Genomic DNA, 57,671 nt, shown 5'->3' with positions numbered 1-57,671 from the left:
ACTATTGATTTTTATACGGCTATTGATGAATTAAAAACCTCATTTTTTCAGGGGTTGTTGGGTGGTAAAAAATCTAACGAGCAACTGGAAAAACTTATACACAAACGCACACAAATTGATGCCAATGTGCTTACCAAAAATTTTAAATATTTTATTATAAACGCTTTGCTGTATATTGATGTTTTGGCATACCAAGAGTATTTAAAAAACAACACCATTAGTATTGATTATTTAAAACACCTTGAAGCATCTATTGAAGCCATTACATTATCAGTTTTAAATTCAAAATCACATAAAAACCAGTACGATGAAAGTTTGATAAAACTTTTTGAATCGTCTTTACGCTACCACAACAGTAAGCCTTTAAAATACGAAACGGCCTTAAGCAACATTACCACAAACCAAGAAAAAAATTACATTTTAGATTTGGCGTGTATGGCTACTTGGACCGATAAAAAAATTGACAAAAACGAACAACGCTTTTTAGTTAAACTTGGCGCAGACCTTAATATACCTAAAGAGCGCACCAAAGAGGCCATTGCAACCGTAAACCAGTTTTACACAAAAAACAAAAACAATATTGCGCTTTTAAGCTCTAAAAATTTAGTGCAAAGTTTTTATAATAATTCTAGTAAAATGGTTACCAAACTTATTTCTAGAAACCGTAAACGCCTGTACCAAGAGCTAAAAGACAGTAAAGAACTTATGGTACTGCTTACACAATCTACAGTGCGCGATTTAACACAAGAAGAACAAAAAAAAGTACAAGACCAACTACTTGATATTTTTAAAAGCATACCAAGTTTAGCCATTTTTATGCTGCCTGGTGGTGCTATTTTGTTGCCACTTGTTGTTAAATTTATACCAAAACTTTTACCGTCGGCTTTTGATGAAAACCGCATAGAAGAGTAACATTTATAATTTGTAAAAAACCTAATTATACTGGTTTTAATATTTCATATCTTCAAAAAATACTTTTCTTAAAAAACAACTTAAACCCATGAAAAAAATCATTTTATTACTGTTAACTGCGTTAATGTTAACATCATTTAGCACAACCAAGACTTCAGATTTTAGTATTATAGGAAAATGGGAAGGTGTTGAAAATTATGAAGTTGGGTATTTTATTTTTGATGCTGAAGGGTATGCTTATATGAAGGTTAAAGATTTTGATTTAGGAGGAAAAGACTTTGAATTTCATGGTAAAAGAGGCAAAATGGAATATGAGGTTGACTATTCAAAATCTCCAATAGAGGTTGATTTTATGGTTACCATTTTTGAAGATAACATAACCAAAAGGTTATTATGTATTGCCAAAAAAATTGACGCTAATAAAATGATGTTTTCAATGGGTTTTGGTGGAGACAGACCTACTGATTTTAATGATAACAATACAATGATTTTTACTAGAGTTGATAATTAAACACTAATAACACACCTACTCTAACCAAGCTTTAAAATCTTTTACACGCTCACGTGCAACAATAACTTCTTGCTCATTGTATGCCTTTAATTTTATTTGTAAACGCGAGTTTGTATAACTAACCATATCTTTTATAGCATTTATATTAACGTAAAACTTACGGTTAATACGGTAAAAGGTTTGTGGTTCTAAATCGTCTTCAAGTTGATCTAAAGTTTTATCTAACAAATAGTTTCTGCCATCAGTTGTAAATAAATAAGTGCCTTTGTTTTCAGAATATATACATTCAATTTCATCAACATTTATAAGTTTTAAGTGCTGCCCCACTTTTACTGAAAAACGTTTTTTATATTCTCTATCTAAAGGATTTACTAAGAGGTTTTTAATATCGGTAAAATCTAAAGTTACAGCTTGCTTTTTAGGCGCATTTTCTTGATATTTTGTTACAGCATTTTCTAATTCATCGGTATCAATTGGTTTAAGTAAATAATCTATACTATTTAATTTGAATGCTTGAAGTGCGTACTCGTCATAGGCGGTTGTAAAAATTATGGCCGATTTTATTTTAATGGTTTCAAAAATTTCAAATGACAAACCATCACTTAACTGTATGTCTAAAAAAATTAAATCTGGATGCGTATTTTCTTGAAACCACTGTATAGACTCTTCTACAGAGTGCAGCATAGTTTCAGCTTCAATACCTAATTCATTTAACATACGTTGTAAACGGCGTGCCGATGGTTTTTCGTCTTCAATAATAATAACATTCATAATAGCTACAGTAATTTTTTTAATATTTTGAATTATGGTTGCTGGCCTATTCCCACATTGTGGTTTCTTCTTTTGTGCTTTGCTTTTCTATATATTTTTTGGCTTTTTTTGCTTCCCAACCTTTACTAAAAAAGGTTTTTCCTTTTATGGCCCAACGCCAGTGTAAAACAATAAAAACCGTCCACGCTACAATAAATATACTATTAAACCATGTAAAAAAGTTAGTGTATTTACTTGTGTAAATATGAATATAGTAAATATTGTAACCCATAAGCCCAACAGCTATTAAATAGCCCACCAAATGCACGTAAAATATTTTTACATGGTTTACTTTTTCTTTGGCTTTAAAATAGGCTTGTTTACTTTTATTATTGGTTGGTTTGCTCATACTATTCGTATTTCTCAGTTTCCTCTTTACGCATGTATTCTTGTATTTTGCGTTCTTCCCAGTTTTTACTAAAAAATATATTTTTACCAAACACGCCTAAAGCATGAAATGCTAAACCTATGCCCCAAAAAAATGCTGTTGCAAATGTGCCAAAGTTCCAAATATTTCCGTTTGAATTTGCACCAATTAATACAATAAGTATTATGTTAATTACCAAATACCACAATGCGTGAGCGTAAAATCCTTTTAAATCTTTTACACGTTTTTGTGCACGTAAATAAGCGTCTTCTTTTTTATAGTCTGTATTAAAATCTTTTAATTGTTCCATGTTTTTTTTAATTAGTTCCAACGATCTTTTTGTTCCTCTTGCTTCATGTATTCTTGTATTTTACGTTGCTCCCAGTTTCGGCCAAAAGCACCGTTGTGTACAAAAACCCTAAATGCTTGTATAACCAAACCTATAGCCCAACCAAACATTGGAAACCAAAACCATTGGAAATGCCACGAGGTTCTATAATTCACAAAAATTAAAAAAGGTATTACAAAAATGTAAGCTACTAAGCTGTAATAAAAACCTTTAAGCTCTTCAACATGATTGCGTGCGCGTAAATAACTATCGTCTATTTGATTTGATGATTTTGTTCTCATAATTGATATTTGTTTTGTAAGCATTGGTATTGCTACCGAAAACTTAGTTGATTGTTTGTTAATATCTACCTTGCGGGTAGTAAGCAAATTGTAACGTTGCATTATGTTACTTAAACCAACACCACTGCTTTTTTTTACTATTTGCTTTGGTTGTAAATTGTTTTGTACTATTAGGTAACCATTATCTTCAAAAATGGTAATCTGCAAAGGTTTACTTGGGGTTACCATGTTGTGTTTTACTGCATTTTCTAAAAGTAATTGTAATGATAATGGAACTACTTTACTTTCGGGGTTTGTTGCTTTTGCAGGCATTGTAAATACTATACTGTCTTCAAAACGCATTTTTATTAAAGACATGTACGTTTTTGCAAATTGCAGTTCTTCATCTACAGATACTAATTCTTTACTTTTTTGCTCTAAAACATACCTATATACTTTTGAAAGCGATGTTGTAAAATCTTGTGCCTTATCTGGGTTTTCATCAATTAAACTGGTTAAAACATTTAAACTGTTGAATAGAAAATGCGGATCTAATTGATTTTTTAAAGCATCAAACTTTGCACTAGCCGTACCTGCAATTACTTTTTGTTCCTTTATTTTGTTTTGCTGATATTTATTGTAGAAATAAACAACGTGAAAAAAAGTTACAATAGTTAATGTAATCCATAAACCAAAACTGTAATGACTAAAAGATTGGTTTGCTATGAAATGCATTACCGATTCACCACGCAACGTTATGGCCATTATTAAGTTTAGTACAAAAAGGCATAAAAGTGTAAGTACGGTAGCACCTATAATACCTATAATTATGCGCTTAATTTTATCGGTTGGTCTCCAGGTTAGTTTTTCTAAATAATCAAAAAAATACATGTTAGAAAAACCAATTACAAAAGCATAAAGCTGATAAATTACAAAGGTTACAAGAAAATCTTCAGTAGAATTATATTTAAATCCGTTTGATAAAAAACTTCCAACAATAAATACAACAATACCTATTATAAATGAAGTAATTATGTTTTTTAGAAGATGTTTCATTGTAAAGCTTTTATATTTATACTTTGTTTTAATAAATTATTTGTTGCAAGCTTTTAAAGCCATTTCAGCACGATCTTGCCCCCAATTAGGGTGAAAAGGTGTTTCTGGTTTAAAATTAGCAAAAAGTTCTAAGGCTTTTTCTAAATCTTTGCAAAACGGTGTGGTGTCTTGTCCAAAAAACTTAGCACCACCAATATTCCATTCTGCATAACAATATACAACTCTTGGGTTATTAGGTGCAATAGCCTTAGCTTTAGTATAAATTTCTACCACTTTAGGCGAAAGTGTCATGCCGTATGTTGCGCCATCAAATGCCACCCAAGCGGTGTGTAGCATTGCCTGCATTACTAAAATTTCTGGATTATTTTTTGATATGGCTGTGGCATCATTTAATAAATCTTGTGCCTTTTTTAATTGAGCGGTTAACTTTTCTTTGTCTTTCAACCCAAAACTATAAACAATATTAATTTGAGCAGCGTAATACGGTGGTAACCAATTATCTTGTTCTGCATTGGCAATACGCTCAAACATATTAGCAGCCTCAACAGGTTTACCGCTATTCCATAAACTGAAAGCCTTTTCCATTCCTTTTTCAAAGTTACTTTGTGCACTTACAAAGCCTGTAATTAATAATACGGTGATGATGATTAGTTTTTTCATGTGTTTTAAATTTAAAATAATAACTGTTTGTTTTTTAATTGTGAAACAAATATGCAACACACATGAAGGTTTTAAAAAAGTGAATTACCCAACTGTAATTTTTATATGATGAATTGTTAAATTAAAAAAACACCATATATGGCTTACATATTATATAAAACAAAAAACCAAGAGCTAATTTGTTAACTCTTGGTTTTCCCCACATTGAAATAAAGAACTTTTTACAGACCTATCCTTCTTGATACTTGAAGAATATTGGCACAGCATAAGAAACTTTAACTGGTTTACCGCGTTGTTTACCAGGTTGCATTTTGGGTAGCAATCCAATAATACGCTCTGCTTCTTTTTCTAAAATTTTATCTGGCCCTCTAGAACGTACACCTGTTACGTGCCCTTTGGTATCTATCATAAATATTACTGACACGCGCCCTTGTATACCCATATCTAAAGCAGCTTGCGGGTATGTAAAGTGTTTTACAACATGTTGCTGTATCATTTGCTGAAAACAAGCCTTTGTTTTTGCTTTACTAAGTTTTTCGCAACCCGGAAACACGGGTACATCTTCAATAATAGCAAACGCTACTTCAACTTCTTCACCTATTTCTTCAACCACAATGTCGCTTACTTCAACCACCTCAGCAATAGCGTCGTTTTGATCAGTTTCAGAGCTTTCTATAAAGGTTTCCTCAACCTCTTCAGTATCTTCAACAATCTGCACATTTTCTTGTAGAGCAACCGGTGGCGGTGGCGGTGGCGGTGGTGCCATTTGATTTACTATTGGTATTTCTTCTTCAAATTCACTCTCAACTTCTACAATATCAATTGAAACTTCATCTTTCTCGTAAGTTTTATATTCTAACATACGCCAAGAAAGAAGCAGCATCAAATTAAGACCTATAGCAAAATACAAAGTGCTATTGCGTCCTATTTCTAAATTTGGATTCTTTTTTGGTTTCATGACTCTAAAATTTTATACCATAAAAGTAGTTTCAAAGTGCATGATAAACTATGACAAAAATCATATCTAAAACTACAGGTATCATATAAAAGCCTTACTTTAGTTTATATTTAACTAAACTAACATGAAACCTTTTTACTGTATTTTTTTTCTGTTTTCTTCATTTTTTGTAGCTAATGGCCAACAACAAAGTAACCCTGTTTATAAGGTTGTAAAAACCAATAATACCATGGTTATTGATGGCAAAATGGATGAAACCGATTGGAATACAACTGAAGCCCGAAAGTTAACTCACTTTTACCCACTAAAAAGTAATAATACTTACCAGAACACAACCTTTAGAATGCTTTGGGATGCTGAAAATTTGTACTTATTTTTTGAATGCGAAGACACCAATATTGTGGCAAGAGAAACCCAAAGAGATGGTAAACCTTTTTTTGATGATTGTGCCGAATTATTTTTAATACCCGCACCAAAACCATTAAATGCACATATTGCACTTGAAGTTAATTTAAACAAAGCAAAAAACGATGTTTTATTTATAAATGATTTTGAGAAAGGTAAAAACATTGTAGCTAAATGGTACAACCCTGAATATGAAGTTGGTGTAACAATTAATGGTACCGTAAACAATAACTTAGACACCGATGAAGGTTGGGCAATGGAATTTAAAATACCGTTTAATGTATTATGGGGTTTAGATAGAGCTTACCCAGTAAAACCAGGTGCACAATATATGTTTTTAGCCATTAGGCAAGATAGAAATGACATTGAAGGTGAAAACCGCTCTACCACCACTATTTTTCCGGTTAAAAATATAAACACTAAAGATGTACACCAACCAAGTATGTTTGGTTTATTACAACTTACCGAGTAAAATTTACCTATGTAATCTGCCTGATGTATTACCGTTTAAAATAGCGGTAACTTCATTAACAGTTGCTAAATTAACATCGCCTTCATAAGTATGCTTTAAAGCACAGGCAGCACTTGCAAATTTCATGGCTTTACAATCATCAAAACGTTGCAAACCATAAATTAATCCCGCTGCAAATGCATCACCTGTGCCTATTCTATCAACAATATGGGTAATATCTAAATCTATAGTTTCTTTAAATTCTTTACCATTATACATTCTTGCACGTATTTTATGCCATGATGAATTTAATGACGTTCTAATTTTATCAAATACTTTTTCTATACTAGGAAATGCTTCCATTAATGCTTTTGAAGCTTCAATAAAATCATCATTTGAATACCCGTAATTGGTACCCAAAACTTCGTTAATTTCATTAATACCACCAATAAATACGGTTGATAATTCTAATAATTCAACTAAAGCATCTTTTGCATCAATACCATAATTCCATAACCCGTTTCTGTAAGTTGGGTCTGCAGATACCGTCATGCCTTTTTCTTTAGCAAGTATTAACCCTTCTTTTAAAATATGAAATGCGTGTTTTGAAAGCGCAGGTGTAATACCCGTCCAGTGTAACCACGCCCCGTTATTTAATGCTTCTTGCCAATTAACCATATTGGGTTGAATTTCAGAAAATGACGAATGTGAACGGTTATACGAAATGGTACTTGGACGCATAACTGCACCAACCTCTAAAAAATAAACACCTAACGGACGTTTAGATCGTACAATTGACGATGTATCTACACCAAATTTATTAATGTAAGATATGGCGGTTTCACCAATAAAATCATTTGAAACAGCACTAATATGCTTTACTTGGCCACCAAAACGAGCAATAGAAATACCTACATTTAGCTCTGTGCCACCAAAAAAGAATTCGGCTACATTTGATTGTATAAACTTTTTGTTTCCCCAAGGCGAAATACGCATTAAAACCTCACCAAAAGTAATAACTTGCCCCATGTTTATTTTTTTAGAGTTTTAATTTATTGCAAGATAATCAATTATTTAAAACTGGTTAACCAATTTAACGGATTGTTTTAAGAAGATAATAAACAAAACTTAGACCTACAAATTATCTAGTTGATTGCTTTTTTTATCTTCACTAATAGTCCAGAAGAAGCCAATAAAAAAGAACTGATCTGCAGCTGGCTGTAATGCTCTCCTATTAAATTGTCCATTAACATTAGGTGTATTAGCATATTGGTAGCCGTTAATATTTTTAAAACCCAATACGTTATTAACTGAGGCATATAGTATTTTTTGAGGCGATATTAAATACGCCCAATTTAAGCTTAAACTATTAAAGGCTTTTGTTTTTTCATTTAAAAAACCGGCTTTATTTGGGTTTGTATAAGTTCTGCCAGATGCCAAACCGTAACTAAAACCAACCTGACTACGTAGTTTATTAATAAAATATTTACCAACTACAGATAGGTTGTGCTTATTTGCAAAATTAGGCTGTGCTTTGGTTGGATAATTTCTATAATTTCTTTGGGTATCTAACAATGAATAGCTTACCCAATAATCAAAGTTTTTTATAGAATAGTTATCACGCCAAAATATATCTAAACCAGTTGCGTAACCATTACCGTTATTATCAAAAGCACTATCAAAATCAGCAAAACTAGTATCAAACTTTACTAAGTTATTATACTTTTTGTAGTAAGCTTCGGCTCTAAAAATACGTTTATTTGCGTTGTACTGATAATTCATAATATAATGCGTTGTATTTTCGGCTTTCAAATTTTGTTCAAACTTTAAAATATCACTACTGGGGTTTTGGTAAAAGTTTCCGTAAGCCAATGAAAGCTGACTTTTACTGGATGTTTTATAAGCCAATGACAATCTTGGTGCTACTGTAAAATCTTTAAAAAGTGCACTATACTCTGCCCTAACACCTGTTTTAAAAGCTAAGCTTTTTGATATAAAAATATCAGCTTCGGTAAAGGCGGCAGCAATATTGTTTGTATAACCATAATTAGCGTTATTAACGGCATCATCATTATAAGTTTCATTATAATTAGTAGCAAAAAACTCGGCACCGTAATAGAGTTTAAATCTGTTACTAAAACGGTTTTTAAACTTTAATTTTGTGTGAAATGAATTTTCAACATTATCAATATCACTATTTATAACATGTATTTTATTGTTGGCTCTTGTGTAACTTACCCCCGAAAACATGCTCCAAGTATCTGATAATTTGGCACTGTATGAACTATTTACATATAAATTACTATTGTTAAGTTTAAAATTAACACCTTCAGAAACGTTAATATCTTCTTGAGTTAATTCAAAATTACTAACATCAAAAGCGCCATAAAGTTTAAATAATCCGTTATTGGTTTTATGCCTGTAAACAGTTTCTCCTGCAAAGGTTTCAAAAGGCTTTTTCCAGTCGTTTCTATCAGGAAACAGTGCTACATATGGTGCTAAATTTATATAAGACCCATTTACACTTAATGAACTTTGTTTCCACTTTTGGGTATTTCCTAAAGTAGCCCCAACACTCATAATACCTATATCTGTTTTTTCTTGGTCTGGTTCATTAACAGTGTTTAAAAGCAAAACACTAGATAATGCTTGCCCATATTCAGCCGAATAACCACCAGTTGAAAAGGTAATACCATCAAACAAAAAAGGTGAATAACGCCCACGTGTTGGTGCATTGTTGGTAGTTGGTGTATAGGGAGTAAACACACGAATACCATCAATAAAAATTTGAGTTTCGTTAGCATCACCACCACGTACGAATAAACGACCATCTTCGGCTACGGTTGATGTTCCTGGAAGTGTTTGCAATGCCCCAACAAAATCTCCTAAAGCACTGGCTGTGGTTACTACATCTAAAGGTTTTAATGCATTGACTTTGCTATTGTCGCCGGCTGAAAATGTTCCTGCTGAAAGTACTACGGCATCTAAAGCACTTACATCTTCTTTTAATTCAATAATTACATTTTTCATATAAGAAACATCTCCAATCATGGTATGCGTTTCATAAGCTAAATATGATATTACCAATGTTTGTGTACCCTTTTCTGTGGTTGTAAATGAAAATTCACCTATGTTATTTGATGTGCTGCCATCATAAGTTCCTTCTAAATAAATATTAGCACCAATAATTGGTTGGTTTTTAGCATTAACCACCATACCGCTAATTGTTGTTTGCGCATGTATTTGAAAACTTAGTAATGCTATTAAAATTATAATTAATTGCTTCATGGCTGTTTATTTGTTTTGGTTTACAGCGCAAATTTGAAGCAGAAACGCGTTTTTATAAACTTTAATTAACCGAACTGTAAAATGTTGAGGATGAATTGAAACTTATTGCGTTTTTATTTAAGCCATGTTATAAATTCATTTAAAAAAATAGTATTTTCACTATTACTTGTAACATTTTTACAATTTAAACTACTTATTGGTATAACCAAACCATAACATTGAAGAACGAATTAGAACAAAATTTTGTGGAACTGCTTGAAAAGCATCAAAACATCATACATAAAGTATGCAGGTTGTACACCAATAACTATGATGCTCATAATGATTTGTTCCAAGAAATAACCATTCAACTTTGGAAAGCATACCCAAAGTTTCGTGGCGATTCAAAATTTAGCACTTGGATGTATAGAGTTGGTTTAAATACCGCTATTACACTATACCGAAAGTCTAAAAGAACCATTAACACCCAAGATTATGATGGTGTTGCTTTTAAAATGAAATCTGAAGATTATGATGATACCGAAGAACAACAATTAAAAATACTTTACAAAGCAGTGCACCAGCTTAATGATATTGAAAAAGCACTTGTTTTTTTGTATTTAGAAGATAAAGATTACAGAGAAATTAGCGAAACAATGGGAATTAGCGAGGTAAATGCCCGCGTGAAAATGAACAGAATTAAGAACAAGTTAAGAACCATTTTAAATCCGTAATAGCCATGGATGGATTAGATTTACTAAAAAAAGATTGGAATAAACAAGATACACAAGCTACTTTAAAAGCTAAAGATATCTTGCCTATGCTACATAAAAAATCATCATCAATAGTAAAAACACTGTTTTACATTAGTATTGGTGAATTACTTTTTTGGATACTAGTTAATACCATACCTTATTTTAGTTCAGATTCTTACAGAGAACAATTAGACAAAGTATACTCTGATAATATTATGATTGGGCTAAGTGTTTTTAGTTATGCTATTATTTTAGTTTTTATTTTTCTACTATACAAGTCATACAAATCTATTTCTGTAACCGATAGCGCTAGAAGATTAATGAAAAGCATTATTAATACACGAAAAATAATTAAGTATTATGTTTTATATAACTTAATTATTATTGCTATATCTCTTGTTATAGGCTTTTATTACTCATCACATTATGACCCCAACGTTATGAAAGCCATTGAAAGCGCAGGCATGACGGTATATATTGTTGTAAGTGTTGTAGTCTCTACTGTATTTATTGTTATAATCTGGTTGTTTTACAGGCTTATTTATGGTCTTCTTTTAAAACGACTAAACAAAAACTACAAAGAATTAAAAAAATTAGAATTTTAAAAAAAAACTTCTACTGGTTTAACATCACCAACTTGCATATTGTTTATGTGAATATTACCAACCCTAACACGAACCAAACGCAAGGTTGGAAATCCAACAGCTGATGTCATTTTTCGTACTTGCCTAAACTTGCCTTCATTTAAAGTAACCGAAATCCAAGTAGTTGGCCCGTGCCTAGCATCTCGTATTTTTTTTGAGCGCGTTGGTAAATTAGGCGCTTCATTTAACACATAAACATCACAGGGTTTGGTTTTATATTTTTTTCCATTAAAACCAATTTCAACACCCTGTTTTAATTGCGCTATGGCTTCATTTGTTATAGCGCCATCAACTAGTGCGTAATATTGCTTATCTACTTTTTGGCTGTTTATATAATCACTTATTTTGCCATTGGTAGTGAGAAGTAGTAAACCTTCAGATTTTTCATCTAGCCGCCCAATAGCCATGATTCCCTCAGGGAAATTATGTAATTCACCTAAAAATTTCTTTTTTTGCTGCTTAGAGTCGTTACTCAAAAACTGACTTAAAAATCCGTAGGGTTTATAAATTATAAAATGTTTATCTGGCATTAAAAATTGGCTTTTAAAATACTATAAACAAGTGCTTTGGTTGGTGTTTTTCCGTTAATTTTTGCTTTAACAGTTTCAAAAGTTACTTTAAAATTACAACCAGTTTTATAGTTACTACAACCATAGGCTGTTTTACCTTTTATAATGGTGCCTTTATTACACTTAGGGCAAAGGTTATCGTTATCGTTAGCTTTAACTTTTTCTAATGTATTTTTAGGCTCTAATTTCACATTAAAATTATCATCAAAACGTAACAAGCCTTCAATGGTTCCTGTTTCAGTTTTAAAGCCTTTTAAATTAACAGTACAGCCTTTTTCTAACAACCTTATAAATTGTTTTTCTGATATTTTTTTATTGTGAATTTTAAACGGTAATGTAAAATCACATCCGTTTTTATAGTTACTGCAACCATAAGCTGTTTTCCCTTTTAACAAATTACCTTGTTTACATTTTGGGCAGTTATTTGATGTTATACCAGCTTCTTTTTTAGCTTCGTCCTTAGCTTTTACTTTTTTAATATGAGCTGCATGCGATATGTTAGCGCGTTTGGTTTCTGTTCTAACTTCATATACCAAGGCATCTACCATGCGTTTCATATTATTTATGAAGGCACCCGCACTAAAATGGCCTTTTTCAATATCTTTTAACTGCTTTTCCCAACGCCCTGTTAATTCAGCCGATTTTAATAAATCATTTTGAATGGTATCAATAAGCTGAATACCCGTTTGTGTGGGTAAAACCTGTTTTTTATTGCGTTTTATATACTTTCTTTTAAATAGTGTTTCAATAATATTTGCACGAGTTGATGGGCGCCCAATACCATTTTCTTTCATTAAATCGCGCATTTCATCATCATCAACTTGTTTACCCGCAGTTTCCATGGCACGCAACAATGAAGCTTCTGTATATTGGTTTGGTGGTTTGGTTTCTTTTTCAGTAAAACTTGGTTCATGCGGACCTTTTTCGCCTTTTGTAAACGTTGGCAATACACCAGTTTCTTTTTCTTTGGCATTAGGGTTTATAAATACTTCGCGCCAACCTTTGCTTAAAATTTCTTTACCTGTGGTTTTAAACACAACATTTGCGGCTTTACCAGTTACAGTGGTATTTGCCACATTACAATCTGGATAAAAAACTGCAATAAAACGCTTTGTAATAATATCATAAACTTGCTGTTGTGCAGGTTGTAGCCTACCTTGAATACCTGTTGGAATGATAGCGTGATGATCGGTTACTTTTTTATCATTAAAAACCCTACTAGACTTTTTAATTTTTTTGCCTAATAAGGGCGCAACTAATGCAGCGTAATTAGTAAGCTTTTTTAAAATACCTTCAACTTTTGGATAAATATCTGTTGGTAAAAAGGTAGTATCAACTCTTGGGTAAGTAACCACTTTTTGCTCATATAAACTTTGTGCTATTTTTAAAGTTTCTTCTGCTGAAAATCCAAACTTAGTATTACAGTATACCTGAAGACCTGTTAAATCAAATAATTTTGGTGCATACTCTTTACCTTTCTTTTTAGCAATTGAAACAATTTCAAAATCGCTTTCTTTTACTTTATCTGCTAAAACCTGGCCAGCTTCTTTTTTAAAAAAGCGACCTTCTTCATAACTAAACAGTGTATCTCGGTATTTGGTTTGAAGCTCCCAATATGGTTGTGGTTTAAAGTTTTCAATGTCTCTAAACCTATTAACAACCATGGCTAGGGTTGGTGTTTGCACACGCCCCACAGAAAGCACTTGCTTATAACCGCCATGTTTTACGGTGTATAATCTGGTGGCGTTTATACCTAAAAGCCAATCGCCAATGGCACGTGAAAACCCTGCGTAATATAAATTATCATAATTTGTGGCAGGCTTTAGGTTTTCAAAACCTTCTTTTATGGCCTCGGTGGTTAATGATGAAATCCATAAACGCTTTACTTCTCCTTGGTAATTAGCCTCATTCATTACCCATCGTTGAATGAGTTCTCCTTCTTGTCCTGCATCACCACAGTTTATTACAACTTGTGCTTTTTCAAATAAACTTTTAACAATTTTAAATTGCTTTTGAATACCTGAATTTGCAACTACTTTAACCTCAAATTTTTCAGGAAGCATTGGTAAATTATTCAAATCCCAACTTTTCCAGTAAGGTTTATAATCTACAGGTTCTTTTAAGGTACATAAATGCCCAAACGTATAGGTTACCGCATAGCCATTACCTTCAAAATAGCCATCATGCTTAGTTTTAGCACCTAAAACAGCCGCTATTTCTCTGGCAACGCTTGGTTTTTCTGCAATACAAACTGTCATTTACGTTTATTAAATTTTAACAACGCAAAATAGGCATTTAAGTGATTTTAATAAAACAGTTTTGTTATGATTTATTAACCGCTTATGCTCTATTTTTTAACCAACCCGTTACACTCAACCTGGTTATGTTACTTGTAAGCACTTCGTGTGGTAAGGTACTTTTAAAAAATACAAGCCTACCGGGTAATGGCTGCACTTTACTAACTGTATTGTTATTTGTATACAGTAGCAACTCACCACCATCACCTTCACTCCACGCTTCTGTTAGGTATAAAACTACTGAAAATTGCCTGCTATCATCATTCACAAACTGATCTACATGCTTTTTATAAAACGATCCTTGTTCATAAACCGCATGATGAAACTCAAATGATTTAAGGCCTGCCATACAGGTTTCATTTAAGTATTGAACAAAATGATTAATTTGATTTAGAAATGTTTTCTCATTATCATCGGCTTTTGAAGTTTCTAACCAATGAATTTGATCATTTCTAACTCTTTTTGCAGTTTGAAGATTATCTTTATTACCAATACCCGCTACACGAAAATTATCATTTTGATAGCGTGTTAAAAGTGATTTTCGGAGACCATTGAGTTGTTCTGCTGTTAACCAATTATCTACGGATTCAAAACCTTTATCCAAAAGGCCTTGAATCAATGTTTCATATGTATTAAACACAATTTACCTTTGCGTAAAACCATGAATTTTCAAAGGCGCGCAAAAGTAAATTATTTTATAATATCTTGTATTTTTTTAATTATTTTTTTGTGATAATTTAAAACCTATAAAGTTTCTTTCCAAGGTTTTACAAAAAAGCCCGCTAACTTGCCTTTTAAATTAAAAACCGCCCTAACTTCAACATCTACGTTCAATGTAAAAACGCCTTTAAACCTAAATATTTTATAAGGGTTATTAACATTACCTTCATATACCGATTCAAAATTTAAACTTTTATAATCGCCTACCGAAGCTTTGATTCGTTGATAAGTTGTTTTTTGAAGGTTTTCATTTAAACCATTAATCATTTCTGTGGTTGCTTCACGTTCATTTAAGCTATAAAAACTGCCATTTTTTTGGGCTGTGAGTATTTTATTTGATAACTCTTTAGCATGTAAAACATCTTCAATATTAACTTTTGAAGATTCAACTTGCGTAAAATTTGTTTGTGTATTGCTTTTGTTTTGGCAGTTTACCAATGTAGCAAACATTAGTATAAATACAAGGTGTAAAATATGTTTCATGCTTACAATTTAAGCATTATAAACCTGACCTCTATGTGGTTTTAACGCATTTCTAACCTGCGGCATTTCATTTTCTAAAACTACTAAAAAAGCTAGCGTATGCATATCATTTATGGTTTCAACGCCAGTAATATTGAGTTTTAAATTTTCGGCTAACGCATATTCTTTTAAATGAATTTCATGGTGTTGTGCTGTTTTTTCAGCGGCAGGCCCTTTAAAATCCCAAATAAGCTTAAGTTTCCTCATTTTAAAAACTATTTAAAAAATTACCACTCTCTGAGTTTATTTAACTCTTCTTGCTCTTTAATTTGTTGCGGTGTTAATACTTTTAAAAATGATGGATGTTGCTCTATAGCATACTCAATTTTACTTACAATATCTTGTGTAGATTCGTTATCGTAATCAATTTCCAATGGCGCTTTAATTTCCATTGTTTGTAAAATATTTTTCTTTTTAATTCTTAAACCTTTCTTATCAAACGAACGCCTAAAACCATCAATAACAATAGGTACAACTATAGGTTTATAGCGCTTAATAATATGCGCGGTACCTTTTCTAATGGGTTTAAAAGGTGTGGTTGTACCTTGCGGAAATGTTATTACCCAACCATCATCTAAAGCTTTTCCTATGTTAGAAATATCACTCATACGCACTTGCCTTTTTACATCTTGCCCTGCAGAACGCCATGTACGCTCAATACTTACAGACCCCACGTATGCTAAAATTTTAGGCAATAAACCTGCTTTCATGGTTTCTTTGGCCGCTACATAGTATATGTTTAATTTAGGATTCCATAGGTATCCCACATTTTTTATTGAATCTACCCTGCCACTTAAACTGGCATTAAACACATGAAACATAGCTACAACATCGGCAAAATATGTTTGATGGTTTGATATAAACAGTACGTTTTTATCGGGTAAGTTTTTTATAATTTCAGATCCTTCTATTTGTAATTCATTAAACCCACGAAAGCGTCTGTGAGTCATTGCCCCCAAAACTCTTATGAGCCATTTTTTTAAAAATAATATATGTCCGAAAGGATTTTTTTTAAATAATCCCATGAAATTTAATTTCTGCTTGGTTTTGCTACAAATGTAATAAAACTAAGCTATTAGAGAAGCTCCTTTAATATATCTTTAATTTCACTAAGCATCATTGCAGTTGCTCCCCAAACAGTATAACCATTTAATTTAAATGCAGGCACCTCAACCTCAACACTATATGAAGTTTTCACATTTTTAACAACATGCGTTGTTTCATCTAAAAAATGGTTAACATCTACCTCTATAATCTTTTCAACTTCAGCGTCTTCTTTTATAAAAACAGGTGTTTTTAGGGTAGTTGCCATAAAAGGTTGCACATTAAAATTACTTGGAGGAATATAAACTTGTGTGAGTTTTTTTACTATTTGCACATTAGCTGTTGGCACGCCTATTTCTTCAAACGTTTCTCTAAGGGCTGTGTCTTTTAAAGTTTTGTCTTGTGGCTCTAGTTTGCCTCCTGGAAAGGCCACTTGTGCAGAATGAACGCCTTTATAGGTTTTTCTTAAAATTAAAACAAATTTAGTTTGGTTTGAAAAATCTGGATAAAACAAGGCCAAAACACCTGCCTTTTTAGGGTTTTTCATAGCTTGCTTTTGCGCTTGCATAAGCTGTTTTCTAAAAGGAGGCACCATTTTAAGTTGCGATGTTTCGGCAGGTAGTGGTATATTTTCTATTTTTGAAATAGATTTTAAAAACTCATCATAATTCATATTCTATGCGCTATGTAATGCTTTTTTTTGCGTTTATCCTTTTTTTTAATTGTGAAGATAAACAAAAGAAAACTACAACTAAAACCTTACAAACTAATAATACTACTAATACTACTAAAACCAACGTTGAAACTGATACAGTTGTAGATGATGAACCCAACAGACCGTTTCCAAAATTAAACTCTAAAAGCGCCATGGAGTTTTTTTTAAAGTACAATGAAATTCATAAAGAAAATAAAGTGCGCATTTTTACAGATTTTGGCACTATTGATATTTTATTATTTGAAGAAACACGTTTTCATCGTTCAAACTTTATTTTTTTAACAAAACAGCAATATTTTACAAACACACAGTTTTACCGTGTTGTACCTAATTTTATAATTCAAGGTGGTAATAGTGATGATGTTGAAACTTCAAAAAAACGTGCTTATATTGGAAAATATTTACTTCCGCCAGATACAAAAAGAGGTTTTAAACATCACCGTGGTGTGGTGTCTATGCCTAGTAGCGAAATTAAAAATCCGCATAAATTGGCATCGCCATATGAATTTTTTATTGTGCAACAACAGGGTGGCGCTTACCATTTAGATGGTGATTATACCGTTTTTGGAAAAGTAATTAACGGTATGGATGTAGTTGATAAAATAGCTAATGTAAAAACTGATGATGGTGAGTGGCCTATGAAAAACGTTTATATTAGAAAAGTAGAAATTATTGATTAGTTGTTGGTTGTTGGTTAAAATTTCGCTTTTAAAATACATTTACAGCACTTTTATATTACATTTTTGAAGTATTTCTGTAGCTTTTTTAAATTCAACAAGACCTTATTAATGTATTTTAAATTGTACTTTTTTAAAGATGAAAAAGCTTATGCCCCTATTAAACTCTAACCACTTCAACTTTTCACTTTCAACTTTAAAAGTCATAAACCTAAAACTCGGTTTTATAAATATTTGGTAATGAAATTTTAAACTTTACTGCTAATAACCTTGTAACAATAATTACAGCACCCGAAACCACATAAACTATGGTATTATCTACCTTAAAATTATCTAATAAAAAATACACAAAACCACCTAAAATACATGTAGTGGCATAAATGGTTTCGCGCCTAAAAATTATGGGTATTTCGTTACACAAAATATCTCTAATAACGCCTCCAAAACTAGCTGTCATGGTGCCTAACGCTACACAAATTAATGGATGCAAACCTTCTTGAAGGCCTTTTTCTATGCCAATTAAGGTGTATAAGCCAATACCAATAGTATCAAATAAAAATAGCGATTTACGTAGGTAGTTAAGGCGTTTTCTAAAAATAATAGCAAAAATAGTAGAGAGAATAATTACGTAGGCGTAGCTTATATCTATCATCCAGAAAACGGGCGTACTTCCTATTAAAACATCACGCAACGTACCACCACCAACAGCTGTTACAAATGCTATAATTAAAATACCAAAAGCATCCATTCGTTTTTCAAAAGCAATTAAAACTCCTGAAATTGCAAATGCAATGGTACCCAAAATATTAATTATATAAAACATGCTCATTTTTTCAATATTTATAAATGTGATATTGTCTTTTTAATTAGGTGTGTTATACGAAACACAAAGACTTTTAGATTTGCTACTCTTGTGCAAAACAACATAAATTTGCACACTTTTTCAAGCAGATGAATTTTTTACATATTTTGAGTGTAGTAATTGTAATCTTTTAAAATTACATCAATAAACTCAATATCGGTTTTTTGTTTTACATCTTTAATATCAACCACCTCAATAAGTTTGTTTCGTAGCTTTATTAGAGTAGGATAATCTTTTGATGCTTTTGCGGTAGTAAACGTATCTTTAATTATACGCGCATCATTATCAGATAGTTTAATTACGTTGGGGTATGATGGTGTATAATTATCTTTTAAATCTTCTAAAATAGTATGACTAATATTTACATTGTTTTTTAAGGCTATTACTGCTGTACCTGCCGTAATATCACCCAATCGCTGGTTTTTTTTACTTGTTACAATGGCTATTAATGCTACTATACCGCTGGCTATATTTAAATCTATAATTCGGAAAAACCATCTTACAACAAAATCGGCCAATGATGCTTGGTAGCCATCAATTTTAACTACTTTAATTTTAAGCACCCGTTTACCCGGTGTTTGTCCGTCTAATAAAGTTTCAAAAATTAACGAATAAAAAATTACAGGCAAGTAAAACGACACGTAAATGGCTGCCTGAGACCACCTATCCATACCAAAAACCAATTCTTCAACTTTAAGTAAATTAAACACTATTTGGTAAGTTACAATTATGTATGCAATTTTAATAACCCAATCAACCAAATAAGCCAAAAGGCGCTCACCAACACTAGCTGCAGTAAAATTAATATTTACATTTTGTGTGGTATTTATTTGTAATTGAGCCATTAAATAGTATTGTTTATGTTTTACAAATCTATTGTAAATTATTGTAAGATATAAAGTACTTTAATAAAATTTTATGTAGCTTTGATTTTAATGAGAGAAGTTGCCTTTATTAAACAAAATAAAGAAAAATGGCTAAATTTTGAAAAAGCTATTTTTGGAAAAAACTTAAAAAACCCTGACGAACTTGCTTCACTTTACATTCATTTAGTAAATGATCTCTCGTATGCGCAAACTTATTACCCTAAAAGTAAAACCATACTTTACCTTAATAATTTAGCTGCCAAAGCGTTTCAAAAAATTTATAAAACAAAACGGCAAGACACCAATCGTTTTGTACATTTTTGGAAAATTGAAGCTCCTTTAATTGTATATGAATACAGGCGCTACATACTTTATGCCTTTATTATATTTTTCAGTTTTGCCGCAATTGGAGCACTTTCTGCAGCGTATGATGATACCTTTGTTAGACTCATTTTAGGTGACCACTATGTAAATATGACTTTAGAAAATATTGAAAAAGGCGACCCCGTAGCTGTTTACAAAAGTGGTAGTAATTGGGGTAGTGCCTTTGGTATTACTTTAAATAATTTATATGTTGGAATTAGCTCTTTTGTATTTGGTGCCGCTGGTGGTTTAGGCACTGGTTATTATATGCTTAATAATGGTATTATGTTAGGCGCTTTTCAGTTTATGTTTTACAAACACGGTGTACTTTGGGAAAGCGTTAGAGGTATCTGGATTCATGGTGCCATGGAAATTTTTGCTATAGTTATTGAAGCTGCCGCTGGTTTAGCATTAGGTGCTAGTATACTTTTCCCTAAAACATATTCTAGAGTAACATCATTTAAAATTGGCGTTAAAGATGGAGTTAAAATATTAATTAGCACATTCCCTTTTACTATTGCAGCAGGCATTTTAGAAGGGTATGTTACCCGCTACTCTAACACCATGCCTAATTGGTTATCGGTTGGTATTATATTAACAACCCTAAGCATTATTTCATTTTACTATTTAATTTACCCATTCATTTTACATAAAAAACTAAAAAACAAGCATGCAATTATATAAATCTAGAGGATTTAGTGATTTTTTTCAAGACACCTTTAGTTTTTTAAAACTAAATGGTAAACATTTTTTTAAACACTATTTTATTACAAACGGTATTTTTTTAATTCTGCTACTTGTTATTGGCTACTTTTTTACACAGTTTTATTCAGATTTTATTTTTAGCGGATTATCAAACCAACAAAACCCGGGTGCTTTAGATGGTTACATGAATGAGAACTTACCCATGTTTATTATTTTAGTAATATTATTTTGTATTGTTGGTTTAATATCGGGTATAATTTCATATTCATACACACCTATTTATTTACAACTTTACAACACTCATGGTAGCAATAACTTTGAAACCAAAACTATAATTACTAGCTATAAACGCAATATTGGTAAACTTTTAACCTTTATAGTTTGTGGCATTTTAATGAGCATACCGTTATTAATTGTATTTTTTATATGTGCTTTTGTACTCATAATTACAATTATAGGTTTTTTAGCATTACCCTTACTAATAGGCGCTTTTGCTTTGTTTTATTATATGGCTTTATCTGAATATTTAGAAAACAAAAAAGGTATTTGGGATTGCTTTGGTTATGCATGGGCTTTATTAACATCAAAATTTTGGGCAGCCGTAGGTTGTGTGGGTATTTTTTACTTAATAAGTTATGCTTTGCAATACATAATTCAATTAATTACATCCATATTTACTATGGGCAGTTTGTTTATTAACCCAACATCGGGCACCGTAAATCCTACTGATGTTACAGGTACTATGTCTGTTTTCATGATTGTTACGTTCTTTCTATCATTTGCATTAAGCACCATTTTAGGCAGCATTTTACTACTAAACCAAGGCATTGTTTTTTATAGTTTGAAAGAAGACAAAGAACACATAAACACAAAAGATATTATAGATCAAATTGGTGCAGGTGCATAAAAAGCTTTTTTTACATATTATTTTATTTTTAATAGGAATAACTGCATTTGCTAACAATAATAAGCTGGCCAATGACACTTTAGCTGTAGACACATCTACAGTTTTAAAGCCTAAAAATATTGCTAATTTAAACGAAATTTATAACACCGATGATTTTGTTTATGAACACAACGTTGATAACACGGGTTGGTGGATGCGTTTTAAACAATGGTTAAATGATTTCTTTAAAGATCTTTTCAATATTACAAGTCAAGGTCAAGCATCAAAAGCTACAGATATTGCTATAAATATTGCCGGTGTAATTATATTTTTGCTAGTAATTTATTTCATTTTTAAAGCTATTATAAATAAAGAAGGCAAGTGGGTTTTTGGTAAATCTTCCGATAAAAGTATTATACCTGTAACCGATATTGAAACCAATATTCATGTAACAGATTTTAAAGCACTTATTGATGAGGCTGAAAGCAATAATAATTACCGTTTAGCTATTAGGTTTTATTATTTATGGTTATTAAAACAACTTACTCAAGCCGAAATTATTGAGTATGATGCCGAAAAAACTAATAGCGATTACCAAAATGAAATTACCAAAACCAACATAAAAAAAGAGTTTACATACACCTCATATTTATACAATTATATTTGGTATGGTGAGTTTAATGTAACTGCTACAGAATTTGACCAAGCTAAACTTGCTTTTACTAACTTTTTAAACAGTTTAAAAGCATGAATAAAACACTAAAAATATATTTAGCTATTTTAGTTGTGCTCTTTGCTGCTGTTATTTTTATAGACCTAACAAAGCCCAAACCCGTTGACTGGACAGCCACTTATAACGAAGAAGACAAAATACCTTACGGCACATATATTTTACATAACGAATTAAAAACACTGTTTCCAAATAGTACTGTTAAGAATATAAAAACCACGCCTTACCAATATTTTAACCCAAGTTTTAATACCGCAGATAGTGTTTATACAAAAACTGGCACCTATATTCAAATAAAAAACTTTTCACAGGTTGATGATATATCTGCCCAAGAGCTTTTAGATTTTGCAATGCATGGAAACACCGTTTTTATTTCATCAAACTATCCACCGCAAAAAATATTAGATTCATTAGCCATTAAAGTTAAAAACCACTATAACTTTAAAGGAAAAGCCTCCTTAAGTTTTTCTAACAAATACTTAAAAAACGACTCAATTACTATTAAAAAAGGCTTAAGCAATTACTATTTTTCAAAATTAAACAAAGAAAACACCACTGTTTTAGGCTACCAAAAATTTGATACTATAAACAGAATTAACTACGTTAAAATAGCGCACGGTAAAGGCCATGTTTTTATTCATTTACAACCAGTTGTTTTTACAAACTATCATTTATTAAAAAACAACCACAGTAAATATGCTGCAGGCGTTTTAAGTTATTTACAAACACCTAAAACTGTTTTTTATGATTCGCCTAATAAAGTAGGGGCTAATTTAAGCAGATCGCCCATGCGTTTTATTTTAAGTAAACCAGCATTAAGAAGCGCATGGTATTTGGCGTTAATAACACTCATTTTGTTCATGATTTTTAATGCAAAACGTAGGCAACGTATTGTAAAAGTTATAAAACCTTTAGAAAACTCAACTGTTGAATTCACCAAAACAATTGGTAATTTATATTATGAAACTAAAGACCATAACACAATTATTGAGAAAAAAATAACGTACTTTTTTGAACATTTAAGACGAAAATATTTTATAAGCACTGAAGTTTTAGACGATAAGTTTGTTAAAAATCTTAGCTTAAAAACCAATAAGCCAAAAGATAAAATTGCACCGCTTATTACATTAATTTTAAATTTAAAAGCTAAAAACCTTTGTACTGAAACCGATTTATTAGCGCTTAACAAAGCTATTGAAGATTTTTATACCGCATAATTATGGAGGACACAAACAACCCAGAAAACCAAAATTTAAAACCAAATAACGAACCCAAAGAATTTGAGCAATCACTTTCAAACAATACCAATGGCGATTTAGCCTTTAAAAACCGTATTGATTTAACCGAGCTACAAGAAGGTATAAACCTAATAAAAGATGAAATTAGCAAAGTAATTGTAGGGCAAAAAGGCATGATAGACCTTTTAATTGCTTCTATTTTAGCCAATGGCCACTCGTTAATTGAAGGTGTTCCTGGTGTTGCTAAAACAATTTCAGCTAAATTATTGGCAAAATCTTTAGACATTGGTTTTAGTCGTATTCAGTTCACACCCGATTTAATGCCAAGTGATATTTTAGGCACATCGGTTTTCAATGTAAAATCTTCAGAATTTGAATTTAAAAAAGGTCCTATTTTTTCAAATATGATTTTAATTGATGAAATAAACCGTGCACCAGCAAAAACACAAGCAGCACTTTTTGAAGTCATGGAAGAACGCCAAATTACTATTGATGGTAATAAATTTATAATGGATTTACCTTTTATTGTTTTAGCAACCCAAAATCCAGTTGAACAAGAAGGCACATACCGTTTACCAGAAGCACAACTAGACCGTTTTTTGTTTAAAATTGATGTAGACTACCCAAATTTAGATGAAGAAATTGAAATTATTAATAGAGAACAAAACTTACAAGGCAATACTAAAACCGATAAAGTAACAGCACATTTAAACCAAACACAAATAGCAAAATTTCAAGATTTAGTAAACCAAATTATAATAGAATCGCATTTAGTAAAATATATTGCAAACATAATTGTAAACACCAGAAATAATGCATTTTTATACCTAGGCGCTTCGCCAAGGGCATCTATTGCTATTTTAAAAGCAAGTAAAGCCTTTGCTGCTATGAACGGAAGAGATTTTGTAACGCCCGAAGACATAAAACAAGCTGCTGTACCCGTATTGCAACACCGTGTTATTGTAACACCAGAACGCGAAATGGAAGGTGTTACAACCAAACAAATTATTAAACAAATTATTGAAACGGTTGAAATACCCAGANNTTTAACTTTTAACTTTTAACTTTTAACTTTTAACTTTTAACAAGATTAGTGAAACGCCTAAAATCCTTTTACATACAAAATCGTTTTTTTTACGCCTGTATTGGTGTTATGATACTATTTGTAATAAGTTTTGTATTTCCTGTTTGGTTTAATACTGTTAGGCTTTTATTACTCATATTAGTTGCTTTAGCTGTGCTAGACACCTTGTTTTTATACACTGCTAAAAAAGGTATTTACGGTGAAAGAATAGTACCCGAAAAATTATCAAACGGTGATGAAAACCCCATTCAATTAAACATACAAAACTTTTATACAGTTCCTGTTTTTGTTAGGGTTATTGATGAAGTGCCAGAGCAATTTCAACTTAGAAACTTTAAAATAGACAGAAAGCTAGCCCCTTCAAGCAGTATAACTTTAGAGTACCAATTACGTCCTACCGAACGTGGTGAATACCACTTTGGAAAACTTAATATTTATGCAACATCTGTTTTTGGTTTAGTAGCACGTCGTTTTAGCTTTAATGATGGTGTTATGGTACCCAATTACCCCAGTTTTATACAGTTACGCAAGTATAATTTACTGGCAATAAGCAATAATTTATCACAGTACGGCATAAAAAAAGTGCGTAAGCTTGGGCATACAATGGAATTTGAACAAATAAAAGATTATGTTTTAGGTGATGATTTGCGTACCATAAACTGGAAAGCAACCGCTAAAAAAAATCAGTTAATGGTAAATCAATTTCAAGATGAAAAATCGCAACCCATATATTCAGTTATAGATAAAGGACGCGTTATGAAAATGCCTTTTAATGGCTTATCACTTTTAGATTATGCCGTAAATGCAGCTTTAGTAATATCAAACGTGGCATTAAAAAAACAAGATAAAGCAGGTATTTTTTCGTTCTCAAAAAAAGTAGAAAACAGAGTTGTTGCAGAGCGAAGAACCTCGCAAATGAATTTAATTTTAGAAGCGCTTTATAACGTTAATACTAATTTTTTTGAAAGTGATTTTGGGCGTTTGTATGCCGATATTAAACGTAATATAACACACCGAAGTTTAATTTTATTATATACAAATTTTGAAACTTTAGATGGCCTACATAGGCAATTACCATATTTAAAAGGTATTGCAAAAAGCCATTTATTAGTAGTTATATTTTTTAAAAACACAGAACTTAACAGCTTAATACACAACAAAGCCGAAACTGTTCAACAAGCTTATGATAAAGTAATTGCCGAAAAGTTTGCTTTTGAAAAGCGCCTAATTGTAAATGAGTTAAAAAAATACGGTATTTACTCCATTCTTACTACACCAGAGAATTTAACTATAGACACCATAAACAAATACTTAGAAATAAAAGCTAGAGGATTACTATAAAAAGCCCTTTTACTTAAAAGTTAAAAGGGCTTTTTAAAACTAAACTAACTATCAATAAAATTTTAATTATGCTATATGTTATACGTCTTCGTTTAACCATGCTTTCATCATCCACACGGTTTTTTCTTGTTCGGTAATAAAATCACTCATCATACTATTTGTTCCTTCATCATTTGCATCACCTGCTTTTTCAAGTATATTTCTTTCTATTTCTAATAATTCTTTTAAAGAATCTACTATTAATCTAACAGCTTTAACATCTTCCGAAATATTTTTACCTACAGGCACTTTAGCAGCTGCAGTATAATCTTCAAAAGTATGTAAAGGTGTTTCACCTAAAGTTAAAATACGCTCTGCTATTTCATCAACTTTAGCATTTGCATCGGTATAAAGCTCTTCAAACTTCTCATGTAAATTAAAAAAAGCTTTTCCTTTAATATTCCAATGAATACCTCTTAAATTTTGATAATAAATTTGAAAATTAGCTAACAAACCATTTAAATCGTTTGCTAATTCTACTGTTTTTTTGCTGTCTAATCCTATACTATTTGTTTTCATTTTGGTATCATTTTTTGTTATCACAAAATTAATTTATAATTAACATTATTTATCATAATAATTATTGATAGTTTTTATATTTTTATAACCTAAATTGATTAAAAATGACTATCACACAACTATATTATGTTTTGGCAGTAGCCGAACATCAAAACTTTACAAAAGCCGCCGAAAAATGCTTTGTAACCCAGCCAACTTTGAGTATGCAAATTCAAAAACTAGAAGACGAACTTGATATTCAAATTTTTGACAGAAGTAAAAAACCTATTGAGCTTACCGAAGTTGGAAAAAAAATAGTTACACAAGCCAGAAACATAGTAAACGAGTCTTACAGAATACAAGATATTGTAGACCAACAAAAAGGATTTATTGGTGGCGAGTTTAAATTAGGCATAATACCAACCATAATGCCAACTTTACTACCAATGTTTTTAAAAACATTTATAAAAAAACACCCAAAAGTAAAGCTAAAAATTGAAGAGTTAACTACTGAGGAAATTATGAGCCGCATTAAAGAAGGCCATTTAGATGCTGCCATTGCTGCAACGCCTTTAGAAGATGAAAACATAAAAGAGCGCCCACTTTACTATGAACCTTTTGTTAGTTATATACCAAAAAACCACAGACTTTACGGGCAAAAAACAATAGCAACTACCGATTTAGAAATTGATGATATGCTATTACTTGAAGATGGCCACTGTTTTAGAGATGGCGTAATAAACTTGTGTAAAATATTTAAAAACCACGTAGATGATAAGTTTCAATTAGAAAGTGGTAGTATTGAAACGCTTATAAAACTATCAAACGAAGGTTTAGGCATGACGCTTCTACCCTATTTACATACTTTAGATATTAACGAAAAAGAAAAAAACAATTTACACTATTTTAATGAGCCGCCACCTGCAAGAGAAGTAAGTTTAATTTACCATAAAAGCGAACTTAAAATGCAAATTATTGAAGCTTTACAAGATGTAATTGCAGGTATTGTAAGGGGCGCAATAGCGTTTCAGGATGTTAAAATTATTAGTCCGTTACCAAAATAAAAAAACTAGCTGCTTTGCAGGTGTATTACTGCAAAGCAGCTAATTTTACAGACTATAATTTAAATACAAAGCTAGCCTGTTTTTAGATTGTACATTACCACCAAATAAATCTTGATGTATTGGCGCTGTAAAATTAACACCTAATACAAAGGCCTTTAAATTAACTTCAGTGCCAATTGAGGTGTTAACAATAGTACCATTGGTATCATTAAGGGTTTCATTGTACTGCTTAATTTCACTATAACTATCACCCGAAAGGCCTAAAAAAGGCATAATATTTATCTTTTTGGTTTTAAAAACTGTATAAACATTGGTTGAAAAACTAACTTGATCTCCAAACTTATATTCGTTTTTATTTTCACCTTTTAAATAATATGAAAGCAGTGTATTTACACCTATTTTATTACCAGCATAATTATATCCTGCCGAAAAAATACCATCAAAACTACCTGTACCAACTTGAAAACCCGGATTAACATTATCTGTTAAAGCCTCTTCAAATTTTCCGGTGGGCAATTTTACACCTAAACCAAATAATAGTGTATGGGCAGCTGTTTGGTTGGTTTTATTAAAATCTACCGTTTCATTATTTTTCTTCTTTTTTATAAGTGGTAGTTTATACCATGCTATTATATTGGCATCTCCAACACCATTAATATTTTGTGTTGTTTCATTTAATGATCTTGTTAAATCTTGGTAAGGTAAATTAGCCGTTACATAGTATTTGTTATTTATAGGAATTTGTGCCCAAAGTTGATAGGTATTAAAGTTTTCTTCACTTTTTGGAGAATTTTGAAACACCCCATTTTGAGATTCAAACTTTTGATATATATAACGTAAACCTACAAAATTAGCATTGTTTAAAGTACCAAAACCCATGCTACCACTACTGGTTGAACAACTACATAAATCACACAAAACACCAAAGTCTGTATGTGATTTATATGGCCACAAACAACCATTGTGTGCTTTTATTTTGCCAAAAAACAACACGAAACAAATAGTTAAAACGCATTTTATATTAAAACTCTGCAAATCTTTCATCATTTAAAAATTCATAATCTGTTAGTGTTTTTAAAAAAGCTATAATACTTTCCTTTTCGTAGGCAGATAAATCTATGCCCAAACTACCATCTTCTTTAACTAAAACAGTATCTACATTACCTCCATTATTGGTTACACCACTGCTATAAAAATCTAAAACAGCCTCTAAGGTTGATAATCTGCCATCATGCATGTATGGATTAGATTTTTCAACATTTCGTAAACTTGGCACTTTAAATTTGTATAAATCGTTGGTGTTTTCAAAAATATTATAGCGTCCTAAATCATTTAATCTTGGGTTTACAGGCAAACCAGTGTTTCGGTAACTTTGGTCTGTAAACAAATCGGTTGCATGACACGTTGCGCATTTATTTTTAAACGTACTTAATCCATCCATTTCTATAGGTGAAAGTGTTACACCGTCTTCATTTCTAACATATTTATCGTATTTAGAATTTGAAGAAATCATCATAACCATAAACTGCGATAAGGCTTTGAGCATATTTTCGCCATTAATTTCACCATCTTCAAAAGCTTTCGCAAACTGGTTTTGGTAGTAACCATCGGCTTTAAGTTTAGCTATTACATTACTAATTGTTTCGCCCATTTCAACATCACTTGTTAATGGAATTATAGGTTGCAAATCTAGGTGTGTGGCGGCGCCATCCCACATAAATTCAGACTGGAATGCTAAATTTTGCATGGGTTGTGCATTGCGTTTACCAATACCACCGTTTAAACCATGACTAACCGTGTGTTCATGATGTGTAAAGGCAAAAGCTTGCTCATGGCAAAAGGCACACGGTATAGCATTATTTGCTGATAATTTACCCTCGTAAAATAACTTTTTACCCAATTGAAAGCCTTCTTCAGTAACCGGATTATTTTCTAAATTATAAACAATATCAGGAAAATTTGAAGGTATTTCAACATTTAAGGGTACTGGCACATAAACGTCTACATCATTAGATTTGGAACAAGAAAAGGCTACAAAAACTAAGTAAATTATTAGTAGTTTTTTCATAACTTTTAATGTTTATAAATGAAGTTGTGCAAAATCTTCATTTAAAAATTTCACACAACTTCAATATTATTTTTTAGTGATTATGTACGTGATGCACCATAAACATTGCTGCAACGTTTGTAGCTATTATAGGTGTTTCAACTTCATCTACATGCACTTGGTCATAGCCTTCAGAAAATTTAACAGATTGTACACCGTCAAAGGCTTTCATTAAATCTGCCACAATATGAACTTCGGGAGTTTTATCGTTTCTTACAACTATACTGTTAGGAAAAGCAAGTGTGGTTTCTTTGTAATTATCTAAAGTTGTTCCTACGCTACCCATGTGCATATTTAAAGCCTGATTAGTTACAGTACCATCAGAATAAGTACCATCTAGCCTAATAAATTTGTAGCCAGTAGCCCAACTCCACATCATACCTTCAGCTTCAGCTTGCTCTAAAAAGTCACCTTGACCTTCGGCTCCTAAAGCAAAACGTGCTTGATCAATACCTATACCAAACGTAATTTCGGTATAATTTGCTGCATCAACACCTGTTAATTCTACCCAAATTTCGCCGGCATTGTTAGCATTTGCTTCGTTAATAATAAAGGCGTTATCTTCGGTAGGATACATAAATGTATTTCCATCGGCATCTTTAAACCTTACGTTACTAATTATGTACTTTACTGTTTCTAGTTTGAATGATTCGTTGTTTGATTTACTATATTCTGTATTGAAAACAAAGTCGTTACCATCAACACCGTTATCAAATTTTAATATAATATTTCCTGTTTCACCTGTTAAATCTTCGGCATCATCAGATGAGCATGAAGCCATTATTGCGCACATTAAAAGTGCTATTGAAAGTTTTACAATTTTCATTTCTTAATTTTATTATAGTGTAGCAAAACACAGCTATAAGTAATGCTACTATAGTTGATTTTTTGTTTGATTTGGTTTAAAAAAAGGAATTAGGCTAACATTATTTAACCTAAATGAGCTCATAAAAATTAAGCAATAAACCGTGGTGGTTTAAATTGAAATGATTGAAAATTGAAAGTATATAGTTTGTTATAACTATTTAAAATATTTTTATTTATAAATTCTGAAGGATTTGAAATTGTAAAACATTGCGTTTTTTGTAAAAAAACAACGGTAACAACATCTAAAATATGTAATGTTGTTTTGCCGTCTTCTGAAGGGTTTTCTGTTGCCTGAAGTTGTTTTGCTAAATGGCATTTACCATTACAAGCCATTTCTACTTTTTCTTTATTTACACAAAAAACATTTGTTATATAATCTATATTTATTTGGTAATATGCCAAATAACACAAATTATACATGGGCTTTACAAAAAAAGCAACTAGTAATATGACAAGAAATAGCTTTTTCAAAATTTAGCTGCAAATATAAATAACTTTACTACTTTTTTTAAGAAAAACTTAATAGAAATAAAAAAGCGACCAGTTGGTCGCTTTTATTATGGTTTTAAATAAATTAAACACTGATTAAGTTCTGGGTTTTGCAGTACAAGTGAATTGATAAATATTTTAAGCTCTTCAATTTCATACGGTAGTAATCTACTAACCGCTTTTTGTACTTCTCTGCAAAACAACGTAGCATCAAAACTTACTTTATTAAGTACAGTTTTAGTGTACTCTAGCATTGCTCTTGCCATAATTATGTTAAGGTTTAGGTTTTAAAAAATTTATAAAAGTAGATTTGTTTATAGGCTAAATATATTAAATTTTCTGAAATTAAAAATAATAAAAAATAGTTTTGAAAATTATTTTTAGCCTAAATTTAACACTTCGTCTACACTTTCATGTCATTCACCGACACTAAACTAGCGTTTCGTCGTTAAAATATACCACTTAACCTGTTTAAATAATTACCTTCGCTGTAGAATAACCCCAAACTATTCAAATTGCTAAAATAATGAACCAATTCTCTCATACTATGAAAACTCTATACCTACACGTTCTCTCAAACCGTACAGTTAATTTTCATCTTCTAAAAAAAGTAATTAAATCAATTTAATTTCTGTTATGCGTAATCATAACTAATCTATTTAGATTAAAGTTATGTGACCAAACATAAATATTTGTGTATAAACTATATAGACTTACAACGTCTGTATTATTTAAATGTAAATTGCTATGAACTCTCAAAACCTACTACTAGCGCTATGCGTGTCGTTTTTTATGTTTACTAATGCCCAAACGGGACCTGGAGGTGTTGGCAATACCTCATCTAATGGTTTATGGCTAAAAGCTGATGGTATTACGCAAACAAACAATACCCCTGTTGTTACTTGGAGTGATGCTTCTGGTAACAACAACCACGCAAGCGCTATTACTACTGAACAACCCTTGTTTATTTCAAACAGTAGTTTTAATAATATGCCAGCTGTAAGGTTAGATGGCATAAATGACCAAATGTTAATTAGTGATGCCGATATTCTTGATGGTTCATCAGGCTTAACGTTTTTTGCTGTAATAAGGCCAAACAACCTAAATGGCAGCACTCCAAGAGGTATTTTAGGTAAAAGAATATCTTATACCGTTTCATCAAACTATGCTTATACTTGGTTTTTTTGGGGCAGTAATTACTTAAATACAGATATAAATACGCAAAATAATAGGTTTAACACAAGCCCGACTAGCTTTTCAAACAATACAAACTACCTTTTAAAATTAGGCTTTAACGGTAGTTTACCATCAAATGAAAGAACTCAAATTGATAATGGCGGAAATTTAGTAACAAGCAGCACAGAATCTAGTACAAGTATTATTAACAGTAATGCCGATTTAGTAATTGGTGCCTTAAACCATAATTATAGTTCATACTTAGGTGCTGATTACGCTGAAGTTATCCATTTTAATAAAGATTTAAATCTTGCTGAAGAAATAATTGTAAACAACTACCTATCTGCAAAATACAACATAAACCTATCTTCAAACGATTTGTACACGCATGACAATAGTAGTTCAGGCAATTTTGATTTTAATGTTGCAGGAATTGGTCAAGCCTCAGATGGATCAAATCACACTGATTCTCAAGGCTCTGGAATTGTTAGAATAAACAATCCTACAAATTTAAATAATAACGAATACTTGTTTTGGGGCGAAAAAACTGCAAATCCAACTTACACGTTTAACACCAATAACTTAACACATACCGAACAATTAAATGCTGTTTGGCGCGTACAAAAAATTGGTAATGTTGGCAGCGTTGATATTTCTTTTGATTTAAGTGCTTTAGACTTGTCTGGAAAACAAAGCTGCCAACCTTTACAACTTATTTTTGATAATGATGCAGATTTTTCAATGACAGATTCTAGTGACGAAGTTTACAACTTAACCATAACTGGCACCACCGCAACCGCAACTAATGTAAGCGTTAGAAACAACCGCTACTTTACTTTAAGATATACAGATGAAATAGTTTGGAACGGAACTGCTTTCACTAATGGCTCTGGAAGTGCGCAAGCACCAAGTGATACAGATGAATGTTTAAAATTAACGGTTAAGCCTGGAACTGATGCTGTAATAACTTCACATGCACATGTAAGAGAAATTGAAATAGAAACTGGCGCTACACTTATTGTTAATGATGGTGTTTTACTAGAAGTTGAAAACTTTATAAACACTAATGGCACCATTAATTTGCAAGGCGAAGCACAATTAATTCAAAATCATAATTACCCAAGTAGTAACAGTGGTAGCGGCGTGCTTATAAAAAAGCAACAAGGCGCTACAAACCCATTTAATTACAACTTTTGGAGCTCGCCAGTTAATAACGGCGGAAGTTGGCAAATTGGCGCTATTGAAGAAGCTAATGGTATTATAAACTTTCATGGCAACCCTGATGCCGATGCTACTACAACACCAATTACATTAAGTTCTACATGGCTTTACAGTTACAATGGCTTATCAAACAACTATGCTTCTTGGAATAAATTAACAACATCTAGTACATTAGCGCCTGGATACGGATATACAATGAAAGGCTCTGGAGCTGTTTCTGGAGAACAAGAATATATTTTTAAAGGAATACCCAATGATGGCAACTACGCTATACCAATAGCTGCTGGTGATGATATTTTAATAGGAAACCCTTACCCTTCTGCTATTGATGCTGAACAATTTATAAATGATAATTTGCATGTAATTAATGGTTCTCTTTATTTTTGGGAACATTTCTCAACTAACAACAGCCATAATTTATCAGATTATGAAGGTGGTTACGCCATTAGAAACTTAATGATGGGAACTGCTGCTGTTTCTGACGCCTCTGGCTTAACTAGTGGTAATGGTTCAGCATCAAAACCTGCGCCACCTCAACATATTCCTGTTGGTCAAGGTTTTTTTGTTAGAGCAAGTAGCACAGGTGGTAATATTCATTTTAATAATGGGCAACGTGCTTTTGCAAAAGAATCATTAAACGAATCTGTGTTCTTTAAAGGAAAAACAAAAAAAGTTACTGTTAAAAAAGATGAACGCACTAAAGTTTGGTTATCATTTACAAAACCTAATGAAATGACAAAACAACTAGGGCTTGGTTTTGATAATAAAGCAACCATAGGCTATGATAAAGGTTATGACGCCATTAGTTATGACGATTTAAGGAATGATGCAAATTGGTTATTAAATGACGAAACTTTAGCAATACAAGCATTACCTGCTATTGAGTTTGAAAATGAATTGCCTTTAAAAGTTAAAATTACTGATGCAGGTATTTTTAAGTTTACAATTGATAAAACTGAAAATTTATCTGACAATGTTGATATTTTCTTAAAAGATAATTCTAGTAATGCTTTCTACAATTTAAACGCCAATAGTATAGATATTCATATAGCAAAAGGTGATTATAACGATAGGTTTTCAATAGTATTTAAAGAAACACAGCGTTTAAATATTGAACACAATAATGATACTGAAAAACTATCTGTTGTTTATAACAAAACCTCAGGAAGTATCATAATAAATAACTTTAATAATCTATCAGAAATTAAAAATGCTAAAGTATATAACAGCATTGGTCAAGAGGTTAAATTAATAAAAAACTTAACCAGTAATTCTATTAATATTTCAAACAAAGCTAATGGTGTTTACATTGTAAGCATAACTACCAATAATGGCGTAAAAACAGGTAAAATTATAAAATACTAACATATAAAAAATCACCCAAATCACTACACAGAAACAGCCCTTATTCTTATTTTGAATAAGGGCTGTTCATTTTTTTTATAATCTTGTTTTAGAATCTGTTATCGCCATCAAGCAAATCGCCTAAGCCACCAAGAATACTACCTTCGCCTTTACTATTACCACCACTTCTTGGAGCCGATGCTAAAACACGTCCGGCTAAACGGCTAAATGGTAAAGATTGAACAAATACGGTACCTGGACCTTTTAAAGTAGCAAAAAATAAGCCTTCGCCACCAAAAACCGTATTTTTAATACCGCCAACAAATTCAATATCATAATCTACAGTATAATCAAAACCTACAATGCAGCCTGTATCTACTTTTAGCACTTCGCCTGCCATTAATTCTTTTTTAGCCATGGTACCGCCAGCATGAACAAAAGCCATACCATCACCTTCAAGTTTTTGCATAATAAAGCCTTCGCCTCCAAAAAGTCCGCGCCCTAATTTTTTAGAAAACTCAATACCAACACTCACACCTTTGGCAGCGCACAAAAACGCATCTTTTTGGCAAATAAATTTACCACCAAACTGTGTTAAATCTATTGGAATAATTTTTCCTGGATATGGTGATGCAAATGATACACGACGTTTGCCTATAATTTCATTATAGAAAGCTGTCATAAACAAACTTTCGCCTGTTAAAATACGTTTTCCCGCACCTAGTATTTTACCTAAAAAGCCCGTATCTTTTTGTGAACCATCACCAAAAATAGTTTCCATTTTAATACCTTCATCCATCATCATAAAACTTCCGGCTTCGGCAATTACACCCTCTTGCGGGTCTAGTTCTATTTCTACGTATTGCATTTCTTCACCGTAGATTACGTAATCAATTTCGTGTGCTGTCATTTTTTAATTGATGTTTTATATTAATGTTGCTTGTTTATTTGTTGGTTAGTTTGGTGTTTTGTTACAGTTTACTGTTTGCTTTTAACCTTAACACTCCATTCAAAATTAAATGTAGACACCTCAACACCATCACTATTAACACCTACAGCCTTTACCCAAACGGTTTGCCCCTCTCCGGTTTCAATTGTTTTCTTTAAAGCCTCATCTATTAAAGCGCCATCATTACAGGTAAAGGTTATTTTACCTGTTGCCTTTTTGGTAAAAGTTGCGTTATTAGTTGTTACCAACATAGATATTTTTTTACCAGATTCTTGTATTTTTTTTATCATTAATGCTCCCGAGGCTAATTCGGCGGCCATACCTTGTACTGCCCAAAACATAGATTTAAACGGATTTTGGTTAATCCATTTATGTTTTACTGTTATTACACATTTAGAATCATCTAAATACTTTGCTCTTACACCACATAAATACGCCGAAGGCAGCTTAAACATTGTAAAAGTATTTAATTTACTGGGAGTTACATTCATACTATTTGCTTTTAATTTTTCTCTAATTTATGAAATATTAACACAATACAAAATGTTAAAAAAATGTTAATTTTAGGTACTATGCGTAACAAAGTACCTTATTTTAAACATATATTTGCATAAGAAACTATTATATGTTTTAAAAATCAATCAGAAAAAAAGATAATAATCATCATGTTAACCAATCACGTAAAAAACATTGCCACCTTTATTCACCTGTCTACATTTAGCAGGTTTATAATTCCGTTTGGTAATTTTATTGGCCCCATAATTTTATGGATTACTAATAAAGATAAATCGGAGTTTATAGACATGCACGGTAAGCAGGCTATTAATTTTCAAATTAGTATTTTATTGTACGCTATTATTATTGGTACTTTAACTATTCCGTTTTTTGTTTTTAAAATTTTTAGCGGTATAGACTTTATAGATTTTAATGGTTTTAGCAATTTTCATGTAAATGTAGGTAAACCATCGCCGCTTTTATACATTGGTGGTGCACTAGGTTTTTTAGCGGTTATTGGTTTTATAATTGAACTTGTTTTAATTGTTATTGCCAGTTTAAAAGCTAGAGATGGTGAGTATTATCAATACCCTTTTACTATTAATTTTTTAAAATAATGAGTGGCGCGTTAGGGATTGAAGCGGAAAGCCCACAGTGAGGTACGAACGAGGACTTGAAACGAAAAGCCCGACCCGATAGGGTAACGCCCAAAGAAAAACAATTAAAAAAAACGAAATCTTTCATCAACACAATCAATCAATCAATCAATCAATCAATCAAAAAATGAACAGTCTTAAAATATTAAACGAATTGAAACTATGAAGATAGAAAACACAAAAGCACAAATGCGTAAAGGCGTTTTAGAATTCTGTATACTATCTGTTTTAAAAAATGACGATGCATACGTTGCAGAAATTTTAAGCACGCTTAAAGATGCAAAGTTGCTAGTGGTTGAAGGTACTATTTACCCTTTACTAACACGACTTAAAAATGCAGGATTATTAAATTACAGATGGGAAGAATCTACCTCTGGGCCGCCACGAAAATATTACGGATTAACAGAAACTGGTAAGCTTTTTTTAAAAGAATTAGATACCACCTGGAATGAACTGCAAAATGCAGTTAATATAGTAACAAACCATACCGAAACAAGTACAGCACAAAAAACAACAACCAATGAATAAAACAGTTAACATAAATTTGGCTGGTATATTTTTTCATATTGATGAAGATGCATACCTAAAATTACAACGCTACCTGGAGGCTATAAAACGGTCTTTTACAGACTCGCAAGGGCGCTCTGAAATTATTGCTGATATTGAAGCTAGAATTGCAGAGTTATTTAACGAGCGCGTACAAAACACAAAACAGGTTATTGGCATTAGCCAAGTAGATGAAGTTATATCTATTATGGGGCAACCTGAAGATTATTTGGTTGATGACGAGATTTTTGAAGATGAGCCAAAAACTAATTACAAAACAAATACTACGCCTAGTAAAAAACTTTTTAGAGATACTGATAACTCATATATTGGTGGTGTTTCATCTGGTTTAGCACATTACTTTGGTGTTGATGCTATTTGGATTCGTTTAGCTTGGATACTTTTAATTTTTGGTGCAGGTACTGGTGTTTTACTTTATATTTTATTATGGATTTTAGTGCCCGAAGCTAAAACAACTGCCGAAAAAATAATGATGGCAGGTGAACCTGTTAACATTAGTAATATTGAGAAAAAAATTAAAGATGGTTTTGACAATGTTACTGGTACTGTAACTGATGTTGCAAAAAATGTTAGCGATTCTGTATCTGGTGCTGCAAAAAACGTAAGTGATGCTGCAAAAAAGGTTGATTTTAAAAAGCAAACTAATAAAGTAAAATCTTCATCAAGTGCTTTTTTTGATACCATTGGAGAAATTTTTATGTTTTTCTTTAAAGTTTTTGCAAAATTTATAGGGTTACTGCTTACTTTTATTGGGGCTGTTACAATTATTGCGCTTATAATAGCATTCTTTTCAGTTGGTATTTTAGATATGATTCCGGGTAACTTTTCCCACTTTTTAAATGCTGGTAACACACCTATTTGGTTGGCATCATTATTTGGTTTATTTGCTGTTGGTGTGCCGTTTTTCTTTCTATTTTATTTAGGCTTAAAAATTTTAATAAACAACCTAAAATCTATTGGCAACGTTGCTAAATTTACACTACTTGGTGTTTGGCTAATTAGTGTTATTGGGCTTACAGTTATTGTTATTAATGAGGCCAGAGAGCATGCCTTTACTGAAACTTACACTGTAAAACATACCCTTAACATAAAAAGTAACGATACTTTAAGAATTAAAATGGCATCAAATGATATTATTGATAATAGGTTTAACAGAAATGGTTCGTTTAAAATAATTAACACTAAAAACGGATCAAAAACCATGTATAATTCTGATGTTAATTTAATTGTAAGATCTACAACAGACTCTACAGCCTTTATAAACCTAAAAAAACGCGCCGATGGTAGTGATTATGATAAAGCCATTAACCGCGCCAAAAACATAAACTACAATTACAACCTTAATAATAACACACTTTTACTTGATTCGTTTTTAACTACTGAAATTGATAATAAGTTTGGAGACCAAGAGGTTGAAATCATTTTATATTTACCTGAAGGAAGCTTTGCTAAATTTCATACCAACACAGAGTCGTTTTTAGGATATTATAAAAACAGTAGTGACATTGTTTCGGCAAATAATACCAACCATTTATTAAAAATTATTGAAGATGATGTTACCTGTTTAGATTGTACTGATACTGAAGATGATTTTAACGTTAATATTGATGTTGACAATGAAGCATCTAAAGTAAAAATTAACAATAAAGGTATTGAAATTAAAGATGACGATGTAAATATTAAAATTGATAATAAGGGCATTCTATCTGAAGATAATGATGTTAAGGTAAAAATTGATGCCAATGGCATTGAAGTAAAATCAAAAGACAATTAATTAACAATTCATCATAAAAAAATAACATTTCAGAAATTGAAATTTTAAACACCTAGCAAAACATATAATATTTGCATCATCAAACAAATCAAACAAATCGAAAAACGAACAATTATGACAACCTTAGTAAAAATTATTGTAGCTACCGTGCTAAGCTTTACACTATTTTCGTGTAATTTCAACATGAACTTTGATGCCGGCGTTAAAGGCAATGGCAATGTAATTACTAAAGAACGTAATGTAGATTATAGCTTTAACACCATTAAAGCCACCGAAGGTTTAGATGTTTACTTAACACAAGGCAGCAGCACACATATAACTGTAGAAGCCGATGAAAATATACACAACCTTATTTTAACTGATGTTGAAGATGGTGTATTAAAAATTCATACAAAACAAAGTATTGGACGTGCTGCATCAAAAAAAGTACACGTTAGTTTTAAAGATATTAGTGCCATTATTTCTACTAGCGGAAGTGATGTGTATGCTGAAAACACAATTACTGTTGATGAGTTAGATTTAAAATCTACCAGCGGAAGTGATATGACACTTAGCGTAAATACACAAATTTTAAATTGTAAATCTACTAGCGGAAGTGATTTAAAACTTTCAGGTAGCACCAACAAACTAATTGCTGAAGCCACAAGTGGAAGTGATATTAAAGCGGCCGATTTGCAAGCACAGTCTAGCACGGTTAAAGCCAGCAGTGGTGCCGATATTACCGTTAACACTGCTAAAGAACTTATTGCAAAAGCCTCTAGTGGCGGCGATATAAAATACTACGGAAACCCTGAAAAGGTTGACAAAACCGATAGCGCTTCGGGTAGCATTAAACAAAAATAATTAAACCAAACTATAATCAACCAAATTAAACCACAGTAAAAGAAACACTTACTGTGGTTTTTCTTTATAAAATGTTGTGACTTCACTTAGTTTATTGGGTCTAAAATTAACTTAAAGTAACTTTTAACCCATTACAAATGAAAACATTACTTACAGCCTTTATTTTTTGCGTTATAAGTATTTTTAATATTAATGCACAAAATACCGAAAAAATTAAAGGTGATAGAATGGTAACTACAATAGAAACTGAAGTTGATGCTTTTAAACCATTGCTTTAGATGAACATTTTGATATTGAAATTATACATAGTAACAAACCTTTAGTAATTATTGAAACCGATAGTAACTTGCATGATGTTATTACTTTTAATGTAACTGATAGCGTTTTGAGTTTTGATTTTTTAAAAAGAATAACATCAAAAAAACGGTTATCAATTAAAGTAAATTATACCAATACGCTTAAAACAATTACAACCAAAGACAATGCTGAAATTAATGCTATTTCTCCTATAAAATCAAATACGTTTAAAATTAATGCCAATGATGCCTCTAAAATTAACATGTATGTAAACACCACTAATTTTGAACTTACTGGCAAAGGAAAATGCAAAATAACACTAAATTTAAATTGCGAGAATATGACTGTAAGTTTAAAAGATTATGCCAAATTAAATACGCAAATAAACAGTAAAAAATCTCAATTTATTTTATACGAAAAAGCAAACGTAAATATTAACGGCTATACCGATACAGCTACAATTGAAGCCAACAACAGTGCTACATTTATAGGGAAAGATTTAACAACAAAAAACGTAATAGCAACTGCCGAAATTTCTAGTGATATAACATTAGAAGCCATTGACAATATTGCTATTGAAGCCTCTGGAAACAGCACTATTAGTATTTACGGCAACCCTGAGATTGCCGTAAAAAGATTAGTTGATACATCAAAAATTCAAAAAAAATTAAGGTAATATTAGTAATAAACCTCTAATATTTTAGCTGAATTTGATGCCAAACTTATATTATTTATTGCTGCTGGAAGTAATAGTGTTTCTCCCATTTTAATACTATAGTCTTTAGTGTTATGCGTTAAAGTTACTTCACCTTCAACACACATAAAAATTATAAAAGAATCAATGTTTGTATAATCTTTATTTACGTTACCTTTTAAATCTATAATATTTGTTTTAAAGTAAGGTGAGTGTACTAATGTATTTGAAACATTTGGTGCTAAATTATAGGTGGTTTTATAACTGTCTTGTGGTTTAAAATCTAAAACATCTAAAGCCAAATCATTATGTAATTCTCGTTTTTGACCTGTTTTGGCATCTACCCTATCATAATCATAAATTCGGTATGTAACATCAGATGTTTGCTGAATTTCAGCTAATAAAACCCCCGCACCTATGGCATGCACACGCCCCGTTGGAATGTAAAATGTATCACCGGCTGTAACGTTTTCATGATGCATAACATTTAAAACAGTGCCAGCATCTAAATGTTTTAAATAGGTTTCTTTACTAATTTTTTTTTCAAAACCCACAATTAATTCGGCCTCATCATCAGCTTGCATTACGTACCACATTTCATTTTTCCCAAAGGAATTATGGCGCTCTTTAGCAACTTCATTACTTGGGTGCACTTGTATTGACAAAGGTGTTTTAGCATCAATAAATTTTATTAATAACGGAAACGCTTCACCAAACTTTTGATAAACAGCTTCACCAACAAAACTACCTTTAAACTCATTTATAAGTTGTTTTAGAGTTTTACCAGCCAAGGCACCGCTACTCACTTGGGTTTCATCATTTTCAACATCAGATATTTCCCAAGATTCACCAATATTAGTTTCAGTGTAATCTTTATTTAAATGTGCTTTTAATTTTTCGCCACCCCAAATTCTATACTTAAATAATGGGGTAAATTTTAGTGGGTAAAATGTCATGTTAATAGTTTTTTTATCTATTACTGTAAATGTATTAAATTCAAATATAACATCTACTTTAAATAATGGTTTCTAATTTACTTTTGTGCTACTTAGGTCTTTAAAATCATTAAAAAATAAAACCAGACTGTTTTTTAAACTTTTAAAAATTATAGCATTCTCGCATTTTATTTCACATCTTTTTCAAACATAAATAAAAATAGTATAAAATATGTATATTGGTATAACTATTAAAAAAATGGCTAAATATAAGTTACTAACATACATATTATACTTCGTTACATACAGCTTTCTAAATGCACAAGAGCTACCTCCTATTGAAATATACACACCTGATATTTATGGTGCTAACAACCAAAATTGGAGCATTTCTCAAGACACAGAAAAGCATATTTATTTTGGCAACAACAAAGGTCTATTAGAGTTTAATGGTGAACAATGGGTACTTTATGAATCTCCTAATAAAACCATTATTCGCTCCGTAAAAGTAATTGATAACTTAATTTACACAGGCTGCTACAGAGATTTTGGGTATTGGGAAAGAAACCAATATGGTATTTTAAATTACACATCTCTTTCAAAAAAAAAGGATATAGCATTTCTTGAAGACGAAGAAATCTGGAATATCATTAACATTGATGATTTTATTGTTTTTCAATCATTAAATCGCCTTTACATATTTAGCAAGATTGACCATAATTATGAAATAATAGAATCAAAATCAATTATAAACCGAAGTTTTAAAGTTAATAACAAAGTTTACTTTCAAAAGGCAAAAAAAGGATTGTTTGAAATTGAAAACGGTCTTGATAAATTAGTAACCAACAATGAAATTTTAAAAAACAACTTACTTGTAAACCTATTTAACCATAAAGGCAAACTTCTATTACAAACACAAGATTTAGGTTTTTTTATATTTGATGACAATACGCTAAAACCATGGAATATTGAAGCCAACAATTTACTATTAAAAGACAGAATATACAGTAGTACAAAATTAAAAGACGGAAGCTTTATAGTAGGAAGTATTTCTAACGGCATAATACACATTACTGCCAACGGAAAAATAAATTACCAAATTAACCAAAATAAAGGTTTAAGCAATAACACCGTTTTATCAGTTTTTGAAGATGAAGACAGTAATATTTGGTTAGGGTTAGAATATGGTATTAACTGTATAAATATTAAATCTGCATTTCGCATTTACAATGATAGAGATGGTAAATTAGGCGCTGTAAATACTTCTATAATTCATAATAAACATTTATATATAGGTACAAATCGTGGTTTGTTTTACAAGCCTTTGAATACCGATGATAAATTCACCTTTATAAAAGGAACACAGGGAGCTGTTTGGTGCTTAAAGCATATTAACAAATTATTGTTTTGTGGGCATGATTCTGGTACTTTTATTATAAAAGACCAACGTGCTAAACTCATATCTGACATTCCTGGTACTTGGGATATAAAACCTGCAAATAACAATGTTAACTTACTTATTCAAGGTAATTATAACGGGTTATATGTATTAGAAAACACAAATAGTAATTGGCGCATACGCAATAAAATTGAAGGATTTAATGTGTCTAGTCGTTATTTTGAAATGCTAGATTCTACAAACATATTGGTAAGCCATGAGTATAAAGGTGTTTTTAAATTAACAACAAACCAGCAACTAACTAAAATTAAAGCAGTAAGCATTAATAATTTTAATAAAACCAGATCTAAATCTAGCCTAATAAAATATAACAATAATATTATTTACTGTACAAACCAAGGTGGTTTTATATATAACGCTAAAAAAAACACCTTTGAAAAAGATTCAATATTAAGTGAGTTAATTGATAGTAAAAATTATTCATCAGGAAGATTAGTTTTCAATAAAGATGAAAATAAACTTTGGTCTTTTTCCTCTAAGCGCATTAGTTATTTAACTAGAAACAGGCTTAGTGGTGCTACTGAAATTGTAAAAATTCCACTTCCAAGCAACGCTAGAAACGATATTGTTGGGTATGAAAGCATTACACCATTAAAAGGAGACCAATACCTCTATGGAACAGCCTCTGGTTATATGATTATTAATTTAAAAGATATTAATTACCATGACCACCACTTAAAAATAAATCAAGTTTTAGTTAGCAACCAAAAAAACAGTAATAATTATAAAAACATTAATATAAAGGCTAACAATACATTTGAAAACAAGGCAAATAATATTAAAATTCACTTCAACGTTTCTAATTATAATAAATACCAAATGGTACAATACCAATATAAATTAGAAGGTTTTTACAATAATTGGAGTACGTGGAACACAAATTCTAGTGAACTCTTTGAAAACTTACCTTTTGGATCTTACACCTTCAAAGTTCGTTCTAGAATAGGCAATAAAGTATCATCAAATATTGAAAGCTTTAGCTTTAAAATTAAATCGCCATGGTATTTATCTACCGTAGCCTTAATATTTTATTTGTTGTTTATTGGGCTATTTTCTGTATTAATGCATCAAATTTATAAACGATACTACAAAAAACAACGTGAAAAATTACTACTAAGAAAGCAAAGAGAACTAGAGTTAAAAGAACTTGAAAACAAAGCACAACTAACCCGCTTTAATAACGACAAACTCAAACAAGATATTGAAGCAAAAAACAGAGAGTTAAGCATTTCTACAATAAACATAATTAAGAAAAATGAATTTTTAAACAATTTAAAAAAAGAACTAAAAAAAGATAATACTAATATTAAACAGATTGTTAGAATTATTGACAAAAACCTTAATAACACAGATGATTGGCAATTATTTGAAGAAGCTTTCAATAATGCCGATAAAGATTTTTTAAAGAAAATAAAGGAAAAACACCCTGAATTGACTCCTAACGATTTAAGACTGTGTACGTATTTAAGGTTAAACCTTTCCTCAAAAGAAATTGCTCCGCTTTTAAACATATCTCCTAGAAGTGTTGAAGTAAAACGATACCGCCTACGTAAGAAAATGAATTTACCACACGAATCTAACTTAACAGATTATATTTTAGAAATATAACAGCACAACAACACCAATTTTCACCTATACATTACCACAACATTTTATAAAACACCTCAACTTTTAACAACTCTATCCTTCTCAATAAAAACACATAAAAAGCATAGTTTAATTGACAAATAATCAATTTAAACACCCTTTTTTTGTCATGTATGTTTTTTGTAGTGGTTTAAAATTTCAATACAACAAAGTTTGAACTTAATTTTATAACAACTAAAAAAACTAAGTTTTATGAGACAAGCATTACTAAAAATTTTGATGCTATTAACTATAACACTCACCGGGGCTCAAAATATAAATGTGAGCGGCATAGTTCTAGATAATTCTGGAATTCCTATACCTGGAGTAAACGTTGTAGTAAAAAGCACTACAAAAGGTGCTGTAACCGACTTTGATGGTAACTTTACCATTTCAAATGTAAATACGGGCACTGTTTTAACCTTTAGTTACATTGGTTATTTAACGAAAGAAGTTACTGTAACCTCAACTAATAAACTTTCGGTAGTCTTACAAGAAGACATATCACAATTAGACGAAGTTGTAGTAGTAGGTTATGGTACGCAAAAGAAAAAAGATGTTACGGGTGCAGTATCTATTGTTAGCGCCGAAACCTTAGAAGAATTAAGGCCTATTGATGCTGCTCAAGCGCTTCAAGGTACTTCAGCAGGTGTTTCTGTAACAGCACCATCAGGGTCTCCCGGTGGAGGTTTCAATATTCTAATTCGTGGTGTAAGTTCCAATGGAGACAATGCGCCGCTAGTTATTATAGATGGATATAAAGGCGACTTAAATTCAATTAACCCTAGTGATATTGAAACCTTTTCCATTTTAAAAGATGCCCAAGCAGCTATCTATGGTATAGAAGGTGCAAACGGTGTTATATTAGTTACCACTAAAAGCGGTAAACGCGGTTCTGTTACTAAAATTAACTACAATGGGTACACTGGCATACAACAAACCACACGCCAGTTACCTTACTTAAATGCTACTGAATACGCGCTTCTACTTAACGAAAGTTACGCAGCCAATGGCCAAACATTACCTTATCCAAATATTAACGGACTGGGATCTGGAACCAATTGGCAGGAAGAACTGTTTGAAAACGCGCCTATAACAAGCCATAATGTTACAGTTACTGGTGGTGGCGAAAATAACACATATTACTTTGGTGGTTCTATTTTAGAACAAGATGGTATTATTGCAAATGAAAAATCGAATTTCTTAAGAGCAAATGCTAAAATTAAGTTGGAATTCGATTTAACTAAAAAACTTAAGTTTACTACATCAGCAAACTACTTTAACAATAAACGTAAGTCTATAGGAGAAAATGCTTTAGGCTCTCCTTTGTTTAACGCATTAAATTACGCACCAACATATAGTATTAACCAACAAGATACTTCAGGTTTTTTAGGAAACGAGGTAATCAATCCTTTATCGCAAATTGAAAATACTTTTAATAAATATAGTGGCAACTCTATTGAAGGTACTTTTCAATTAGATTACAAACCTATAGACGGATTAACTATTACATCGCGTATAGGACTTAAAAAATACGATGATAAAGGTAAAACCTTTTCTCCCATAGTAAACTACGGATCGGGTAAAGTATTTAATAACGACCGAAGCAGTGTTAATCAATACAGAAATACATTTAGTACATACACTTGGGAAACTTTTGCAAATTACAACAAAACCTTTTTTGAAAATCATAATGCCACATTTACCATAGGTACTAGCGCCCAACGCGACTGGGGAGACGGTTTAAACGCTACAGGTTTTGATGTACCAAATAATTCATGGGAATTTGCAGATATATCGTTAGCTAACGGCATTAGCGAAGCCAAAACAACTGGTTCATTTATTTATGACAACAGACTGTCATCTTATTTTGCCAGAATGCAATACGATTATAAAGGGAAATATCTGTTATCGGCTCTAATTCGTAGAGATGGAGCTTCAGATTTTGCACCTGACAATAGAACCGATTACTTCTCATCGGTAACAGCTGGTTGGAAAGTTTCAGACGAAGCCTTTTTGGCAGATTCAAAAACTATTAACTTCTTAAAGCTAAGAGCCAGTTACGGTAATTTGGGTAATAACGCAGGAGGCGATTTATACAGAGCCTTATTAACTGGCGAAGCTACTTACGTATTTGATGGCGCCTTAGTAACCGGTGTTGCTACGGGTAGGGTTCCAACACCAGACTCTGTGTGGGAATCTGCCGAAAAACTTGATATCGGGCTAGACTTAAACCTATTCAACAATAAACTTGAAATTGTTGCAGACTATTTTGTTGAAGATAGAAACAGACTACTTGTAAGCGGATTACCCGTTTCTGGTATTATTGGAGCCTCTGCACCAGGTGCCGGATTACCAACTACCAACGCAGGTTCAACCAGAAATAAGGGTATTGAATTATTTTTAAATTACAAACAATCAATCTCTGACGATGTTTCGTTTGGTATAAGCTATAATATTACCAAAATTGATGGTGAAGTTACAGCCGTAAAAGACAATATTATTTCAGAAGGCGGTTCGTTCAGTGTTGGGCAACCTGCTATTTCTAGGTTAGAAGTTGGGCAACCTATAGGGTATTTCTACGGACTAAAAACTGATGGCATTTTTCAAAACCAAGCTGAAATAGATGCACATCCGTCACAAGCCGATTTAGGCGCCGAGGCAGCACCTGGTGATTTCAGATATGTTGATGTAAACGGTGATGGTGAAATAACAATTGACGATCGTACATATCTTGGAAAACCTCAAGCCGATTATATTATGGGGCTTAACTTAAGTTTTAACTATAAAAACTTCGACTTCAGCACCTATATGTATGCCGAATTAGGCAAAGAAACCGTACGTAACTATGAACGAGACCAACCCAACATAAACCGCTTGAATCTTTATTTAAACAGATGGACAGGTGAAGGCACTAGCAACACAGTTCCAAGAGCAACTGTAGGCGCTACAACCAACAAACTATTTTCAGATTTTTATGTAGAAGACTCATCGTTCTTGCGCATTCAAAATATACAATTAGGGTATTCATTACCAAAATCAGTTATTGAAAAATTGGGCATTAACAAGTTTAGGTTGTACGCTTCAGTTAATAACGCTTTCACATTTACAAAATACAACGGTTACGATCCTGCAGCTACTAATGGCGCTGCTATTGGAGGTGGTATAGATTATGGGTTCTACCCCATTTCAAGACAATTTATTTTAGGCTTAAACCTATCATTATAAAATTTAAAAATATGAAATGAGCCATAACAGTAAGTTGATACCAACTAAAAATACTATTGGCGAATTACATCTGACGAATAGAAAACAATAAAATTAAACAGATGAAAAATTATATAAATAAAATAACAATAGGTTTCTTGTTAATAACATTAGCATTTGGCACGCATTCTTGTGGCGATGATTATTTAGAAGAAGTAGACAGGTACAGTATTGATTCTGAAAGTTATTTTAATTCAGAAGACGATTACTATAACGCATTAGTAGGAGTTTATGATTTATTACAATCTACATACGTAAACGTAATGCTTGGTGAAATAGCCTCTGATAATGCTTTGGCTGGTGGCGAAAGCCCTACCGATGTAATTGGATTTCAGCAAATTGACGATATGATTCACACACCAGTAAACAGCAACCTAAGAGATATCTGGAACTGGATGTACGCTGGTGTAAACCGCGCTAATTTCCTTTTAGAATTTCAAGATAAAACAGAATTTGAAGGTAAAGAAGTAATTATTGGTGAAGCTAGATTTTTACGTGCTTACTTTTATTTTGAGTTGGTAAAATGGTTTGGACCAGTACCTTTAAAAGAAACCCGCTTTGAATTAGGTGATGAAACCTCTGTTCCACGAGCTTCAGTTTCTGAAGTGTATGCACTAATTGAAGCCGATTTAAAATACGCCGTGGCCAATTTAAACTACACTGCTCCCCAAATAGGGCGTGCCACTAAAGGTTCTGCCCAAGCGCTTTTAGGAAAAGCCTATTTATATCAAGATAAGTTTTCTGAAGCTGCTTTAATACTCGATAATTTAATCACCAACGGTCCTTACGATTTGGTGAGCGATTACGATACTATTTTTGAACACACCGGAGAGAATGGTATCGAATCGGTTTTTGAAGTACAATATACCGATGCCGAAGGTGCTGGTTTTGATTGTTTACAATGTAGCGAAGGCAACGTGGCCGTTGGATTTAATGGCATTAGAAATTATAATGGCCCTGTATTCGATTCAGGCTTCAGCTTTAACGTGCCTACTCAAGAAGTAGTTGATGCTTTTGAAGCGGGAGATTTACGAAAAGATGTGGCCATTTTAGATATTGAAAGTTGGGCAGCACAAACTGGGGCTACCTTCGGAACAGGAAACGAACACACTGGATATTTCAACAGAAAATATATTGCTAGAAAAGGTGATTTAAATACGGGCGACCAAAATTTAACCAACCCCAATAATTACAGAGCCATTCGTTTTGCCGATGTATTATTAATGGCAGCCGAAGCTTATAATCGTGGCGATATTGATGACACCAAGGCCCAAAGTTACTTAAACCGTGTTAGGGCGCGAGCTTTTGGAGATAACAACCATAATATAGCTTCTACAGGAGTAGCATTAACCGATGCCATTGCCCATGAAAGGCGTGTAGAATTGGTAGGCGAAGGACATCGTTTTTTCGATTTGGTAAGAACCGGAAAAGCAGCACAGGAAATCGACGGATTCACTGCAGGCAAAAATGAGGTATTCCCCATTCCAATTGAAGAAATTCAATTTTCTAATGGCAACTGGGAACAAAACCCTAACTACTAAAAAAAGAAACTATGAAAATTTTAAAATATACATTTCAAATTTTCCTTGTAGCACTAATAGCAATGGGCTGCTCACAAGAAGATGATAGTACAAATTATGTAAATAGCATTGCTGCACCTGCCAATATTTCGGCTACAGTAAATGTAACACAAGATAACACAGGCTTAGTAACTATAACACCACTTGGTGAGGGCGTAGTATCATATATTATAAACTTTGGTGATGGTTCCGAAATTTCAAACCCTATAAAACCAGGAGAACATGTACAACACACTTATGCAGAAGGAAGCTATGAAGCAGCCATTACCGCAACAGGGTTAAATGGCCTAAAAACAACAGCCATTCAAGAGGTTGTTGTATCTTTTAAAGCTCCCGAAAACTTAGTTGTAAGTATTGAAAATGATCCTGCTATTTCAAAACAAGTAAATATAACGGCCACAGCCGATTATGCTATTTCATACGAGGTTTACTTTGGTGAACCTGGAAATGATGATCCAATCGAAGCCAATAATGGGGAGACCATATCATACACTTATCAAGAAGCGGGTGTGTACACCATTAAGGTGGTTTCTATGAGTGCAGCTATTCAAACTACCGAATATACCGAAGAATTTGAGGTGACTGCCATTTTACAACCGTTAGCATCAGCAGTTACGCCACCAAGCCGAAATCCAGAAGATGTTATTTCCATTTACAGTGCAGTTTACAATGATGTTGAAGGTACCAACTATTTCCCTGATTGGGGACAAGGCGGCCAAGGCAGCGGATGGACGGAGTTCGATTTGAATGGTGATACCATGCTACAATACATTAATTTAAGCTACCAAGGTATTGCATTGGCCGATGGCACATCCATAAATGTGTCGCAAATGGAATATTTGCATTTAGATGTTTGGACGGCGGGCGATATTAACACTATTGAAACCTCGTTGATTAACAACGCCTCTGGCACAGTTACTGAAGCGCCTGTAGTATCAGGCTTAACTGCTGGAGAATGGACGAGCATTGAAATACCTATTTCCGCTTATACCGACCAAGGTTTAACAGTTACAGAAATTTTTCAGTTAAAATTTGTAGGCGACCCTTGGGCTACTGGAACAGTTTTTATAGATAACATTTATTTCTATAAAGAGCCATCAAATACACCAACCGGTTTGGTAGGCACATGGAAAATGACTAATGAAGCAGGAGCTTTAGGTGTTGGCCCTAGTGTTGGAGATACCAGTTGGTGGAATTGTGATACCGATTGTGTAAACCTTAGAGCTTGTTTTTATGATGACACCTATGTATTTGGAAGCGATGGTTCTTTCTCCAATAATTTAGGTAATGAAACTTGGGTAGAAGGTTGGCAAGGTGGTAGTGATTCATGCGGTAGCCCAGTAGCTCCTTATGATGGTTCAGCATCAGCAACTTACACTTACAATGAAAGTGCTGGAACAGTTACTATAAACGGTACTGGCGCTTATATTGGTATTCCTAAAGCTAATAACCAAGGAGAACTACCCAATGTAGCGGTGCCATCGTCAATAACATACAATGTTTCTTTTATTGATAGCAACACTATTTCTGTTTATGTAGAAGCTGGTGCAGGTGTATTTTGGCAGTTTAAATTAGTTCGCGAAGGCGCTGTGGCTTCTCCGGTTGCTGGAACATGGAAAGTAGCATCAGAAACAGGTGCTCTAGGTGTGGGACCCGCCGTTGGTGATACCAGTTGGTGGAATTGTGATGCTGGTTGTGTTACAGACAGAGCTTGTTATTACGACGATACTTATGTATTTGAAACAGACGGTACCTTTACCAACAATTTAGGAAGCGAAACTTGGGTAGAAGGCTGGCAAGGTGGTAGTGATTCGTGTGGTGCCCCAGTAGATCCATATGATGGTTCGGCATCAGCAACTTACACTTACAATGCTGGTGCGGGCACCATAACACTTAATGGAACGGGTGCCTTTATTGGTATTCCAAAAGCTAATAATCAAGGTGAATTACCTAACGTGGACGTTCCCAGTGCAATTACTTACAATATTGAGTTCATTGATACTGATACCATGTCGGTTTATATCGAATCGGGCGCAGGAGTATTTTGGCAATTTAAACTTGTAAGAATCTAAAAAAAGTAATTATGAAAAATATAAAATTTAATATAGCAATACTCTTTAGTTTAGTAACACTTGTATTTAGTTGTCAGGAAGATGATGCTACTATTGGTAGTATTACGGCTCCAAACAACATTAGTATTTCAGCAGAAATTGTGGGTATAGATGCTTTAAACCCAAATGGAGATGGCAGTGGTTTAGTTAACATTACAGCTAGCGCTAATAACGCTATTAGTTATAAATTCGATTTTGGAGATGGCTTAAGTGAAGTTGCTCCCTCAGGAATTACAACGCATAGATTTAGTAAAGTTGGAGTTAATACGTACACCGTTGTTGTGAATGCTATAGGCACAGGCGGACTTCAATCTAGCACGTCTATAGATGTTGAAGTATTCAGCTCTTTTGATGATGCTGAATTAAAACAACTGCTAACAGGAGGATCAAACAGAACTTGGTACCTAGCCGCAACTGAAGTTGGACATTTAGGAGTTGGTCCAGGAAATGCAGGCGTTGACCCTGAAGGATTTTGGTACCCGAAATGGTATGCAGCTCAGCCTTTTGAAAAATGTGGCATAGAAATTAGTGACTGCCTTTGCGACGATGAATTAACGTTTACTTTAGATGCCAACGGCCAATTAACCTATCAGTTAAACAACAATGGGTTTACCTTTTTTAATGCAGGTCATCAAGCAGTAATTGGAGAAAATGCCGGTGAAGATGCGTGTTTTGCTTTTGATACCTCTGGCACAAGTATTGTGTCGTTATCACCTTCATTGACCGATTGGAATACTATTCCTGACCCTGATTTTGAAGCACGAGGCACTACTATGAATTTTTCAAATGATGGTTTTATGGGCTATTATGTAAGCTCTTCAACCTACGATGTTATATCAGTTTCAGAAACCGAGTTATATGTTAGAACATTAGACGGCAACGACCCAGGGTTAGCGTGGTATCATAAATTTCAAACAAGTCCTGCAGAAGAAACTTTTGAATCTGTTTTCAATACCTTAGTTTGGTCTGATGAATTTGATACTCCTGGTGCACCAGATACTAATAAATGGACCTATGATTTAGGTGCTGGTGGTTGGGGCAACCAAGAATTACAAACTTACACTGATAACGGCGAAAATGTTATTGTGCAAGATGGTTTACTAAAAATTACAGCCAAAGCAAATGGCTCAGGATATACTTCGGCAAGGTTAAAATCTGAAAACTTACAAGAATTCACCTATGGTCGCGTAGAAGTTCGTGCTAAACTTCCTGCAGCTCAAGGCACTTGGCCAGCTATTTGGATGTTAGGAGCTAATTTTGATACCGTAGGGTGGCCTAACTGTGGCGAAATTGACATCATGGAACAAACAGGCCAAGATAAAGCAAAAACATCGGCAGCACTCCATTTTCCTGGAAATTCAGCTGGTAATGCCATTACTTCAGAAACTTCAAATACTACAGCAACAACTGAGTTTCATAATTATTCTGTAGAATGGACTGCAACAACTATTAAATTTTTAGTTGATGACACGCTCTTCCTGTCATTTGAAAATACCCCTGGTTCAGTATTTAATGCCGACTTTTTCATGATTTTAAATGTAGCAATGGGTGGCACCCTAGGAGGCACCATAGACCCTTCATTCACTGAAGATACAATGGAAATTGATTATGTAAGGATTTATCAATAAAAATTATGAAACATTTTAAATATTATTATGTAATCCTCTTACTTACAATGTTTTTAACAGGATGTAAAAAAAACAAAGAAATAAGTGTGCCAGCATCAAATAATAATAACATATCAGAAATAGATACTAAAGTGGCGCAATTACTTTCTAAAATGACTTTAGAAGAAAAAATTGGCCAAATGAACCAATATAATGGGTTTTGGGATGTTACAGGCCCAACACCCAAAAATGGTGATGCTGCAAAAAAATATGAACACTTAAGAAAAGGCTATGTAGGCTCCATGCTTAATGTTACTGGTGTAGAAAATGTACGCGCCGTACAAAAAATAGCCGTTGAAGAAACTCGCTTAGGCATACCATTAATTATTGGTTTTGATGTTATTCATGGTTACAAAACTCTAAGCCCTATTCCTTTGGCCGAAGCCGCTAGTTGGGATTTAGAAGCTATAAAAAAATCAGCAGAAGTTGCCGCTTTAGAAGCCTCGGCTGCTGGTATTAATTGGACGTTTGCCCCTATGGTTGATATTTCACGCGATGCGCGCTGGGGGCGTGTTATGGAAGGCGCTGGTGAAGATACGTATTTGGGCTCTAAAATAGCTGAAGCACGTGTAAAAGGTTTCCAAGGAAATAATTTATCATCGCCTAACACTATTGTAGCATGTGCTAAACATTGGGCCGGTTATGGTTTTGCTGAATCAGGAAAAGACTACAATACTGTTGATGTAGGCACTTCAACCCTACATAATACAATTTTCCCACCATTTAAGGCTAGTATTAATGCAGGTGTAAAAACTTTTATGAATTCTTTTAATGAATTAAACGGCATTCCGGCAACAGGCAATGTTTGGTTGCAGCGAGATATTTTAAAAGGTAAATGGGGTTTTGATGGTTTTGTAGTATCTGATTGGGGCTCAATGGCCGAAATGATTAACCATGGCTATGCACGTGATAAAACGCATGCCGCCGAACTTTCGGCCGTGGCTGGTTCTGATATGGATATGGAATCATACGCCTACATATCTGAACTAGCTAATTTAGTTAGAGAAGGTAGCGTTCCTGAAGATTTGATTAACGATGCGGTAGCACGCATTTTACGTGTTAAATTTGAATTAGGATTATTTGATGACCCTTATAAATATTGTGATTTAAAACGTGAAAAAGAAATTACAGGAAATGAAGAAATCCACAATGCCGTTTTAGAAGTTGCCAAAAAATCTATTGTACTTTTAAAAAATGAAAATGATATGCTTCCGCTAAAAAAAGATGGGCAAAATATTGCAGTTATTGGTGCTTTGGCTAACGATAAAACGAGTCCTTTAGGCAGCTGGCGCATTGGTGCAGATGATGGCACAGCAATTTCCGTATTAGAGGGTTTGAAACAATATAAAGGCAACCAAATAACCTATGCAAAAGGGGCTGATCTTATTACCGGACAAGCTACTTTTCCTTTTGAACTAAATGTTAATAATGATAATAAAAATGGATTTAAAGAAGCCATTAACATTGCAAAAAAAGCTGATAAAGTTATCATGGTTTTAGGCGAACATGCTTTTCATAGTGGCGAAGCAAGAAGTCGTGCTAACATAGGGCTACCTGGTGTACAGCAGGAATTACTAGAAGCGGTTTACGCTGTAAATAAGAATATTATTTTAGTATTAAATAACGGACGTCCGCTAGCTATTACATGGGCAGATGCTCATATTCCTGCAATTGTAGAAGCTTGGCATTTAGGCACACAAAGCGGTAACGCCATTGCACAAGTGCTATATGGTGATTATAATCCTAGTGGCAAACTACCTATGACGTTTCCTAGAAGTGTAGGTCAAGTACCTATTTATTACAACTACAAAAACACAGGTAGGCCATCAGCTAACGAACCCAACAGTGTTTTTTGGTCACATTATACAGATGAAACCAATGCACCACTATATCCTTTTGGCCATGGATTGAGTTATACTACATTTACTTATTCTAAGTTAAAAACCAAGGTTATTAACAACAACCAGGTTGAAGTTACTTTTACCGTTAAAAACACAGGAAAAGTTAAAGGTAAAGAAGTAGCACAATTGTATATTCGCGATTGGTTTGCAAGCGTTACCCGCCCCGTAAAGGAATTAAAAGGTTTTGAATTGGTTGAACTTACACCTAATGAAGAAAAACAAATTACCTTAAATCTTACAGATAAAGAATTAGGCTTTTATGACAATGACGGTGAATTTATACTAGAACCGGGTAAATTTACTGTTTTTGTTGGGGGAAGTTCTCACACAGAACTTGAAAAAGATTTTGAAATATGATATAATAAGCCTTAGTGAAAATTTAATGTTTTAATAGTGTTCTTTTAAATAAAACAGTATCAAACCATATTACCCATATTTTAATTGACTATTTATAAGAGTTAATATTTTAAAGGCTTTCAAAAACCGCATATAAATAATAAAAAACCAATAAAAAATATTTTATTGGTTTTGAACAAATTAAGAATTAAAAACTTTTATTTCAACACTGAAATTAGTCGGGATGACAGGATTTGAACCTGCGACCACACGGCCCCCAGCCGTGTACGCTAACCGGACTGCGCCACATCCCGAATTTAAAAATAGTTTTCAAAGAAAACATATTTTTAAGTAATTACAAAATACAAAATGGCCAAAGTAAAACTTTGGCCATTTTTAAACTATTATTGAATTAATAATTAATTATAAGTAGATGTTGATACTTCAAAAGAAGCATCTTTAGCTGCCAAATAACGTTCAGCATCTAATGCTGCCATACAACCTGTACCTGCTGCAGTAATGGCTTGTCTGTATACATGATCTGCGGCATCACCTGAAACAAACACACCTTGTACGTTGGTTTTAGATGTTCCTGGCACATTAATAATATAACCTGTTTCATCTAAATCTATATAATCTTTAAAAATATCTGTATTAGGTTTATGCCCTATAGCTACAAAAAATCCTGTTGCAGGTATTACGTGTTTTTCTTGTGTTTGATTATTGAAAACGCGTACACCGTTTACTAACTGACCATCACCTAAAACCTCATCGGTTTCAGTGTTAAATAAAATTTCAATATTTTCTGTGTTTTTAACACGTTCAGCCATAATTTTTGATGCTCTAAATTCATCACGCCTTACTAACATGGTCACTTTCTTACAAAGCTTAGAAAGGTAATGTGCTTCTTCACAAGCAGAATCTCCTGCTCCAACAATTACAACATCTTGATTTCTATAGAAAAAACCATCACAAACAGCACATGCTGAAACGCCTCCACCTAATTTTAGGTATTTTTGTTCAGACTCTAAACCTAAGTATTTTGCTGATGCACCTGTTGAAATAATAACAGTATCGGCATGTATTTCCTTTTCATCATTAATCCACACTTTATGTACATCACCTGAAAAATCTACTTTAGTAGCCCAACCATCACGAATATCAGCTTCAAAACGTCTAGCTTGCGCTTGTAATTGCAGCATCATTTCAGGCCCTGTAACACCTTCTGGGTAACCTGGAAAATTTTCAACCTCATTAGTAGTTGTTAATTGCCCTCCTGGTTGTGTACCTTGATATAAAACAGGGTTCATATTTGCTCTAGCTGCATATATTGCTGCTGTATACCCCGCAGGCCCTGAACCTATTATTAAACACTTTACTCTTTCAATTGTATTAGACATAATTTTAAAATCTTTTAGGTTAAAACAAAAGTAGAATTTTTAAACAAATCCTTACTTAGAATGTATCAACAGTTTTTATAAAAAAATAAGTAATTGCTATAGCGCAAGAAAAAAAACAGTTTTTCTGTATTAATTTAGACGACATTTAAATATAATACCCTTATTTTTTAGAATATTATTTTTTTGGATAATTATCATCCCAATTTTTTACTTTAGGCGCACCCAATTTACCTAAAGACTTAGCTACAATTGTAGAAACCGTAGCATCTCCGGTTACATTTACGG

Annotated in this window: 54 protein-coding genes and 1 tRNA gene (2 of these 55 only partly in view); 26 read left to right on the top strand and 29 right to left on the bottom strand. The window is 32.5% G+C overall.

What is annotated here, in order from left to right; translation table 11 throughout:
- Both FUA26_RS10970 and FUA26_RS10965 read left to right on the top strand, forming a co-directional pair.
- Positions 1 to 912: the 3' portion of an LETM1-related biofilm-associated protein gene (locus FUA26_RS10970; RefSeq protein ID WP_147135767.1), read on the top strand. 261 nt of this gene lie to the left of the window's left edge; 912 of the gene's 1,173 nt are visible here — the last part of the coding sequence; its start codon lies off the left edge, out of view; it ends in the stop codon at positions 910 to 912.
- Positions 913 to 1,000: 88 nt separating this feature from the next.
- A complete protein-coding gene (locus tag FUA26_RS10965; protein WP_147135764.1) occupies positions 1,001 to 1,423 on the top strand; it encodes a hypothetical protein in 423 nt (140 codons plus the stop codon).
- A gap of 15 nt (positions 1,424 to 1,438) precedes the next feature.
- On the opposite strand, the gene FUA26_RS10960 is transcribed toward FUA26_RS10965, so the two are convergent.
- From FUA26_RS10960 to FUA26_RS10935, 6 genes are all read right to left on the bottom strand, one after another.
- Complete coding sequence (locus tag FUA26_RS10960) at positions 1,439 to 2,194, bottom strand: LytR/AlgR family response regulator transcription factor (RefSeq protein WP_147135762.1); 756 nt, start codon at positions 2,192 to 2,194, stop codon at positions 1,439 to 1,441.
- 46 nt (positions 2,195 to 2,240) lie between these two features.
- Positions 2,241 to 2,582, bottom strand: a complete 342-nt coding sequence (locus FUA26_RS10955; RefSeq protein ID WP_147135759.1) for a 2TM domain-containing protein — start codon at positions 2,580 to 2,582, stop codon at positions 2,241 to 2,243.
- A gap of 1 nt (position 2,583) precedes the next feature.
- Positions 2,584 to 2,910, bottom strand: coding sequence for a 2TM domain-containing protein (locus FUA26_RS10950; RefSeq protein ID WP_147135756.1), 327 nt, complete (start codon positions 2,908 to 2,910; stop codon positions 2,584 to 2,586).
- 11 nt (positions 2,911 to 2,921) lie between these two features.
- A complete protein-coding gene (locus FUA26_RS10945; RefSeq protein WP_147135753.1) occupies positions 2,922 to 4,265 on the bottom strand; it encodes a histidine kinase in 1,344 nt (447 codons plus the stop codon).
- Between the two features lie 36 nt (positions 4,266 to 4,301).
- Positions 4,302 to 4,925 (bottom strand): tetratricopeptide repeat protein, encoded by a 624-nt coding sequence (locus tag FUA26_RS10940; protein ID WP_147135750.1) that lies wholly within the window; start codon positions 4,923 to 4,925, stop codon positions 4,302 to 4,304.
- 229 nt (positions 4,926 to 5,154) lie between these two features.
- A complete protein-coding gene (locus FUA26_RS10935) occupies positions 5,155 to 5,883 on the bottom strand; it encodes an energy transducer TonB (RefSeq protein WP_147135747.1) in 729 nt (242 codons plus the stop codon).
- 124 nt (positions 5,884 to 6,007) lie between these two features.
- Between FUA26_RS10935 and FUA26_RS10930 the strand changes: the two genes are divergently transcribed.
- Positions 6,008 to 6,760, top strand: a complete 753-nt coding sequence (locus FUA26_RS10930) for a carbohydrate-binding family 9-like protein (RefSeq protein WP_147135744.1) — start codon at positions 6,008 to 6,010, stop codon at positions 6,758 to 6,760.
- A gap of 3 nt (positions 6,761 to 6,763) precedes the next feature.
- Here FUA26_RS10930 and FUA26_RS10925 read toward each other — a convergent pair whose 3' ends face one another.
- Together FUA26_RS10925 and FUA26_RS10920 are read right to left on the bottom strand one after the other, a co-directional pair.
- The gene (locus FUA26_RS10925) at positions 6,764 to 7,768 is read right to left on the bottom strand and encodes a sugar kinase (RefSeq protein WP_147135741.1); all 1,005 of its coding nucleotides are present in this window, start codon (positions 7,766 to 7,768) and stop codon (positions 6,764 to 6,766) included.
- Positions 7,769 to 7,873: 105 nt separating this feature from the next.
- Positions 7,874 to 10,027, bottom strand: a complete 2,154-nt coding sequence (locus tag FUA26_RS10920) for a TonB-dependent receptor (protein WP_147135738.1) — start codon at positions 10,025 to 10,027, stop codon at positions 7,874 to 7,876.
- A 218-nt stretch (positions 10,028 to 10,245) separates the two neighbouring features.
- Between FUA26_RS10920 and FUA26_RS10915 the strand changes: the two genes are divergently transcribed.
- Positions 10,246 to 10,740, top strand: coding sequence for an RNA polymerase sigma factor (locus tag FUA26_RS10915; protein WP_147135735.1), 495 nt, complete (start codon positions 10,246 to 10,248; stop codon positions 10,738 to 10,740).
- A gap of 5 nt (positions 10,741 to 10,745) precedes the next feature.
- The gene (locus tag FUA26_RS10910; RefSeq protein ID WP_147135731.1) at positions 10,746 to 11,366 is read left to right on the top strand and encodes a hypothetical protein; all 621 of its coding nucleotides are present in this window, start codon (positions 10,746 to 10,748) and stop codon (positions 11,364 to 11,366) included.
- Here the strand turns inward: FUA26_RS10910 and FUA26_RS10905 are convergent.
- The 7 genes from FUA26_RS10905 to FUA26_RS10875 form a co-directional block, all read right to left on the bottom strand.
- Entirely contained in the window at positions 11,363 to 11,935 is a 573-nt protein-coding gene (locus tag FUA26_RS10905) for a pseudouridine synthase (RefSeq protein ID WP_147135729.1), read from the bottom strand. The genes FUA26_RS10910 and FUA26_RS10905 overlap by 4 nt on opposite strands.
- The gene (locus tag FUA26_RS10900) at positions 11,935 to 14,232 is read right to left on the bottom strand and encodes a type IA DNA topoisomerase (protein WP_147135726.1); all 2,298 of its coding nucleotides are present in this window, start codon (positions 14,230 to 14,232) and stop codon (positions 11,935 to 11,937) included. Before FUA26_RS10900 ends, FUA26_RS10905 begins: the two co-directional genes overlap by 1 nt.
- An 82-nt stretch (positions 14,233 to 14,314) precedes the next feature.
- Positions 14,315 to 14,890, bottom strand: a complete 576-nt coding sequence (locus tag FUA26_RS10895) for a 2OG-Fe(II) oxygenase (protein ID WP_147135723.1) — start codon at positions 14,888 to 14,890, stop codon at positions 14,315 to 14,317.
- A 125-nt stretch (positions 14,891 to 15,015) separates the two neighbouring features.
- Complete coding sequence (locus FUA26_RS10890) at positions 15,016 to 15,474, bottom strand: hypothetical protein (protein ID WP_147135721.1); 459 nt, start codon at positions 15,472 to 15,474, stop codon at positions 15,016 to 15,018.
- 9 nt (positions 15,475 to 15,483) lie between these two features.
- Positions 15,484 to 15,720, bottom strand: coding sequence for a hypothetical protein (locus FUA26_RS10885; protein WP_147135718.1), 237 nt, complete (start codon positions 15,718 to 15,720; stop codon positions 15,484 to 15,486).
- Positions 15,721 to 15,740: 20 nt separating this feature from the next.
- Positions 15,741 to 16,538, bottom strand: coding sequence for a lysophospholipid acyltransferase family protein (locus FUA26_RS10880; protein ID WP_147135715.1), 798 nt, complete (start codon positions 16,536 to 16,538; stop codon positions 15,741 to 15,743).
- Between the two features lie 50 nt (positions 16,539 to 16,588).
- Positions 16,589 to 17,230 (bottom strand): NUDIX hydrolase, encoded by a 642-nt coding sequence (locus FUA26_RS10875; RefSeq protein WP_147135712.1) that lies wholly within the window; start codon positions 17,228 to 17,230, stop codon positions 16,589 to 16,591.
- Between the two features lie 5 nt (positions 17,231 to 17,235).
- On the opposite strand from FUA26_RS10875, the gene FUA26_RS10870 reads away from it, so the two are divergent.
- Entirely contained in the window at positions 17,236 to 17,952 is a 717-nt protein-coding gene (locus FUA26_RS10870; protein WP_147135709.1) for a peptidylprolyl isomerase, read from the top strand.
- 208 nt (positions 17,953 to 18,160) lie between these two features.
- Here the strand turns inward: FUA26_RS10870 and FUA26_RS10865 are convergent, their stop codons facing one another.
- Positions 18,161 to 18,772, bottom strand: coding sequence for a trimeric intracellular cation channel family protein (locus tag FUA26_RS10865; RefSeq protein WP_147135706.1), 612 nt, complete (start codon positions 18,770 to 18,772; stop codon positions 18,161 to 18,163).
- Positions 18,773 to 18,909: 137 nt separating this feature from the next.
- Positions 18,910 to 19,656: an RDD family protein gene (locus FUA26_RS10860; RefSeq protein WP_147135704.1), complete on the bottom strand. Its 747-nt coding sequence runs from the start codon at positions 19,654 to 19,656 to the stop codon at positions 18,910 to 18,912.
- A gap of 90 nt (positions 19,657 to 19,746) precedes the next feature.
- Here FUA26_RS10860 and FUA26_RS10855 point away from each other — a divergent pair, with 90 nt between their 5' ends.
- From FUA26_RS10855 to FUA26_RS10830, 6 genes are all read left to right on the top strand, one after another.
- Positions 19,747 to 20,724 (top strand): stage II sporulation protein M, encoded by a 978-nt coding sequence (locus FUA26_RS10855; protein WP_147136320.1) that lies wholly within the window; start codon positions 19,747 to 19,749, stop codon positions 20,722 to 20,724.
- Positions 20,711 to 21,652, top strand: a complete 942-nt coding sequence (locus FUA26_RS10850; RefSeq protein WP_147135701.1) for a hypothetical protein — start codon at positions 20,711 to 20,713, stop codon at positions 21,650 to 21,652. The genes FUA26_RS10855 and FUA26_RS10850 overlap by 14 nt, the downstream gene beginning before the upstream one ends.
- On the top strand, positions 21,645 to 22,382 hold the full coding sequence (locus tag FUA26_RS10845; protein WP_147135698.1) for a DUF4129 domain-containing protein: 738 nt from the start codon (positions 21,645 to 21,647) through the stop codon (positions 22,380 to 22,382). Before FUA26_RS10850 ends, FUA26_RS10845 begins: the two co-directional genes overlap by 8 nt.
- Positions 22,379 to 23,578 (top strand): DUF4350 domain-containing protein, encoded by a 1,200-nt coding sequence (locus tag FUA26_RS10840; RefSeq protein WP_147135695.1) that lies wholly within the window; start codon positions 22,379 to 22,381, stop codon positions 23,576 to 23,578. Before FUA26_RS10845 ends, FUA26_RS10840 begins: the two co-directional genes overlap by 4 nt.
- Positions 23,579 to 23,580: 2 nt before the next feature.
- Positions 23,581 to 24,663, top strand: coding sequence for an AAA family ATPase (locus FUA26_RS10835; protein ID WP_147135692.1), 1,083 nt, complete (start codon positions 23,581 to 23,583; stop codon positions 24,661 to 24,663).
- Positions 24,664 to 24,692: 29 nt separating this feature from the next.
- Positions 24,693 to 26,024: a DUF58 domain-containing protein gene (locus FUA26_RS10830; RefSeq protein ID WP_246109126.1), complete on the top strand. Its 1,332-nt coding sequence runs from the start codon at positions 24,693 to 24,695 to the stop codon at positions 26,022 to 26,024.
- Positions 26,025 to 26,102: 78 nt separating this feature from the next.
- On the opposite strand, the gene FUA26_RS10825 is transcribed toward FUA26_RS10830, so the two are convergent.
- Positions 26,103 to 26,582: a Dps family protein gene (locus FUA26_RS10825; protein WP_147135689.1), complete on the bottom strand. Its 480-nt coding sequence runs from the start codon at positions 26,580 to 26,582 to the stop codon at positions 26,103 to 26,105.
- A 104-nt stretch (positions 26,583 to 26,686) separates the two neighbouring features.
- Here FUA26_RS10825 and FUA26_RS10820 point away from each other — a divergent pair, with 104 nt between their 5' ends.
- The gene (locus FUA26_RS10820; RefSeq protein WP_147135686.1) at positions 26,687 to 27,625 is read left to right on the top strand and encodes a hydrogen peroxide-inducible genes activator; all 939 of its coding nucleotides are present in this window, start codon (positions 26,687 to 26,689) and stop codon (positions 27,623 to 27,625) included.
- A gap of 45 nt (positions 27,626 to 27,670) precedes the next feature.
- Here FUA26_RS10820 and FUA26_RS10815 read toward each other — a convergent pair whose 3' ends face one another.
- From FUA26_RS10815 to FUA26_RS10795, 5 genes are all read right to left on the bottom strand, one after another.
- Positions 27,671 to 28,618: a transporter family protein gene (locus FUA26_RS10815; RefSeq protein WP_246109125.1), complete on the bottom strand. Its 948-nt coding sequence runs from the start codon at positions 28,616 to 28,618 to the stop codon at positions 27,671 to 27,673.
- A gap of 28 nt (positions 28,619 to 28,646) precedes the next feature.
- Entirely contained in the window at positions 28,647 to 29,693 is a 1,047-nt protein-coding gene (locus tag FUA26_RS10810) for a cytochrome-c peroxidase (RefSeq protein ID WP_147135683.1), read from the bottom strand.
- Positions 29,694 to 29,766: 73 nt separating this feature from the next.
- A complete protein-coding gene (locus tag FUA26_RS10805) occupies positions 29,767 to 30,558 on the bottom strand; it encodes an MbnP family protein (RefSeq protein WP_147135681.1) in 792 nt (263 codons plus the stop codon).
- A 128-nt stretch (positions 30,559 to 30,686) separates the two neighbouring features.
- Positions 30,687 to 31,001: a hypothetical protein gene (locus tag FUA26_RS10800; RefSeq protein ID WP_147135678.1), complete on the bottom strand. Its 315-nt coding sequence runs from the start codon at positions 30,999 to 31,001 to the stop codon at positions 30,687 to 30,689.
- A gap of 155 nt (positions 31,002 to 31,156) precedes the next feature.
- Positions 31,157 to 31,354 carry a hypothetical protein gene (locus tag FUA26_RS10795; protein WP_147135675.1) on the bottom strand — a complete coding sequence of 66 codons (198 nt, stop codon included), beginning with the start codon at positions 31,352 to 31,354 and terminating at the stop codon, positions 31,157 to 31,159.
- A 481-nt stretch (positions 31,355 to 31,835) separates the two neighbouring features.
- Here FUA26_RS10795 and FUA26_RS10790 point away from each other — a divergent pair, with 481 nt between their 5' ends.
- On the top strand, positions 31,836 to 34,850 hold the full coding sequence (locus FUA26_RS10790) for a T9SS type A sorting domain-containing protein (protein ID WP_147135672.1): 3,015 nt from the start codon (positions 31,836 to 31,838) through the stop codon (positions 34,848 to 34,850).
- An 88-nt stretch (positions 34,851 to 34,938) separates the two neighbouring features.
- Here the strand turns inward: FUA26_RS10790 and FUA26_RS10785 are convergent, their stop codons facing one another.
- Both FUA26_RS10785 and FUA26_RS10780 read right to left on the bottom strand, forming a co-directional pair.
- A complete protein-coding gene (locus FUA26_RS10785) occupies positions 34,939 to 35,739 on the bottom strand; it encodes a TIGR00266 family protein (protein ID WP_147135669.1) in 801 nt (266 codons plus the stop codon).
- A gap of 68 nt (positions 35,740 to 35,807) precedes the next feature.
- Complete coding sequence (locus FUA26_RS10780) at positions 35,808 to 36,269, bottom strand: DUF4442 domain-containing protein (protein WP_147135667.1); 462 nt, start codon at positions 36,267 to 36,269, stop codon at positions 35,808 to 35,810.
- A gap of 174 nt (positions 36,270 to 36,443) precedes the next feature.
- Here FUA26_RS10780 and FUA26_RS10775 point away from each other — a divergent pair, with 174 nt between their 5' ends.
- The 6 genes from FUA26_RS10775 to FUA26_RS10755 all read left to right on the top strand — a co-directional run bounded on the left by FUA26_RS10775 (position 36,444) and on the right by FUA26_RS10755 (position 41,086).
- Entirely contained in the window at positions 36,444 to 36,890 is a 447-nt protein-coding gene (locus FUA26_RS10775; protein WP_147135665.1) for a DUF4870 domain-containing protein, read from the top strand.
- Between the two features lie 201 nt (positions 36,891 to 37,091).
- Positions 37,092 to 37,457: a PadR family transcriptional regulator gene (locus tag FUA26_RS10770; RefSeq protein ID WP_147135662.1), complete on the top strand. Its 366-nt coding sequence runs from the start codon at positions 37,092 to 37,094 to the stop codon at positions 37,455 to 37,457.
- On the top strand, positions 37,450 to 39,270 hold the full coding sequence (locus FUA26_RS10765; RefSeq protein WP_147135659.1) for a PspC domain-containing protein: 1,821 nt from the start codon (positions 37,450 to 37,452) through the stop codon (positions 39,268 to 39,270). The genes FUA26_RS10770 and FUA26_RS10765 overlap by 8 nt, the downstream gene beginning before the upstream one ends.
- A 114-nt stretch (positions 39,271 to 39,384) precedes the next feature.
- On the top strand, positions 39,385 to 40,113 hold the full coding sequence (locus FUA26_RS10760) for a head GIN domain-containing protein (RefSeq protein ID WP_147135657.1): 729 nt from the start codon (positions 39,385 to 39,387) through the stop codon (positions 40,111 to 40,113).
- Positions 40,114 to 40,250: 137 nt separating this feature from the next.
- The gene (locus tag FUA26_RS15720; RefSeq protein ID WP_186826904.1) at positions 40,251 to 40,391 is read left to right on the top strand and encodes a hypothetical protein; all 141 of its coding nucleotides are present in this window, start codon (positions 40,251 to 40,253) and stop codon (positions 40,389 to 40,391) included.
- A complete protein-coding gene (locus FUA26_RS10755; protein ID WP_147135654.1) occupies positions 40,382 to 41,086 on the top strand; it encodes a GIN domain-containing protein in 705 nt (234 codons plus the stop codon). Before FUA26_RS15720 ends, FUA26_RS10755 begins: the two co-directional genes overlap by 10 nt.
- A gap of 2 nt (positions 41,087 to 41,088) precedes the next feature.
- Here FUA26_RS10755 and FUA26_RS10750 read toward each other — a convergent pair whose 3' ends face one another.
- The gene (locus FUA26_RS10750) at positions 41,089 to 42,060 is read right to left on the bottom strand and encodes a type I phosphomannose isomerase catalytic subunit (RefSeq protein WP_147135649.1); all 972 of its coding nucleotides are present in this window, start codon (positions 42,058 to 42,060) and stop codon (positions 41,089 to 41,091) included.
- Between the two features lie 238 nt (positions 42,061 to 42,298).
- On the opposite strand from FUA26_RS10750, the gene FUA26_RS10745 reads away from it, so the two are divergent.
- The 6 genes from FUA26_RS10745 (at position 42,299) to bglX (ending at position 56,007) form a co-directional block, all read left to right on the top strand.
- Complete coding sequence (locus FUA26_RS10745) at positions 42,299 to 45,106, top strand: helix-turn-helix and ligand-binding sensor domain-containing protein (protein ID WP_147135646.1); 2,808 nt, start codon at positions 42,299 to 42,301, stop codon at positions 45,104 to 45,106.
- 231 nt (positions 45,107 to 45,337) lie between these two features.
- Positions 45,338 to 48,352, top strand: coding sequence for a SusC/RagA family TonB-linked outer membrane protein (locus FUA26_RS10740; RefSeq protein ID WP_147135643.1), 3,015 nt, complete (start codon positions 45,338 to 45,340; stop codon positions 48,350 to 48,352).
- Between the two features lie 101 nt (positions 48,353 to 48,453).
- A complete protein-coding gene (locus FUA26_RS10735) occupies positions 48,454 to 49,932 on the top strand; it encodes a RagB/SusD family nutrient uptake outer membrane protein (protein WP_147135640.1) in 1,479 nt (492 codons plus the stop codon).
- Between the two features lie 11 nt (positions 49,933 to 49,943).
- Positions 49,944 to 52,043 carry a hypothetical protein gene (locus FUA26_RS10730; RefSeq protein ID WP_147135637.1) on the top strand — a complete coding sequence of 700 codons (2,100 nt, stop codon included), beginning with the start codon at positions 49,944 to 49,946 and terminating at the stop codon, positions 52,041 to 52,043.
- An 11-nt stretch (positions 52,044 to 52,054) separates the two neighbouring features.
- The gene (locus tag FUA26_RS10725) at positions 52,055 to 53,710 is read left to right on the top strand and encodes a family 16 glycosylhydrolase (protein WP_147135634.1); all 1,656 of its coding nucleotides are present in this window, start codon (positions 52,055 to 52,057) and stop codon (positions 53,708 to 53,710) included.
- A gap of 5 nt (positions 53,711 to 53,715) precedes the next feature.
- Entirely contained in the window at positions 53,716 to 56,007 is a 2,292-nt protein-coding gene (gene bglX / locus FUA26_RS10720) for a beta-glucosidase BglX (RefSeq protein ID WP_147135631.1), read from the top strand.
- Positions 56,008 to 56,225: 218 nt separating this feature from the next.
- Here bglX and FUA26_RS10715 read toward each other — a convergent pair.
- The 3 genes from FUA26_RS10715 to FUA26_RS10705 all read right to left on the bottom strand — a co-directional run.
- Positions 56,226 to 56,300 (bottom strand) — tRNA-Pro (locus FUA26_RS10715).
- A 105-nt stretch (positions 56,301 to 56,405) separates the two neighbouring features.
- Complete coding sequence (gene trxB / locus FUA26_RS10710; protein ID WP_147135628.1) at positions 56,406 to 57,386, bottom strand: thioredoxin-disulfide reductase; 981 nt, start codon at positions 57,384 to 57,386, stop codon at positions 56,406 to 56,408.
- A gap of 175 nt (positions 57,387 to 57,561) precedes the next feature.
- Positions 57,562 to 57,671, bottom strand: partial view of a dicarboxylate/amino acid:cation symporter gene (locus FUA26_RS10705; protein ID WP_147135625.1) — the final stretch only. 1,213 nt of this gene lie beyond the right edge of the window; only the last 110 of its 1,323 coding nucleotides appear in the window; its start codon lies beyond the right edge, outside the window; it ends in the stop codon at positions 57,562 to 57,564.

The organism is Seonamhaeicola algicola (assembly GCF_007997385.1).
Taxonomy (GTDB): Bacteria; Bacteroidota; Bacteroidia; order Flavobacteriales; family Flavobacteriaceae; genus Seonamhaeicola; species Seonamhaeicola algicola.
This window is presented reverse-complemented; position numbering and strand designations above follow the sequence as displayed.

Excerpts from the sequence above, each read along its gene's own strand:
- bglX (WP_147135631.1), top strand. The coding sequence starts at position 53,716 with ATGAAACATTTTAAATATTATTATGTAATCCTCTTACTTACAATGTTT.
- FUA26_RS10880 (WP_147135715.1), bottom strand. The coding sequence starts at position 16,538 with ATGGGATTATTTAAAAAAAATCCTTTCGGACATATATTATTTTTAAAA.
- FUA26_RS10735 (WP_147135640.1), top strand. The coding sequence starts at position 48,454 with ATGAAAAATTATATAAATAAAATAACAATAGGTTTCTTGTTAATAACA.
- FUA26_RS10745 (WP_147135646.1), top strand. The coding sequence starts at position 42,299 with ATGGCTAAATATAAGTTACTAACATACATATTATACTTCGTTACATAC.
- FUA26_RS15720 (WP_186826904.1), top strand. The coding sequence starts at position 40,251 with ATGAAAACATTACTTACAGCCTTTATTTTTTGCGTTATAAGTATTTTT.
- FUA26_RS10770 (WP_147135662.1), top strand. The coding sequence starts at position 37,092 with ATGAAGATAGAAAACACAAAAGCACAAATGCGTAAAGGCGTTTTAGAA.
- FUA26_RS10900 (WP_147135726.1), bottom strand. The coding sequence starts at position 14,232 with ATGACAGTTTGTATTGCAGAAAAACCAAGCGTTGCCAGAGAAATAGCG.
- FUA26_RS10940 (WP_147135750.1), bottom strand. The coding sequence starts at position 4,925 with ATGAAAAAACTAATCATCATCACCGTATTATTAATTACAGGCTTTGTA.
- FUA26_RS10810 (WP_147135683.1), bottom strand. The coding sequence starts at position 29,693 with ATGAAAAAACTACTAATAATTTACTTAGTTTTTGTAGCCTTTTCTTGT.
- FUA26_RS10855 (WP_147136320.1), top strand. The coding sequence starts at position 19,747 with ATGAGAGAAGTTGCCTTTATTAAACAAAATAAAGAAAAATGGCTAAAT.
- FUA26_RS10935 (WP_147135747.1), bottom strand. The coding sequence starts at position 5,883 with ATGAAACCAAAAAAGAATCCAAATTTAGAAATAGGACGCAATAGCACT.
- FUA26_RS10805 (WP_147135681.1), bottom strand. The coding sequence starts at position 30,558 with ATGAAAATTGTAAAACTTTCAATAGCACTTTTAATGTGCGCAATAATG.
- FUA26_RS10965 (WP_147135764.1), top strand. The coding sequence starts at position 1,001 with ATGAAAAAAATCATTTTATTACTGTTAACTGCGTTAATGTTAACATCA.
- FUA26_RS10740 (WP_147135643.1), top strand. The coding sequence starts at position 45,338 with ATGAGACAAGCATTACTAAAAATTTTGATGCTATTAACTATAACACTC.
- FUA26_RS10775 (WP_147135665.1), top strand. The coding sequence starts at position 36,444 with ATGTTAACCAATCACGTAAAAAACATTGCCACCTTTATTCACCTGTCT.
- FUA26_RS10760 (WP_147135657.1), top strand. The coding sequence starts at position 39,385 with ATGACAACCTTAGTAAAAATTATTGTAGCTACCGTGCTAAGCTTTACA.
- FUA26_RS10780 (WP_147135667.1), bottom strand. The coding sequence starts at position 36,269 with ATGAATGTAACTCCCAGTAAATTAAATACTTTTACAATGTTTAAGCTG.
- trxB (WP_147135628.1), bottom strand. The coding sequence starts at position 57,386 with ATGTCTAATACAATTGAAAGAGTAAAGTGTTTAATAATAGGTTCAGGG.
- FUA26_RS10960 (WP_147135762.1), bottom strand. The coding sequence starts at position 2,194 with ATGAATGTTATTATTATTGAAGACGAAAAACCATCGGCACGCCGTTTA.
- FUA26_RS10885 (WP_147135718.1), bottom strand. The coding sequence starts at position 15,720 with ATGAGGAAACTTAAGCTTATTTGGGATTTTAAAGGGCCTGCCGCTGAA.
- FUA26_RS10860 (WP_147135704.1), bottom strand. The coding sequence starts at position 19,656 with ATGGCTCAATTACAAATAAATACCACACAAAATGTAAATATTAATTTT.
- FUA26_RS10725 (WP_147135634.1), top strand. The coding sequence starts at position 52,055 with ATGAAAAATATAAAATTTAATATAGCAATACTCTTTAGTTTAGTAACA.
- FUA26_RS10920 (WP_147135738.1), bottom strand. The coding sequence starts at position 10,027 with ATGAAGCAATTAATTATAATTTTAATAGCATTACTAAGTTTTCAAATA.
- FUA26_RS10825 (WP_147135689.1), bottom strand. The coding sequence starts at position 26,582 with ATGAAAACAAATAGTATAGGATTAGACAGCAAAAAAACAGTAGAATTA.
- FUA26_RS10790 (WP_147135672.1), top strand. The coding sequence starts at position 31,836 with ATGAACTCTCAAAACCTACTACTAGCGCTATGCGTGTCGTTTTTTATG.
- FUA26_RS10910 (WP_147135731.1), top strand. The coding sequence starts at position 10,746 with ATGGATGGATTAGATTTACTAAAAAAAGATTGGAATAAACAAGATACA.
- FUA26_RS10870 (WP_147135709.1), top strand. The coding sequence starts at position 17,236 with ATGCGCTATGTAATGCTTTTTTTTGCGTTTATCCTTTTTTTTAATTGT.
- FUA26_RS10750 (WP_147135649.1), bottom strand. The coding sequence starts at position 42,060 with ATGACATTTTACCCACTAAAATTTACCCCATTATTTAAGTATAGAATT.
- FUA26_RS10890 (WP_147135721.1), bottom strand. The coding sequence starts at position 15,474 with ATGAAACATATTTTACACCTTGTATTTATACTAATGTTTGCTACATTG.
- FUA26_RS10850 (WP_147135701.1), top strand. The coding sequence starts at position 20,711 with ATGCAATTATATAAATCTAGAGGATTTAGTGATTTTTTTCAAGACACC.
- FUA26_RS10820 (WP_147135686.1), top strand. The coding sequence starts at position 26,687 with ATGACTATCACACAACTATATTATGTTTTGGCAGTAGCCGAACATCAA.
- FUA26_RS10955 (WP_147135759.1), bottom strand. The coding sequence starts at position 2,582 with ATGAGCAAACCAACCAATAATAAAAGTAAACAAGCCTATTTTAAAGCC.
- FUA26_RS10945 (WP_147135753.1), bottom strand. The coding sequence starts at position 4,265 with ATGAAACATCTTCTAAAAAACATAATTACTTCATTTATAATAGGTATT.
- FUA26_RS10785 (WP_147135669.1), bottom strand. The coding sequence starts at position 35,739 with ATGACAGCACACGAAATTGATTACGTAATCTACGGTGAAGAAATGCAA.
- FUA26_RS10905 (WP_147135729.1), bottom strand. The coding sequence starts at position 11,935 with ATGCCAGATAAACATTTTATAATTTATAAACCCTACGGATTTTTAAGT.
- FUA26_RS10930 (WP_147135744.1), top strand. The coding sequence starts at position 6,008 with ATGAAACCTTTTTACTGTATTTTTTTTCTGTTTTCTTCATTTTTTGTA.
- FUA26_RS10730 (WP_147135637.1), top strand. The coding sequence starts at position 49,944 with ATGAAAATTTTAAAATATACATTTCAAATTTTCCTTGTAGCACTAATA.
- FUA26_RS10875 (WP_147135712.1), bottom strand. The coding sequence starts at position 17,230 with ATGAATTATGATGAGTTTTTAAAATCTATTTCAAAAATAGAAAATATA.
- FUA26_RS10865 (WP_147135706.1), bottom strand. The coding sequence starts at position 18,772 with ATGTTTTATATAATTAATATTTTGGGTACCATTGCATTTGCAATTTCA.
- FUA26_RS10950 (WP_147135756.1), bottom strand. The coding sequence starts at position 2,910 with ATGGAACAATTAAAAGATTTTAATACAGACTATAAAAAAGAAGACGCT.
- FUA26_RS10795 (WP_147135675.1), bottom strand. The coding sequence starts at position 31,354 with ATGGCAAGAGCAATGCTAGAGTACACTAAAACTGTACTTAATAAAGTA.
- FUA26_RS10765 (WP_147135659.1), top strand. The coding sequence starts at position 37,450 with ATGAATAAAACAGTTAACATAAATTTGGCTGGTATATTTTTTCATATT.
- FUA26_RS10925 (WP_147135741.1), bottom strand. The coding sequence starts at position 7,768 with ATGGGGCAAGTTATTACTTTTGGTGAGGTTTTAATGCGTATTTCGCCT.
- FUA26_RS10840 (WP_147135695.1), top strand. The coding sequence starts at position 22,379 with ATGAATAAAACACTAAAAATATATTTAGCTATTTTAGTTGTGCTCTTT.